Source organism: Trinickia camelliae (genome assembly GCF_053525655.1).
In genome coordinates this window covers 57672-115099 of sequence record NZ_JBCHAA010000021.1, presented here as the reverse complement: position 1 = coordinate 115099, position 57428 = coordinate 57672, and the positions used below count along the sequence as shown (strand labels likewise).

Genomic DNA, 57428 nt, shown 5'->3' with positions numbered 1-57428 from the left:
GCCGCCCATCAGGACGAGCGCGAGCCGCACGATTGATCAATCGAAAGGCTGGCGCCGGCTCCGATCACATGGCCCCCGCCGTGCTTATTTGTCGTCGGGCGGCGTGCCCGCTGCCTTGGCGCCGGACTTGGGCGCGGCGCGCTTCGCCGCCGGCCGCTTGGTTGCCGCCGGCTTGTCGGACTCGGCCGCCGTCTTGCCGGTGGCCGCCTTCGCGGCAGCCTGCGCTTCCTGCTCGGTATCCTTGGCGAATTCGGCCACGTCCGACGCCTCGGCGTGCTCGGCACCCGGCGCCGCGCCAGGCTGCGCCATCGCGAACTGCGCGAGCTGATTGAACTGCGTTTGCAGCAGATTCCACCAGCCGGACGGATCGAACGACGCCGCACCCGGTGCGCCGTCGGCGGCGGACTCTTCTTTGGGCGCGTCCGCTTTGTTCGCCTTCGCGTCGGGCTGCGCATCCGGCGCCGCCGCGGACGGCCGCGCCCACGACGCCGTCTCCGCAGCCTTCGCCGCCGCGCCTTGGGCATCCTGAGCCGCCTGCGCCATCGACGCCTGAGCGAACGAGCCAAACGCGCGCAGCGTCGAGAGCGTCGCGCGCTGCACCTCGAGCGCCTGGATCGCCGATTGCAGCATGTTCAGATTGAGCTTGAGCCACTGCTCGACTGCGCGCATGTCGGTGATGCGCTTGTCGAGCTCTTCGACGTTCATGAGCGGAGACATCAGGTCCGACATCGCGGACAGCGACGGCGAAAACCCCTGCGCAGCGCCGGGCTGCATGCCCGGAAACGCGGAGCCGAACGGGGTGAGACGCATCATGTCCCACATCTTGTCGAGCATCTCGGCGGGCGGAAAACCCGGGAAACCGGGAAAGGGCGGCATGGCGCCGGCGTTGTCGGTCATTTGCGTATCTCCCTTTTTGACGGTGGGAGTTAGCGCTTTAGCGCTTACTCCCACCCGATGTAAAACTGAAAACGTCCAAGCGACTCGATCGATCATACCTTGCGCAAGCGACACTCCGGCGCCAACCGCGCTTCGCGCCGGAACGCTCAGAACGGATCGCCGCCCGGAAAGTCGGGCGCGCGGCGCTCACGCAGCGAACGCACGCCTTCGTGCACGTCCGGACCCGAAAAGCCCATGAATTCGAGCGCCAGCGACGTATCGAACGACGGGCCCGCCATGCGCAGCCAGTTGTTCAGCGCGTACTTGGTCCAGCGGACCGCGGTTTGCGAGCCGTTCGCGAGCTTGGTCGCGACTTCGAACGCCTTCGGCAGCAGATCGTTGTCGTCGACCGCGAGCGATACGAGCCCGATGCGCTCCGCTTCCTCGCCGCTCACCGGCTCGCACAGCATCAGGTAGTACTTCGCCTTCGCCATCCCGCACAAAAGCGGCCAGACGATCGCGGCGTGGTCGCCGGCCGCGACGCCCAGGCGCGTGTGACCGTCGATGATGCGCGCGCTCTTCGCGGCGATCGAAATGTCCGCGAGCAGCCCCGCGACCAGCCCGGCCCCGACCGCCGGCCCATGCATCGCCGATACGATCGGCTTGCCGCAATTGATCACGTTGTAGACGAGGTCGCGCGCCTCGCGCCAGACGCGCGCGCGCACGTCGAAGTGCGTCGCCATCTGCTCGACGAGGTTTAGGTCGCCGCCCGCCGAAAAGCCCTTGCCCTCGCCGCGAATCACGGCGACGCGCGTCTCGGGATCGCGGTCGACGTCGCGCCAGATCTCGGCGAGCTCGCGGTGCATCTGCTCGTCGGCGGTGGCGAGGTTGCTCTTGTTCGCGCCCTCGCCGCTCATCACGATTTCGAGGATGCCGTGCGGATGCCGGCGCAGGCGCAATGACTTGTAGTGGGCGAAGGGGGCGTCGTTCATGGCCGTGTCCATTGGGTCGCTGCGACCGGGTGTCGATGAATGCATGGTAGGCGTTAATCGAATGTCGATGAGAATTGCCTGCGGAGCGTACGGAAAGCGCGGAAGGTGCCGAGAGCGGCGCGGCGCTCACCTCGCCTGGTACACCCACTTGCCGTTGACGATCTCCACCATCACGCGGGCGCGTTGATCGAGCCCGAGGTGATCGGTCGCGCTCATGTTGACGACGCCATTTGTGTCGGCGAGCCCGCGCGTCGCTTCGAGCGCGTCGCGCAGCGCGTGGCGGAACGCCGGCGTGCCGGGCGCGCCGCTCTTCGCCGCCACCGGGATCGCGTTGGCGAGCAGCATCCCCGCGTCCCACGTGTACGCGCCGAACGCCGACACGCTGCCCGCGCCGTGCTGCGCTTCGAAACGCGCGACGTAGTCGAGCGCGATGCGCTTCGAAGGATGATCGCCGGGGAGTTGCGCGGCGACGAGCACGGGGCTCGCGGGCAGGAACGTGCCGTTGCAATCGGCGCCGCACACGCGCAGGAAGTCGTTATTGCCGACGCCGTGGTTGTGATAGATCGTGCCCTTGTAGCCGCGCTGGACGAGCGTCTTCGGCGGCAGCGCGGCAGGCGTGCCGGCCGCGCCGACCACGACCGCGTCGGGCTTCGCCGCCATGATCTTGAGCACCTGGCCCGTCACGCTCGGATCGGTGCGGTTGAAGCGCTCGTTCGCCACGATCTCGATGTGATGGATCTGCGCAAACTTCACGACTTCGGCGTAGAACGTCTCGCCGAGCGCGTCGGCCTGGCCGATGTAGGCGATCGTCCTCACGCCGTGGTTGCTTGCGTGCTCGGCGATCGCCGAGGCCATCATCGCGTCGGTTTGCGGCGTCTTGAACATCCAGTGGCGTTTGGCGTCGACGGGCTCGATGATCTTCGCCGACGAGGCGAGCGAGATCGCGGGCGTCTCGCCGCTCGCTACCGTGTCGAGCATCGCGAGCGTGTTGGGCGTCGTCGACGAACCGATGATCGCGTCGACGTGCTGCTCGGAGATCAGTTTTTGCGTGTCCTGCACGGCTTGTGTGGTGTCCGACGCATCGTCGAGCACGATGTACTCGATTTTCTGACCGGCGATTTCGCGAGGCAGCATCAGCGCCGTATCGCGTGCGGGAATGCCTAGCGATGCGGCCGGCCCCGTCAGCGACAGTACGAGGCCGATCTTCACTTGAGCGAGCGCGAGCGCCGGCGTCAGCAGCGCGGCAGCGGCCGCGCATCGAATGGCAAAGCGCGGAAGGCCAAGCGCTACCGAGGGGAATCGTTGCATCCCAGTCTCCTGTTTCATCGTTGTTATTGCGTGGAACGGCTTGGAAATGCTTGGTATTGCTGGGTATTGCCTAGTGTTGCGGCGGGCGCCCAAGTTTAACCAAGGGCGCGCGCCGCCAGCGCTCAGCCTGCGCCGTCCAGCGGCGCGACCGACTGCTCGATCGAACCGAAGATCGACTTGCCCGCTTCGTCGAACATCTCGATCTTCACGGTGTCGCCGTACTTCATGAACTCGGTCTGCGCCGCGCCGTGCTCGATCGTCTCGAGACAGCGCTTCTCGGCGATGCAGCAGTAGCCGCGCTTGGCGTCCTTGTTCGAGACCGTGCCCGAGCCGACGATCGACCCCGCGCGCACATTGCGAGTCTTCGCCACATGCGCGATCAGTTGGCCGAAGTGGAAGACCATGTCGACGCCCGCTTCGGGCTGACCGACTTTCTTGTCGTTCCAGTGAACGATCATCGGACGATGCACGCGCCCTTCGCGCCAATGCTCGCCGAGCTCGTCGGGCGTCACGGCGACCGGCGAGAACGACGTCGCCGGCTTGCTTTGGAAGAAGCCGAAGCCCTTGGCAAGCTCGGCCGGGATCAGGTTGCGCAGCGACACGTCGTTGACGAGCATCAGGAGCCGCACGCCCTTTAGCGCCTGCTCGGGCGTCGCGCCCATCGGCACATCGGACGTGATCACCGCGACTTCCGCTTCGAAGTCGATGCCGAACGCCTCCGATGCGCAGACGATGTCGTCCTTCGGGCCGATGAAATCGTCGCTGCCGCCGTGGTACATCAGCGGATCGGTCCAGAACTCGGGCGGCATCTCGGCGCCGCGTGCGCGCCGCACGAGCTCGACGTGGTTCACGTAGGCCGAGCCGTCGGCCCACTGGAACGCGCGCGGCAGCGGCGCCATGCAATCCTTCGCATCGAACGCGAACGTGTTGCGCGCGCGGCCCTGGTTCAGCGCGTCGTACAGATCGAGGAGTTGCGGCGCGTAGAACGGCCAGTCCTCGAGCGCGCGCTGCAGCGTCGGCGCGATCGCGTCGGCAATGGCGGCAGTGCGCAAGTCGCGGGAGACGACGATCAGTTGGCCGTCGCGCGAGCCGTCCTTCAGCGTGGCAAGTTTCATAGGAGGATTGGGGCGGTTGTAGTGACGATAGAGGGAATCTATTTTACGATGGTGAATCCGTGGGGCCAAAGCCGCTCAGACATTTCGTACGATTGACGTGCGACGCTCGCCTGACTCGCTTTCGACTTATCAACGCCCCGCTTCCGCTCCACTTCCGCGCCTGCGCGCCCCGCTCATGTCCGCTTCCGCCCGCCTCGGCACCGCCAAAGCCACGCTCGACCCATCCTCCGCAACCGATCCGGCCGACGACGACCTCGTCGAGTCCGCCGACGAAAGCGCCGAAGAAAAAGTCCGCTCAGGGATCCAATCGATCGAAGTCGGTTTTCGTCTGCTCGACGTGCTCACCCACGAACCGCGCGCGATGATGCTGCGCGACCTCGCGCAACGCGCGGGAATGAGCCCGGCAAAAGCGCATCGGTATCTGGTGAGCTTCCAGCGGCTCGGCGTGGTCGCGCAAGATCCGGTGTCCGGGCGCTATGAACTCGGCGGCTTCGCGCTGCAGATGGGGCTGGCGCGTCTTGCGCGCGTCGACGGCGTGAAGCTCGCGCGCCTCGCGCTCGCCGAACTTCGCGATCGGCTCGACCAGACCCTGGGCATCGCGGTGTGGGGCAACCAGGGGCCGACCGTCGTGCACTGGACCGAATCGAGCCATCCGGCCAAGGCGTCGCTGAAGCTCGGCGACGTGATGCCGCTGCTCGGTTCCGCGACCGGCCTCCTCTTCGCTGCGTATTTGCCGCGCAGCAAAACCGACGCGATGATCGAGCGCGAACTCGCGGATTCGCGGCACACGGCGTATGGCAACGGTCCGCGCACGGCCGAGGAGGTCGAGCGCGCGCTGGCCGAAGTGCGCGAGCACGAAGGCGCGCGCGTCGAAGGCATGTTGCTGCCGACGATCCACGCCTTCTGCGTGCCGGTGTTCGATGCCGAGGGCGACCTCGCGCTCGGCTTGATCGCGCTCGGGCACGAAGGCGTGTTCGATATCCGCTGGGAAGGCGAAATCGCCGTGGAGCTGCATGCCTGCGCGAAGAAACTGTCGTATGAACTCGGGTATAGTCCGACGCCACGGTAGCCGCCAGCGCGGGTCCGCGTTTTGCGCGAGAGGAACATCGCCGTTCCGCGCGCAGTCGAACCCGTTCGCTATCCTGCTATGTTCAAGAGGCGCGCTAGCCTAGGCGCTGCACGCCGAATCTTCCAGCACCCACGCTCCAATCGATTTCAGTAAAAACTGCCGGTTTCCATGTCGTCCACTCTCACCAAGCCCGATACCGTCGCTGCGCGCGAGCCTCGCGTGCCGTCGCCGCGCGGCTGGCGCTGGGCCGCGGTGCTCGTTGCGGTGCTCGCGATGCACTGGGTGGCGGGTGAGTGGTTCGAGCGTCATCGCGACACCTTCAACGCGACGGACGAGGCCCATGCCCCGGTTCAAGTCGCACTGCTGACACCGCAGCGCATCGAGCGCAAACCCGCGAGCGAAGCGCCGCGTCCAGCGCCCGTCGCGCACGCGAGCAAGCCGCGCCCGGCGGGCGAGCATGTGCTGAGCGCAGTCCGTCCGGACGCGACACCGAAAGCCACCACGACAGCGGCGGCATCGGATACCCCCGCAGCAAGCGCTCCCGCCGTCGGAACGGCCGCCAGCGCCACCGCCGCGAGCAACGCCCACCCAAGCAACGCAGTGGCCGCTCAGCCAAGCCCGGGCGTCAAGTTCTCGGTCCCGCCATCGGGCGAGCTGAACTACGACACGTTCTACAACGGCGTGCAAAATCAGGCGGGCACGATCCACTGGTCGAGCGACGGCCAGAGTTACGAGATGGTGGTATCGATACCGCTGCCGTTCGTCGGCACGTTCTCTTATTCGAGCCACGGCCGTGTCGACGCCTTCGGTCTCGCCCCCGAGCAATACATCGAAAAACGCGGGCGCCGCCCCGAAGACGTGACGATCTTCAATCACACGACGAAACAAATCGCGTTCACGAAGACACCGGCCACGCTCGCACTCCCCGACGGCGCGCAGGACCGCTTCAGTCTCGTGATGCAGCTTGCGAGCCTCGTGCGCGGCGACCCGAACACGTATCAGCCAGGCGTCACCCGCCAGTTCTACGTGGCGGACAACGACAGCGGACAGATCTGGCCAATCACGACGATCGGAGACGAAACAGTCCACACGCGTGGCGGCTTCGTCGCCGCCCGCCACTTCATGCGCCTGCCGCGCCAGGACGGCGACAAGCGGCGCATCGACGTGTGGCTCGCGCCGTCGCTCGGCTGGCTGCCGGTGCGCATCCTGCAAACGGAACCGAACGGCACGCAGTTCGAACTGCTGTGGCGCGGCAAGCTCGCCGAAGCGGGCACCGCCAACACACAAGATATGCAAGGCACGGATGATGCGAACAGTACGGTCAGCCCGGAGACTTCTGCGAACAGCGGTGTGGCCTTCACCCACGAGAAGCCTTGATCGAGCCCGCGCCATCCTCGGCTGACCGTTGAGCAGCAAGCAACGAGAGGCCAACTGAGGCTGACCGAGTTCTTTTGAGACGCCTCACGAACGATTCGCAGAACCCCGGTCTAACTTTCAGGCCCGGAAAAATTTGCAAAGTCGTGCCGGGCCCACCCCTTGAAATTCCACACTACCTGCTCCATGTAGGCGGCAGAAAGGCCAGGAGCCAACCGGAATAAGGAGTGTCGCCATGCAAATGATCTACAACAGCCCGAACTACTGCGTCGTCGAATTTCCGCCGCAGGACGGCCATCTCGCAATGCGGGCGGGTGGCTATGAGATCGTCGACAAGAACGCGCAGCGTGAAATTTTTATCGAAGGCGCAATGGCCGCTCGCTTTCGCGAGCACGTTCAACGTTTGATCGAGGAAGAGCCGTCGCTTGATGAAGTCGATGAGTTTCTGGGGCAGTTTGACAGTCTGATGAACCAGCCGGTGGTGCTCCACTAAGGTGCATTGCCAAGGTACGTCGCGCACGTATCTCACAATCAGGCGGCCAAGCATGGCGGCCGCAACCGAAACCCCGTTCGTTGCTGAACGGGGTTTTTCTTTTCTGCGCGACCGTCCCCGAGGGGCCGCCGCGCGCGGCCATGGCGGCCCCGCGCCAGCCGGCACGGCTCGCAACCGCTACAATGTCAGACTTCCCGTACATGCCGGCGCAAGCCCTCGTTTGACATGAACCAGCCTGCCTCCACCGCCGCCGCTCCACGCACGACGCGCTACACGCGCGGCGCGGCGCTGCCCGCACTGCTCGAATCGCGCATCCTGATTCTCGACGGCGCAATGGGCACGATGATCCAGCGCTACAAGCTCGACGAAGCCGCGTATCGCGGCGAGCGCTTCAAAGACTACGGCCGCGACATCAAGGGCAACAACGAGCTGCTGTCGCTCACGCAGCCGCAGATCATCAGCGAGATTCACGAGCAGTATCTCGCGGCGGGCGCGGACATCATCGAGACCAACACCTTCGGCGCGACCACGGTCGCGCAAGCCGACTACGGCATAGAATCGCTCGCGATCGAAATGAACGTCGAGTCGGCGAAGCTCGCGCGCGCCGCGTGCGACAAATACTCGACGCCGGACAAACCCCGCTTCGTCGCGGGCGCGATCGGACCGACGCCGAAGACGGCGAGCATCTCGCCCGACGTCAACGATCCGGGCGCGCGCAACATCACGTTCGACGAATTGCGCGCGGCCTACTACGAGCAGGCGAAGGCGTTGCTCGACGGGGGCGCCGACTTGTTCCTCGTCGAAACGATCTTCGACACGCTGAACGCCAAGGCCGCCCTGTTCGCATTGGACGAGCTCTTCGAAGACACCGGCGAGCGCCTGCCGATCATGATCTCGGGCACCGTCACCGATGCCTCGGGCCGCATTCTGTCGGGGCAGACGGTCGAAGCGTTCTGGAATTCGCTGCGTCACGCGAAGCCGCTCACGTTCGGCCTGAACTGCGCGCTCGGCGCGGCGCTGATGCGGCCGTACATCGCCGAATTGTCGAAGCTCTGCGACGCGTATGTGTCGTGCTATCCGAACGCGGGCTTACCGAATCCGATGAGCGACACGGGCTTCGATGAAACGCCCGATGTCACCTCGGGCTTACTCAAGGAGTTTGCGTCGGCGGGGCTCGTGAATATTGCGGGCGGGTGCTGCGGCACGACGCCCGACCACATCGCGGCCATCGCGAAAGCGCTCGCCGAAGTGAAGCCGCGCAAGTGGCCGAGCCAGTATCGCGACGCGGCTTGAGCGTCACTTGAACGCCGCCTGAACCCGAGCCCGGTTCGAACCGTTCCGCGCCACACGAAACCTCTTTAGAAACGCACTCGCCATGACCGATCACACGATGCGCCTGTCCGGCCTCGAGCCGTTCAACGTCACTTCCGGAACGCTCTTCATCAACGTCGGCGAACGCACGAACGTGACCGGCTCGAAGGCATTCGCGCGCATGATCCTCAACGGCCAGTTCGACGAGGCGCTCGCCGTCGCGCGCCAGCAGGTCGAGAACGGCGCGCAGGTCATCGACGTCAACATGGACGAAGCGATGCTCGATTCGAAAGCGGCGATGGAGCGCTTCATGAATCTGATCGCATCGGAGCCGGACATCGCGCGCGTGCCGATCATGATCGACTCGTCGAAGTGGGAAGTGATCGAAGCGGGCTTGAAGTGCGTGCAGGGCAAGGCGATCGTCAATTCGATCTCGCTCAAGGAAGGCGAAGCGGCGTTTCGGCACCATGCGAACCTGATTCGCCGCTATGGCGCCGCCGCCGTCGTGATGGCGTTCGACGAGCAAGGCCAGGCCGACACCTTCGCGCGCAAGACCGAGATCTGTAAGCGCTCGTACGACTTCCTCGTCAACGAAGTGGGCTTTCCGCCCGAAGACATCATCTTCGATCCGAACATCTTCGCGGTCGCGACCGGCATCGAAGAGCACAACAACTATGCGGTCGACTTCATCGAAGCGACGCGCTGGATCAAGCAGAACCTGCCTTACGCGAAGGTGAGCGGCGGGGTGTCGAACGTGTCGTTCTCGTTTCGCGGCAACGACCCGGTGCGCGAAGCGATCCATACCGTGTTCCTCTACTACGCGATTCAAGCGGGGATGGACATGGGCATCGTCAACGCCGGCCAGCTCGGCGTCTATGCGGACCTCGACTCCGAGCTGCGCGACCGCGTCGAGGACGTGATCCTGAACCGCCGCGACGACGCCACCGACCGTCTGCTCGAAGTTGCCGACAAGTTCAAGACCGGGGCTGCAAAGAAAGAAGAGAACCTCGAGTGGCGCAACCAGCCGGTCGAGAAGCGCCTCGCGCATGCGCTCGTGCACGGCATCACGAACTTCATCGTCGACGATACCGAGGAAGCGCGCGCGAAGATTGCAGCCGATGGCGGCCGCCCGATCAACGTGATCGAAGGCCCGCTGATGGACGGCATGAACATCGTCGGCGACCTGTTCGGGCAGGGCAAGATGTTCCTGCCGCAAGTCGTGAAGTCGGCGCGCGTGATGAAGCAAGCGGTTGCGCACCTGATCCCGTTCATCGAGGAAGAGAAGCGGCAGCTCGCGGCAGCGGGCGGCGACGTGCGCGCCAAAGGCAAGATCGTCATCGCCACCGTGAAGGGCGACGTGCACGACATCGGCAAGAACATCGTGTCGGTAGTGCTCCAGTGCAACAACTTCGAAGTGGTCAACATGGGCGTGATGGTGCCGTGCAACGAGATCCTCGCGAAAGCGAAGGTCGAAGGCGCGGACATCATCGGTCTCTCTGGCCTCATCACGCCGAGCCTCGAGGAAATGGCCTACGTCGCCGCTGAAATGCAGCGCGACGACTACTTCCGCGTGAAGAAGATTCCGCTCTTGATCGGCGGCGCGACCACGTCGCGGGTGCATACCGCCGTCAAGATCGCGCCGAACTACGAAGGCCCGGTGGTGTATGTGCCGGATGCATCGCGCTCGGTGTCTGTGGCGTCGAGCCTGCTGTCCGACCAAGGCGCCGCGAAGTATCTCGACGACCTCAAGGCCGACTACGACCGCATTCGCGATCAGCACGCGAACAAGAAGGCGCTGCCGATGGTCACGCTGGCGGAAGCCCGCGCCAATAAGACGAAGATCGATTGGGCCGGCTACCAGCCGGTGAAGCCGAAGTTCATCGGCCGCCGCGTGTTCAAGAACTACGATCTCAATGAGCTCGCGAACTACATCGACTGGGGCCCCTTCTTCCAGACCTGGGACTTGGCCGGCCCCTACCCCGCTATCCTGAACGACGAGATCGTCGGCGAATCGGCGCGGCGCGTGTTTTCCGATGCGAAGTCGATGCTCGCGCGGCTGATCCAGGGCCGCTGGCTCACCGCGAACGGCGTGATTGCCCTGCTGCCGGCGAACACGGTGAACGATGACGACATCGAGATCTACACCGACGATACCCGCTCTAAAGTCGCGCTCACGTGGCGGAACCTGCGCCAGCAAAGCGTGCGTCCGGTGGTGGACGGCGTGATGCGGCCGAACCGGTCGCTCGCCGACTTCATCGCGCCGAAGGATTCGGGCGTCGCCGACTACATCGGCATGTTCGCCGTGACCGCGGGCCTCGGCGTCGACGTGAAGGAAAAGCAGTTCGAAGCCGATCACGACGACTACAGCGCGATCATGCTCAAGGCGCTTGCCGACCGTTTCGCCGAAGCCTTCGCCGAGGCGATGCACGCGCGCGTGCGGCGCGACCTGTGGGGCTACGCGGCCAGCGAAACGCTCGACAACGACGCGCTGATCGCCGAAAAGTACAGCGGCGTCCGTCCGGCGCCGGGCTACCCGGCGTGCCCCGATCACCTCGTGAAGCGCGATATGTTCGATGTGCTGCAAGCCGGTGAGATCGGCATGAGCGTGACCGAATCGCTCGCGATGCTGCCGGCGGCGAGCGTGTCGGGCTTCTACATGGCGCATCCGGACAGCACGTATTTCTCGGTGGGCAAGATCGGCCGCGACCAGCTCGACGACTTTGCGCAGCGGATGGCGCTGTCGACGACCGACGCCGAGCGCGCCCTGGCGCCTTTGCTGTAAGGCTCGGCGGGCGGGCCAATGCCCGCCAAAAAGCCCATGGCTATAGGTCAGGGGTCGGTTTTTGTTATTACGAAGATTTTCAGCGGCCTTATTTTCAGCTTTCTAAACTAGCGAACGGTAGCACCTGAGGCCGGGTACGCCGCCGCGTCGCGCGTCCTTCGGCCTTTACTTCAATCGTTGCGGAGAAAATCGTATGAAGAAGCTGACGTTGCTGTGTGTAGCGCTGTCGATGGTGGGGGGATCGTCGGTCGTTTGGGCTCAGGGCGGAGCGTCCGAAGCCAGCGCGACGAGCTCCTACTCGGCCCCGAAGGAAGAACATCACAAGAAGCCGAAGAAGGCGAAGAAGCCCAAAGGCGCCAGCTCCGAGATGGCGGCACCGGCGGGCGCCAGCCAGTAACGGTGATGGCGCGCTGCGGCGAATCGGAATATCGCCAGGTGTCGGAAACGAAAGAGCCCGCTTGCAGCGGGCTCTTTCTCATTCAGTCACGAGAGGCGCGCGGCCGGTCATTCGGCCGACAGCGGGCAGACGCTCGACGCACCGGCCTGGACCGATCCGCCCGCCGCCCTCGTCAAACGCCCCACAGTATGTCGACGTTTTCCTTCTGCGCAGCGCGCAGCATGTCGAGGAACGGGAACGCGCGCTGCGCGAGACCGACGGGCAGCTCGTGATGCAAATGCCCGTCTTCGCCTTCATGGTAGTGGCCTTCGTGCTCGGCGCGATCCTTCTTGTCGGTGACGATCGCGGCCTCGAGCTTCGAGATCGCCGTGCCCATTTCGTCATGCGTGATCACGCCGCGCTTGCCGAGCTGCTTGCCGAGGATGCCGACGAGATACTGCGCGAGATTTTCCAGCATGATCACGTCAGGTGCGGCATGGCATTTGAAAGTAACCAACATAATCAACTCCCTTTTTCGTTTTGATCGACTCATGCGACGGTGGATGGTCGAATCCTCCTCGCGCCCCGCTGGACGGGGCATGCGCCGACCGACAGGTTCAGCCGTCGCGCTATTTGGACATATTAGCACCTGCTAAAATCTGCCTAGCTCGAAAAAAGCGCGCTACCACCCGCTCTTGCGGGCCGGTAGCCGGCAACGCAAGGCGCAAGCGCCCGCGTTCAGCGCTTACATAGAACCGGATCGGCGCTCCACACGTCGAACGCCCATCCGATCCGACGCCGCCGCACTCAGGTCCGCCCGACCGGACCCCTCACTCGACTTCAACGGACCAGCATGCTGCCCGCACAAAAACACACTCTCGAAACCCTGCTCGCCGACAGCGTGAAGCAGGCCGCAACCCAGGTACAAGGTTCGACCGAAGCCGCCTTCGCCGCCCCCTCGATCACCCTCGAACGCCCGAAAGCGGCCGCGCACGGCGACGTCGCCTGCAACGTCGCGATGCAACTCGCGAAGCCGCTGAAGGCGAACCCGCGCCAGCTCGCGCAGCAGATCGTCGATGCCCTGCTCGCGCAGCCCGGCGCGCAAGGCTTGATCGAAGCCGCCGAAATCGCGGGCCCGGGTTTCATCAACCTGCGCCTGACGCCCGCCGCCAAGCAGGCGGTGATCGGCGCCGTGTTCGCCGAGGGCCGCGCATTCGGCCGCTCCAAGCGCGATGCCGGCAAGCACGTGCTGCTCGAATTCGTGTCGGCGAACCCGACCGGCCCGCTCCACCTCGGCCACGGCCGCCAAGCCGTACTCGGCGACTCCCTCGCGAACGTGATGGAAAGCCAGGGCTACGACGTGCACCGCGAGTTCTACTACAACGACGCGGGCGTGCAGATCCAGAACCTCGCCGTCTCGACGCAGGCGCGCGCCCGCGGCCTCAAGCCCGGCGACGCCGGCTGGCCCGAAGCGGCCTACAACGGCGAGTACATCGCCGAAATCGCCAACGACTACCTGAACGGCGAAACGGTCGCCGCGAAGGACGGCGCGCCCGTGACCGGCGCGCGCGATCCCGAGAACCTCGAAGCGATCCGCGAATTCGCCGTCGCCTACCTGCGCCGCGAGCAGGACCAGGACCTGCAGGCGCTCGGCGTGAAGTTCGACCAGTACTACCTCGAGTCGTCGCTGTACAAGGACGGCCGCGTCGAGAAGACGGTCGAGGCGCTGCTCGCCTCCGGCAAGACCTTCGAGCAAGACGGTGCACTGTGGCTGCGCACCACCGACGACGGCGACGACAAAGACCGCGTGATGCGCAAGTCCGACGGCACCTACACCTACTTCCTGCCCGACGTCGCTTACCACGTGACGAAGTGGGAGCGCGGCTTCACGAAGGTCATCAACATCCAGGGCTCGGACCACCACGGCACGATCGCGCGGGTACGCGCGGGCCTGCAGGCGGTCGGCGTCGGCATTCCGCAGGGCTACCCCGACTACGTGCTCCACAAGATGGTCACGGTGATGCGCGACGGCCAGGAAGTGAAGCTCTCGAAGCGCGCGGGCAGCTATGTGACGGTGCGCGACCTGATCGAATGGTCGGGCGGCGCGGAACCCGGCACGGAAAGGTCGCCGGACCTGATCGACGAAGCGACCATCACGCGCGGCCGCGACGCCGTGCGCTTCTTCCTGATCTCGCGCAAAGCCGACACCGAGTTCGTGTTCGATATCGACCTCGCCCTCAAGCAGAACGACGAGAACCCGGTGTACTACGTGCAGTACGCGCACGCGCGGATCTGCTCGGTGCTGGCCGAAGCAAAGTCGCGCTACGGCAGCGACGCAGCCGCCCTGCCGAAAGCCGACCTCTCGGCGCTCACGAGCGAGCGCGCCATGGCGCTCCTGCAAAAGCTCGCCGAGTACCCGGACGCGCTCGCGCACGCAGCCGACGAACTCGCGCCGCACGCGATCGCGTTCTACTTGCGCGACCTCGCAGGCGAATTTCACTCGTTCTACAATGCCGAGCGCGTTCTCGTCGACGAAGCGGACGTGCGTGAAGCGCGCCTCGCGCTGCTCGCGGCGACACGCCAGGTGCTCGAGAACGGTCTTGCGACAATCGGCGTGTCCGCCCCCGTCAAGATGTGATCTTGCTCGCCATAAAGTGCGATAGACCGTCGTTATAATCGGCGGTCGTCCCGATTTCTCTTTGCAGGTGATTCATACGATGGCAAAACCCAGCCGCAGTTCGTCAAGCCGCAGCACGTCAAAGCAGTCGAAGCAGTCCGGGGGCACGTTTCTTGGCATTGTGCTGGGCCTGATCGTCGGTCTCGCGATTGCGGTGGTCGTCGCGCTTTACATCACGCGTGCGCCGACGCCGTTCGTCGCGAAGGTGGCCCCGCCCGCCGCCCCCGATAACGGCGCGGCAAGCGGCGCGCAATACGATCCGAACCGCGCGCTGCAAGGCAAGACGCCGGGCCAGCCGGTGCCGCAGGCCGCCCAGCCCGCGCCGCCCAACACCGCGCCGGGGCAGTCGAACAACCAGACGCAATCGGGCATGCTCGAAGAGCCGGAGATCATCCAGGTTCCGCCGGCGAACAACGGCGTGGCCGTCGCGCCGCAGCCGTCCAACGGCGGCAGCAGCGCCACGGCGCAAGCGAAGAAGCCGCAGTCGACGAGCGCGCCGGCCGCCACCGCGCGCGCCACTCCGCCAAGCAGCGCGCCGCAAGGCGCCGGCCCGACGGCGCCGGCCGCCAAGCCGGGTTCGCCCGCCGCCGCGACCGCGAACAACGACGTGAACACCGGCTACTTCCTGCAAGTGGGCGCCTACAAGACCGAAGCGGATGCCGAGCAGCAGCGCGCCCGCCTCGCGTTCCAAGGGTTCGAATCGAAAGTGTCGCAACGCGACGCGGGCGGCGTCACGTACTTCCGCGTGCGCATCGGGCCGTTCACGAAGTTCGACGACATGAATTCGGCGCGCCAGCGGCTCTCCGATGCAGGCGTCGACACTGCCGTCATCCGCTTCACGAAGCAGTAACCGGAAGCTTCACCCGCCGCGCGCCGCTGAACCAATGGCGCGCGGCGAAAGTCTGAGTTTGGCAGCCGCCACCGTCGCAAATCACGCGCGACACGCCCAACAGGCGCGGCAGCTTACGATCACTCGCATTTACGGACCAACATGAAAAAACTGATCAGTATCCTTTTTCTTTCCCTGGGCCTTGCCGCTGGCGTCGTCCAGGCGACGCCGGCCGCTCCGGTCGCCGGCAAGGACTACACGACGCTGAAGGCGCCGCAGCCCGTCGACGTGCCGGCCGGCAAGATCGAAGTCACCGAGTTCTTCTGGTACGGCTGCCCGCACTGCAATGAATTCGACCCCTACCTCGAAGCGTGGATCAAGAAGCAGGGCCCGGATGTCGTGTTCAATCGCGTGCCGGTGGCGTTCCGCGATGACTTCATCCCCCACTCGAAGCTCTACTACGCGCTCGATTCGCTCGGCCTCGCGAACCAGCTGACGCCGGCCGTGTTCAACGAGATCCACGTCAACAAGAACTATCTGCTGACGCCGCAGGATCAAGCCAAATTCCTCGCCACGAAGGGCGTCGACACGCAGAAGTTCCTCGCCGCCTATAACTCGTTCTCGACCGAGAGCGCGTTGAAGCGCGATCAGCAAAAGCTCGCCGACTACAAGATCGACGGCGTGCCGACGATCGCGGTCCAAGGCAAGTACGAGACCGGCCCGGCCGACACGAACAGCCTGCCCGGCACGATCCAGGTGCTCGACTACCTCGTCTCGCAAATCCGCGCGAAGAAGATGTAATGCCCCCGAGGGCGCCGGCATGAATTCGTCATTGAAGGTCTTCATCACCGGCGCCTCGAGCGGCATCGGCCTCGCGCTCGCCGCCGAATACGTGCGGCGCGGCGCAATTCTCGGCCTCGTTGCGCGCCGCGGCGACAAGCTCGCCGAATTTGCGCAACGCTTCCCCCAAGCTTCCATCTCGATCTATCCCGCCGACGTGCGCGACGCGGACGCGCTCGCCGATGCGGCTGCGCAGTTCATCGCCCAGCACGGCATGCCCGACGTCGTGATCGCCAATGCGGGGATCAGCAAAGGCGTCATCACCGGACACGGCGACCTCGACACGTTTCGCGAAGTGATGGACGTCAACTACTTCGGCATGGTCGCCACGTTCGAGCCGTTCGCAGCACGGATGCGCAATGAGCGGCGCGGGACGCTCGTCGGCATTGCGAGCGTGGCGGGCGTGCGCGGGCTGCCCGGCTCCGGCGCGTATAGCGCGTCGAAAGCGGCGGCGTTCAAGTATCTGGAGTCGCTGCGCGTCGAAATGCGTCCGCGCGGCGTGGCGGTCGTCACGATCGCGCCCGGCTACATCCGTACGCCGATGACCGAGCACAATCCGTATCCGATGCCGTTCCTGATGGACGCCGACCGCTTCGCCGCGAAGACCGCCGATGCGATCGCGCGCAAGACGCGCTTCGCGATCTTCCCGTGGCAGATGCGCGTCGCGGCGCTCCTCTTGCACATCTTGCCGCGCTGGATCTACGACCGCGCGCTCGAAAAGGCGCCGCGCAAGCCGCGAGCGGCGGACGCCAACAACGTCTCGGACGCCCCGGAGTAGCGCGATGCGTGCCGCGCCTGCCGTCGATGCCGCAGGAGTCGCGCACGCACCCGCAGGCGCGAACGCGCGCATTGTCTCGCTCGTGCCGAGCATCACCGAGCTGCTGTTCGCGCTGGGGCTCGAGCCACAGATCGTCGGGCGCACCGGGTTTTGCGTTCATCCTCGCGAGCGCGTTCGTGCGGTGCCGAAGGTGGGCGGCACGAAAGCCGTGAAGATCGACGCGGTTCGCGCGCTGAAACCCACGCATGTGATCGTCAATATCGACGAAAACGAACCGGCCACGGTCGACCAACTGCGCGCGTTCGTGCCGAATATCGTCGTCACTCATCCGCTTACGCCCCGTGACAACGTCGCGCTTTACACGCTCCTGGGCGCCATCTTCAATTGCCGCGACGCCGCCCAGCAGCTCGCCGATACGCTTGAGACACGGCTGCGCACGCTCGCGTTGGAAGCTTGGCCGGAGCGGCGCGTGCTTTATGTGATCTGGCGCGAGCCGTGGATGACGGTCGCGCGCGATACCTACATCTCGGCGATGCTGCGGCTCGTCAATTGGCACACGTGGCCTGCGGTCACGGGCGGCGCGACGGGCGCGGCCCGTTATCCGTCGTTCGATTTCGACGCGCCGTGGCTCGCGAGCGTGGAGCGCGTGCTGCTGTCGAGCGAGCCGTATCGCTTCACCGAATCGCACCGCAACGCGCTGGCCGCCGACCCGAGGCTCGCCGGCAAAAAGGTGGAACTGATCGACGGCGAAACGGTGTCGTGGTACGGATCGCGAGCGATCGCCGGAGTCGATTACTTGATGCAGATGGCGCGCACCGCGAAGTAGCGCACCGAAGGCAACACCTGAAGGCAGCACCCGCAGGCGCCCGTGCGGCATAACGATATTCCGATTGTTTCGTTGGCCTTGCTACGCGCTTTCGATACAGTGCCCCGGCGCCGGGTCGCTCGCCGCGCCTTGCATCGATAGCTAGCCACGCGCTGCGCGGCGGCTCGAAACGGATCAGAATAAAGCGGCCAGCCTGCCGCACCGCGCGTTCCGTTGCCCGAACATCGGGCGCCGAACGACGCGCCGAATCAAAACTTGAACGAACTGCGTCACCACGCTTGCCATGGGAGATCACATGCGCTTCAGTTTCAAACCGCGCTACGCCTTGCTTGCCGCCTTGCTCGCCGCGGCGCCGCTCGCGGCGCTCGCCAAGCCGCTCACCGTCTGCACCGAAGCGAGCCCGGACGGCTTCGACGTCGTCCAGTACAACTCGCTCGTCACGACGAACGCGTCGGCGGACGTCATCTTCAACTCGCTCGTCTCCTACGACGAGCAGCAGAAGAAAGTCGTGCCCGCGCTCGCCGACCGCTGGGACGTGAGCGACGATGGCCTCACCTACACGTTCCATCTGCGCCCGAACGTGCAGTTCCAGACCACGGATTACTTCAAGCCGACTCGCCCGCTGAGCGCTGACGACGTCGTCTTCACGTTCAGCCGGATGCTCGACGAGAACAACCCCTGGCACAAGATCGCGGGCCCGAGCGGCTTCCCGCATGCGCAATCGATGGGGCTCGTGAAGCTGATCAAATCGGTGTCGAAGGTCGACGACAGCACCGTGAAGTTCGAGCTCAATGAGCCGAATGCGACATTCGTGCCGATCCTGACGATGGGCTTCGCGTCGATCTATTCGGCCGAGTACGCCGACCAGTTGGCGAAAGCCGGCAAGCAAACCGATCTGAACGCGAAGCCGATCGGCACTGGCCCGTTCGTGCTGAAGAGCTACACGAAGGACGCGATCATCCGCTACGACGCGAACCCCACCTACTGGGGCGGCAAACCTAAGATCGACAAGCTGATCTACGCGATCACGCCCGACGCCTCCGTGCGCGCGCAAAAGGTGAAGGCGGGCGAATGCCAGATCGCGCTGTCGCCGAAGCCGCAGGACGTCGCCGATGCGAAGAACGACAAGTCGCTCAAGGTCGTGCAAACGCCCGCATTCATGACCGCATTCGTCGCGCTGAACACGCAGAAGAAGCCGCTAGATAACGCGAAGGTGCGCCAGGCGCTGAACATGGCGTTCGACCGCAACACCTATCTGAAGGTCGTATTCGACAACACGGCGCTGCCGGCAAACAACCCGTATCCGCCGAACACGTGGAGCTACGACAAGTCGATCGCCGCCTATCCGTACGACCCGGCCAAGGCGAAGAAGCTGCTCGCCGACGCCGGCTATCCGAACGGCTTCTCGACGACGATCTGGGTGCGCCCGAACGGCAGCGTGCTGAACCCGAGCCCGAAGGCCGGCGCCGAGCTGCTGCAAGCGGACTTGGCCAAGATCGGCGTGAAGGCCGATGTGAAGGTCATCGAATGGGGCGAGCTCATCAAGCAAGCGAAGCAAGGCCAGCACGACTTGCTCTTCATGGGCTGGGCGGGCGACAACGGAGACCCCGACAACTACTTGTCGCCGCTCTTTAGCTGCAACGCGGTGAGCTCGGGCATCAACTTCGCGCGCTATTGCGATCCGAAACTGGACAAGCTGATCGCCGACGGCAAGGCGACGCCCGATCAGGCCAAGCGCGTGAAGTCGTACCAGGATGCACAGCAGATCATCCACGATCAGGCGCTGTGGATTCCGCTGGGCTACCCGACCGCCGCCGCGATCACGCGTGCGAGCGTGAGCGGATATCAGGTGAGCCCGTTTGGGCGTCAGAACTTTGGGGTGGTGGCGGTGCAGTGAGCGGTTGAAAGTCAGCCGCGTTCGACCGAGCCTAGGAACTCATCGAGCGCGGCACGCACCTGCGCGAGCACCGGCGCCCAATCGTTGCGATCCGCTTGACGGAACAAGCGGGCGCTTGGATACCACGGACTGTCGGTGCGATTGAGCAGCCAGCGCCAGTCCGGTGAGTATGGCAGCAAGATCCACACGGGTTTGCCGAGCGCGCCGGCCAAATGCGCAACCGCCGTGTCGATGCAGATCACGAGATCGAGTTCGGCGATCAACGCGGCCGTATCCGCGAACGATGCGAGCGAGTCCGATACGTCGCGCACCGTCCCCGAAGCGCTCAAGCCTCGCAGCGTCTCGCGATCGTCTTCGCGAACATCCTTCACCAGCGACACAAAGCTCGCATCGGCTTCGAACAGCGTGGCCCATTCGGCAAGCTGCATCGAACGGCGGCGGCGGTCGTTTACGTGAGTGCGGCTGCCGCTCCACGCAACGCCGATGCGAGGCCGCCGTCCGCCTTCGAGCCGCTGTTGCCATGGCTCTCGGCGTGCCTCGTCCGCATGCAGATACGGTGTCGCTGAAGGTATCGGCGACGCATGCGACTTCAGCGCAAACGGCAAGCTCAAAAGCGGGCAGTGATAGTCGAACGGCGGGACCTCATCGCGCATGCCGATGACAACGTCCGCTCCGTCGTAGCTGGCAATGAGCGGCAACAACTCGTTCTGCACGCGCAGCACGACATGCGCGCCCTTCTTCTTGCATTCCTCGACGTAGCGAACGAATTGCAGCGTGTCGCCGAAGCCCTGCTCGTTGTGCACGAACAGGGTTTTGCCGGCAAGCGGCGCGTCACCGAGCCAGAGGCGCTCCTCGCCGAATTCGAGCGGCTGCTGGCCGTCGCGCCAGCGCCATTCGTACTCGCGCCAGCCGTGCTCGAATTGTCCGAGCAGCAGGTTCGTGTGCGAGCGGTTCGTGCGTGCGCCCGCATCGTTCGGATCGATCCGCACGGCCTTTTGGAACACGCGCAAGGCTTCGTCGAAACGGTGCAGATCGCGCAGTGCGACGCCCAGATTCACGTAGGCTGCGACGCAATCGGGCTTCAGCTCGATCGCGCGCCGGTACTCGGCCATCTCGTCGTCGTAGCGTCCGAGGAAGCCGAGCGCACGGCCCATGTTGTAGTGGATCTGCCACATGCCGGGCCTGGCCTCGCGGGCGCGTATCAGCATCTGCAGCGCGCGCTCGTGGTCCCCCAACTCGGAGAACGACATCCCCGCGGCATTGAGCGTCTCGAGATCGCGCGGCGCGAGCTGCAGGCATTGCTCGAATAGCTCGACGGCGCGTGCGTGGCGCCCCGCCGCCTGGCTCGACGTACCGGCATCGCGCAAGCGCTCGACCGTCACCGGTAAATGAGCGATGGCGCGATCGAAGTAATCGGCGGCGAGCGCGGCATCGCGGCGGTTCGCGGCGATGTAGGCGAGGCCCTCGAGCGCGTCGCCGTTGGCCGGATCGGCATCGACGACTTCGCGCAACAGTTGCGCCGCCTCGTCGAGCCGGCCCGCTTGAAAATGTTGTTGGGCCGCATCCAGTTTGGCGGTGATCGAGAGGCTCATCGGGTGATTGCTTTCAGATAGGTTGCATACGGCCGGACACCTGCATGCCGGTGCGCGCACTTAACGCGAGCGCAATGCGCGCATCGCAGTGCAATGCGCGATTGCCCGCAGTTTATCGGAAGTGCGCGGCGCAACCTTTACCCGCCCGAATCACCCTATTTGTGCCACATGCTTTCCGCTCCAAGGAACGCGAGCGTGCCGATTCCCGCGCCTGCCGCAAAAGTCTCGGCCGTCGTCGCGCAACCTTGCAAGCCCACCGCGATCGCGATGGCAATCAGAATCTTGACCATGATCTTCCCCCGTCGAGTAGTGAGATATCCGGGCTATCGACACGCATTCAGCCGCGCTTGAGCGTCGCCTCTCCGGACAACTCTCACCAACCCTTTCCCGTTCGATCAGTGATCCTCAGTTCTTGTCGGCGAGATTGGTCGGCGTGTGCCTCTTCAGCTCGGCGAGGTCTTCGGTGAGGCTCGTGCGCAGCGTCGCGATCGCATCGTCGGTATGTGCGGGCTTCAGTTGCACGCGAGCGAGCGAGTCGTACACGTAGTTGCGGATCATCGGGTTCTGCGTCGCTTTCAGCACGTCGTGATAGATGCCGATCATTTCGTCTTCGCGGCCGGTGATGGCATAGAGGCGATGCAGCTGCTCCAGATCGTTGATGACCACGTTGCCGGGAAACATCGGCGGCGCAAGGCTGATGTCGTGCAGCGGCCCGAAGCGCTCACGGCCGGGCAACGGCACGTTGGGCACGTCTTGCGCGGAGGCGAGCGGGATGGCGCTCGTCAGCACGGTGAACGTCAAGGCGGTCAGGAATGTCTTTTTCATGAGTCTGGTCTCCAATCGATAGCGGTCGATGCGTGCGTGCTTCATCGCGGTCAGACGATAGCGTTTTCGTTCCCGCCGCACGATGTCGGAGTCCTCACTACGCCTTACACAGCGTCGCAATGAACGGCGCAAGGAAGAAATAATCGGTAAGCCGCACAAAGACTCGGTGAGCAATTGCGAACCGGACGCCTTGTTCGCTCCTTTGAAAACCACTCGCGTGAATCAGGATGATGGTGCCGGCTGGAAAAGGCCGGCCCCTTGAAGCCATTTGCTACCCACTCTCCACTACCGGATTCCGCACATGTCATTCGATCAGCGCGCACGCCACGCTGCCAAGCGCTTGGCACAATCACCTCTCTCCTCGCTTGCCCGCGCAGTTCTCGCGTGCACCGCCGCCGCATTCGCCATCACGACGGCACACGCAGGCGAAACGCCGGAGCCACCCGATATCTGTCCCGCCCTGAAGGCGATCGTCGCCTCGAGCGACTTCGCGCAATTGCACTCGGAAACCGCCTCGCGGCTGCCGGGCATCGACGCAGCGCAAGACTGCCGCATGAGCGCGCATGTGCTCGATTGCCACTGGCGCGCGCACTGGCAGGCCGATGGCTTCGTCAACGATCCGCTCGAAGAGCTGGGCGCCGACGTAGCCGCTTGTCTGCCGAACGTCGTGCACGACGTCAACACGCCGACGCGCCAGCACTTCATCGTCAAGGACGAAGACCGCCGCCTGAACGTCACGGCAAGCGTCGTCGGACAAGACGAGCTGCGCCTGCGCATCACGCGTTGATAGCGCCGACGACCGAACCCCGCTGGAACCGTCACGCATGCCAACGCCCACGCGCCCGAAGAGACTTCGCTGCACGCTCAGTCCGTTCACTAAACAGGCGCGCGTTTCGAGCATCGGGAGCGGCGTGCGGCTCGGCTGCGCCGCCGCCGCGGCGCTCGCCCTGAACGGCTGCGCGTGGACGCTGATCACGGCCGCCGACGCGGCCGGCTCGCTCGTCCAGGCGGGGTTCGCCGTCTCGTCGCACTACTCGTCGCCGACGTTCGTCAATGGCGACCCCGTCGCGCTGCATAACGTGTGCATCGAATGGAATCAATCCGTGTCGTTCGGCGATTTCGTGCCCGCGCTGCAGCTCGCGCTCGCCCGTCGCGGCGTGCGCTCGGATGTCTACAATCCGGGCGCGTCGCCGCCGGGCTGCGAGGCGAGGCTCGTCTATAACGCCGCGGTCGATTACGGCCGCGACGCGTTCAGCAGCGACGCCACGCCTTATCTTTCGGCGATCGATCTCACGCTGATCGAGAACGGTCGCATCGTCGTATCCGCGCGCTACACGACGCAAGGCTTGAGCAGCGACCGCTTCGCGAGCGCATCGACGAAGCTGCGCGGCATGATCGACCGGATGGTGCTGGAACGCTCGACCGAGGTGACGCAAATCGCCAAAAGCTCGCCGAATGATTAAGCGGCCGGGGGTCCGGCGGCCCGCCATTCGTCTAGAGAAAGAAACCGAAAGACTCCGGAAACACGAATCGAATTTGCGACTTTTAGAATCGACGGCATGACACACCACATCCTGCTCGTAGAAGACGACCCCGTCGTGCGCGACCTGGTGCGCGAATTCCTGCAATCGGAAGGCTATGACGTCTCCGTCCTGCACAGCGGAAAGGGCTTGAAACGCCGCTTGCAGGTCGAGCGGCCCACGCTCGTGGTGCTCGACATCATGATGCCGGAGAAGGACGGCATCTCCGCGCTCAAGGAATTGCGCGTGGCCGGCGACGACATTCCCGTGATCCTCCTGACCGCGCGCGCCGATGTGATCGACCGCGTGGTCGGCCTCGAACTCGGCGCCGACGATTACGTCGCCAAGCCGTTCGATCCGCGCGAACTGCTCGCGCGAATTCGCACCGTGCTGCGCCGCCATGGCGCGATCGTGCCCGGCGCCCCGGAGAATCTGCCGCCGTATCGCTTCGGCCGCTTCGAAGTGAATTTTTCGTCGCGCGAGCTGCTTCGCGACGGCGAACGCATCATGTTGCGCTCCGGCGAATTCGCCACGCTCAAAATCTTCGTGAAGAACGCGATGACGGTGCTCTCGCGCGCGCAGCTCAACGAGAAATTGCGCGGGCACGGCGTCACGTATCGCGACCGCAGCCTGGATGTGTCGATCTGGCGTTTGCGGCGTCTGTTGGAAAACGACCCGTCCGAGCCGCGCTATGTGCAGACCGTGTGGGGACAGGGATACATCTTCGTGCCGCATGGCGAGCTCGGCGCGGCCGAGCGGTTCGTGCAGGTGCAGACGCTGCAGACGCACTGAGACTCGCTATCAAAACCGGCTTTGGGGTTTTGTTCTTGTCGTTCAGGTTTTCGTGAAAACTTTGATTTCGCAGCGGTACGTATAATCCGTCCCTCCCCGGGACCGGGGTCACTTTGGTCCTTGCCCAAAGTAACCAAAAGCGCGTCCTAGGCGGACGGCCTAGCCCGGAGGCACTCAACCCTGTTAGTACCGGTGTTCCGAAGGCAAGCGTGGGAAACCGTTATTGCTCGACGTACGTTCCGTTTGCACGCGGCACAGAACGAAGTCCGTTCGAATTAAATCGAAGTGAATCGCCCCGGCCCCAGTAGACACCTGCAAGCCTCAAACCCTCGCACGCCACAGTTTTACCCTCGTGCGTGAGCCTCAAACCCACCTGAACGGAAGGCCAGGCCCAAGAGGGTGGATTTAGGTTTTGTGGCGCATGCGTCGCAAGACGAGCGCCTTTAGGTCTTTCCTGACCACCAGCCCCGATTTGATTCGGCCCGACGCAATTCCGTGCCGCGTGCTAACGGTGCGTACGGCGCGCAATAACGGTTTCCCACGGTTGCGCTCGGTACACGGGTACTAACAGGGTTGAGTGCCTCCGGGCCAGGCCGTCCGCCCAGGACGCGCTTTTGGTTACTTTTGGCTCGCCGTTACGGCAAGGACAAAAGTGACCCCGCTCCCGGGGAGGGGCGGACTAAACGAACCGCCGCGAAATCAAAGTTCCACGACAACCTAAACCTCACGCCCCATCACGAATCTCAGAACGTCAGCACACTCAAGAACATCCGCTGCAGCCACCCCATCGTCGTCGCATCGTTGAGCATGCCCACGCCCGCCTGCTCGATACGCGCATTCGCGACCTTGTTCGACGCGACGTAGTTGCCCTGATCGATATCCTTCGGGTTGACCACGCCCGACAGCCTCAAGCGCTCGCGATTGTCCCGCATCGCGATCACCTTCTCGCCCGACACCAGCAGATTGCCGGTCGGCAGCGTGCCGATCACCGTGACGGCGAGCGTGCCGTTCATGTCGGTCGTGTTCGATATGTTGCCGTGCCCTTTGTAGTCGGTGGAGGCCGTGCCGACGTTGAAGAGCCGCGCGAGCGTGGTTGCGGCGCCCGTGGAGTGGTCCGCGGCGTCCGCTGAGATGGTGCTCGAACGGTTTGCCGCCGCATCCGCGATGTCGCTGCCCGAATACGATTCGGACAGGCGGATCGTCAGCACGTCGCCGATGTGCTGCGCGCGCGGCGTTTCGTACATCAACAGCGCGGTGCTCGTCTGGTAGATCGAGCCCTGCGTGTTGACGTTCAGCGGCGCCGTTTGAAGCGGCGGATACATCGGCGTTTCGACGATCGAATGCTGCTCGGTCGAACAAGCGGCAAGACAGGCCGTGGCGGCGGCCAGCAGCGTCATGCGTGACGAAATCATGATTTCCCTCGCGCTGAGGCGATAGACAAAGTGGGGCGCGGGAATGGGGCGTCAGCCGGAATCGGCCATGCTCGCTTGCCATTGGCGCTCGACCGATTTCAATTGCGCGTCCGGGCTCTTCAAGAGATACGTCAGCGTCGCGCTGCGGGTAGCCGGCAGGAAGCACAGCGTGATCGAACTGACCGCGTTCTCCCAGACGTACACGTGCGGCGCATTGCTCGCGGACGGCTCCCAAGCGGTGTCGAGACGCGGCGAGCCGTACTTCGTGCCGAGCCCTTGAAGGAGATCCGCGCCCGTGGCTTCGTCGATCACGAACGACATTTCGTAGAGCCGCAACGGGCCTTGCCCGTCGGTGCTCGCGAAGCGCAGCACGTGATCGAGCGCAGGCACGCCGTCGACGACGGCCTGCGACGCCTGCCAGCCGTCGTGCACCGCGTGCCCCCAGCGGCACGCGATCGTGAGGCTGTCGCTCGTCTTGAAGCGCATGCCGAGCGAGGCCGCCGCCATGTCCGTCTCGCAGATCGCAACGCTGCCGGGCGGCACCGCGCGTGCGGCTTCGTGCGCGCGAAACGCGTCGAGCGTCTCGCCGAGCGCGATGCCGCGAAAGCTGAACGGCGCGGGAACGGCTGCGGGTTTGGCGCGGGCGGCGGCCACTGCGGTCTTCGATGCGCGCCGCGCGTGTTGCACGGCAGCCGGCGCCGGTTCGGCGCGCAAAGCCGGCGCTACGCTCGCGAACACCGCGCAAGCCACGGCCAACGCACAAGCGGACTGTGGGATTTTCATCGCTAAGTCATCACTTAATCGTCACTGAGTCGTCGCTTAATCGATCGCCGATGCGCAGGCTTCGAACGGTGTCGCCGCGGCGTGACCGACGACCGGCACGATGTCGAGCGTGGCCGACGTCAAACGGCACGGCAAGGCGGCGAGACCGCAGCCCGCAAGCTGCGTCAGCGCCGCGCAGAGCGTGAACCACGCGGCGCCGCGCACGCAGCGCTTGAAGAATGGAGAGGTGCGCACTGCGGCTCCCGGCGCTCAGGCGGTCGTGTTGATGGTGTTGCCGATCAGGCCGCTCGGCGCCACGGGCTGCGTCGGCGTTTCGGGCAGCGGGGCAAGTGGGTCGGTCGTGTTGCGCTGCCCCGCGGGCTTGGGCCGGCTGTGAGTGGTGGTCGCTTCGGTAGGCGGGTTGATATTGCCGTTGATGTTCATCGGAGATCTCGCTTGGGGTTGCGTTGGGATCGAGCAGTTGTATAGGAGTCCATGGAACTGCCGTTTGCCGGCGCTGGGTCGACGCGAATACACGCCTGGCAACGAATGATCCCGCCGCGCGCAAGTACGCGATGGCGCAAGAAGCGAGCGATTTTCGACAGGTCTTACGAGGTGTTACGGGGCAGCACCAAGTCTTTCGCGGCTCGGCGCCGGGAGCGACAAATGGCGGACACGCGCGCCCTGCACTATCCTGAGACGGTTCGAGCGGCGCGCCCCGCCACACCCGCGCCGCCCTCTCACCCAATGGAGACGTCATGCCCTACCTGTTGCTAATCGTCGAGTCGCCGGATCAGCGCAACCACCGCTCCGTCGAAGATGGACGCGCCCTCTACGACGCCATGTCGCGCTTCGCCGATACCCTCAAGGCACGCGGCGTGCTGCGCGCCGTCGAATCACTCGCGTCCACCGATCAAGCCGTGCGCGTGCAGGTGCGTGAAGGCGAGCCCCGGTTCGTCGACGGACCGTTCGCCGAAGCGAAGGAAATGATCGGCGGCTTTTACCTGCTCGACTGCGAGAGCCTCGACGAAGCCGTCGCGATCGCGTCCGAGTGCCCGGCCGCTCACTGGTGCACCGTGGAAGTCCGCAAGATCGCGCCTTGCTACGAGTGAACCGGTCAGTCGCGGCTTCGGCGTGAATCCGCGTCTCGAGACAAGGGTTTTCCCTTATCCGGCCCGGTAAATGTCGATCCGCTCGCGCATGGTTCGTCGTATCGGCAGGAGCGAGATAAACGCCCGCCCCGCCCACTGAACCTATTCAAAGGAGAACTGCAATGCGATTCATGATCATGGTGAAAGCCACCGCGGCGAGCGAAGCCGGCGTGATGCCGGAAGAATCGTTGATCGCCGCAATGGCGGCCTATCACGAAGAATTGGCGAAGGCCGGCGTGCTGCTCGACGCCACGGGCCTTCAGCCGAGTTCGAAAGGCTGGCGCGTCCGCTATTCGGGCGGCAAGCGCACGATCGTCGACGGCCCGTTCGCTGAAACGAAGGAGCTGATCGCGGGCTATACGCTGATCCAGGTGCGCTCGCGCGAGGAAGCGCTGGAATGGGCGCGACGCTTCCCGGCGCCGTTCGGCGAAATGGCCGACGGCGAGATCGAAGTGCGCCAGTTGTTCGAACTGGAAGACTTCGAGCCGAACGATGCGGTCGAGCGCTTCCGCGATCTCGAAGCGTCGCGGCGCGATGCATGACATGCGGATAGCGCGCGCGCAACGCGAGGCGGCCGGCATCACGCGAGGCTCGCGATGACGCTGGCGGCGACGCAAAAAGCGATCGAAGCGGTCTGGCGAATCGAATCGTCGCGCGTGATCGCCCACGTGGCGCGCGTCGTGCGCGACGTGGGCCTCGCCGAAGAGCTCGCGCAGGACGCGTTCGTCGCCGCCCTCGAGCATTGGCCCACGGACGGCGTGCCGGACAACCCCGGCGCCTGGCTCATGTCGACGGCCAAGAACCGCGCGCTCGACAAGCTCAGGCTCGACGCGCTGCACGCGCGCAAGCACGAGGAGCTCGGACGCGAACTCGATGCGCTCGAGACGCACATCGTGCCCGACTTCGTCGACTCGCTCGACGCCGCGCGCGCCGACGACATCGGCGACGATCTGCTGCGGCTGATCTTCACGGCCTGCCACCCGGTGCTATCGACCGACGCGCGCGTGGCGCTCACGCTGCGCCTGCTTGGCGGTCTCACGACGGACGAAATCGCTCGCGCGTTCCTCGTCCCCGAGCCGACGATCGCGCAGCGGATCGTGCGCGCGAAGCGCACGCTGCGCGCGGCGGGCGTGCCGTTCGAAGTGCCGCAGAAGGAGGCGCGGGCGGCGCGTCTCGCGTCGGTGCTCGAAGTGATCTACCTGATCTTCAACGAAGGCTATTCGGCCACTGCCGGCGACGATTGGATGCGCCCCGCGCTGTGCGACGAAGCGTTGCGCGTCGGACGCATCCTCGCCGAACTCGCGCACGACGAAAGCGAAGTGCACGGCCTCGTCGCGCTGATGGAGATCCAGGCGTCGCGCACCCACGCGCGCGTGGACGCGGACGGCCAGCCCGTGCTGCTCGCCGATCAGGACCGCTCACGCTGGGACCCGCTTCTGATCCGGCGCGGACTCGCCGCGCTGGAACGCTCGCGCGCGCTTGGCGGCGCGCTCGGGCCGTATGCGCTGCAGGCCGCGCTCGCGGCCTGTCACGCGCGTGCGCGCAGCGCCGAGGAAACCGATTGGGCGCACATCGTCGCGCTCTACGATGCGCTCGCGCAAATCAGCCCGTCGCCGGTCGTCGAGCTGAATCGCGCCGTCGCGCTCAGCATGGCGTTCGGACCGGCGGCGGGGCTCGAGATCGTCGATGCGCTCATCGCCGAACCATTGCTTGCGAACTATCACTGGCTGCCTAGCGTGCGCGGCGATTTGCTCGCCAAGCTCGGGCGGATGGATGAGGCGCGCGCGGAGTTCGAGCGCGCCGCCGCAATGACGCGCAACACGAAAGAGCGCGAACTGTTGCTTACACGCGCGCGGCGAACGGCAGGTGAGAACAGCGGCGATTGAACGTCGCGTCTGCACCCAAACATCCAATTAACGACCGTTCGAATCGGACAAGCTCCTACTACGCCCTGCACTACAAGAGACCTGCGTCTATCAGACAGGCGCGCATCGCAAAGTGGCAACTTGCCGCATATAGCGTCTCATTCGGCACATTTCTTGCGCCAAATCACGATCTCATAGATTGTCACGCCCCTGGCAACAGATCGTCTCAACCGTCGCGCAAATCGGATTAGACGCTACCCCACGATGCATTACGTAGTGATGCATTAAGAATAATCCTATGCGGCATACCGATTCGCGGCCCGATCATTCGTTCGTCTGCCACGCATTCAGCATGACGTGGCAGCCCGACAGCCGGGCTGTCTCCTTTCATATCCCAACCCACGAAGGACGAATCGAACATGAAATACACCAAACAAGCACTCGGTCTGCTGGCTGCAATGAGCGTTTCGGCGATCGCATCGTCGCAGGCATTCGCCGTGGACGGCACGATCAATTTCTCGGGCGAACTGACCGCCTCCACCTGCAAGATCAACGGCAACGCCGCCGGTACGCAAACTGCCGTCAACGTCACGCTGCCGACGCTCGCTACCTCCGCGCTCGCCACCAAGGGCGCAACCGCAGGCGTCACGCCGTTCGCGCTGAACCTGACCGAGTGCACGGGCACGTCCGCGCAGACGAAGTTCGAAATCGGCTCGACCGTGGATTCGAGTTCGGGCGCGTTGATCAACCAGACGAGCGGCGGCTCGAACGCACAGATCCAAGTGCTGAACAATCAGTTCCAGAAGATCGACCTGTACACCAACAACGGTTCGCAAACGGTGACGATCGCCGCCGATAAGACCGCGACCATGCAGTACTACGCGCAGTACCTGGCAGCCAACGCCGCCGCCACGCCTGGCAAGGTGACCTCGCTCGTCACGTTCTCGATGATGTACAACTAAGCGCCTCGGCGGCTGAGAATTTTCCGATCCTCAGCCGTCATCAATACGGATTCCTAAATCATGAAATCGCTCATCCGCCCTTTCCTTGCCGCCGCCTGCATCATCGCGAGCCTCTTCGCCGCGAGCGCGCACGCCAACGTGGTGATCGCCGGCACGCGCGTGATCTATCCCGCCGGCCAAAGCGAAGTCAGTGTCAAGCTCAGCAATGAGGGGGATGGGCCTGCGCTCGTGCAGAGCTGGCTCGACAGCGGCGACGAAAACGCCGCCCCCGAGAAGAGCACCGCGCCCTTCATGCTGACGCCGCCGCTCGCGCGCATCGACGCCCACAAGGGCCAGACGCTGCGGCTCGTGTACTTGGGCGAGCCCCTGCCTGCCGATCGCGAATCGGTGTTCTACCTGAACGTGCTGGATATTCCGCCCAACGCGCGTCCGACCGACGAGCGCAACCTGCTGCAAGTGGCGTTCCGCACGCGCATCAAGATTTTTTTCCGACCCGAGGACCTGCCGGGCAACCCCGACGACGCCGCCGACCAGCTCAAGTGGAAGCTCGTGCGCGACGCGTCCGGCGACTACGCGCTCGAATGCAGTAACGCCAGCGCATTCCACGTGTCGTTCAACGAAGTGACGCTGGTACACGCAGGCCAGATGGTCGAAGCCGGCGGCGGCATGGCGCCGCCCGAAGGCACCGCGCGCTTCGTGCTCAAGGGCCTCAAAGAACTTCCCGCCGGCCCGCTGGAGTTGCGCTACACGTCGGTCAACGACTACGGCGCGGCCATCCCGCACCAGCACCCGATCTCGCCATGAGCCGCGCTTAAGCGCCCGCTTTTCCCGCCCCCTCTCCTCTTCAAGGTTGCCCCACACAAGTGTGGGGAGGGGACTTCTTTATTCAACGCAACGGCCCTGCCCACTCCGCCATGACCGCTACGAACACCGCTCTTCGTTCGCCTCGCACGCTTGCCGTGCCCGTGCGCCCCCTGAGCGCCGTGATCGCCACGCTGTTGATGACCGGTTTCGCGGCCGGAGCCGGCGCGAGCCCGCTCGCGGTCGAAGCCAGCGTTCCCGCGGCCAACGATGCCCCCTCCAGTGGCATGCCGGGCAGCCAGGACGCCGCAAGTTCCGCGATCTTGTCGGCCGACGACGACGCCACTTTCAACCCGACGTTCCTGAGCGGCCAGCGCGACCGCGCGGTCGATCTGTCGCGTTTCGAGCGCGGCGGCCAAGTGCAGCCCGGCGTCTATCGCGCGGACGTCTACGTGAACGGCAACTGGCTCGCGCGCGAGGACGTCACGCTGCGCGCGCCCGGCGAAGGCCAATCGGCCGCGCCGTGCTTCACGCGCGCCATGCTCGAACGCTACGGCGTCGATATGGGCAAGCTGCCGCCCGCGTCCGTCGACAAGCTGACGGACCCGAACGCCTGCGTGCGCATCGAAGACCTGCTCGCCGACGCGACCGCGAGCTTCGACCCATCGGACCTGCGCCTGACGGTCAGCGTGCCGCAGGCCGACATGAGCCGCCACGCGCGCGGCTACGTCGACCCGAAGTTCTGGGATCGCGGCGTCAATGCGGCATTCGTCAACTACAACACGAACGTCTACCGCTCCGATTCGAGCGGCTTCGCCTCCACGCAAGGCTTCCTTGGCCTGAACGCGGGGGTGAACGTGATGGGCTGGCTATTGCGCTCGAACTCGTCGCTGAGCTGGCAGGATTCGGCTGACGGCAGCGGCCGGGTCCGCTGGCAAGCCGTGGCGACCTACGCACAGCGCGACCTGGAACGCCTGCGCGCGCGCGTGACGCTCGGCGAGATCTACACGAGCGGCGACGTCTTCGACAGCATCGGCTTTCGCGGCGCGCAGATCGCCACCGACGACCGCATGCTGCCCGAATCGCTGCGCGGCTACGCGCCTACGGTGCGCGGCGTGGCGCAGACCAACGCCAAGGTGACGGTGCGCCAAAGCGGCAACATCATCTACGAAACCACGGTTTCGCCGGGCCCATTCGTCCTTAACGACCTGTACTCCACCGGCTACGGCGGCGACCTCGACGTAACCGTGACCGAAGCCGACGGGCGGCAGACCAAATTTAGCGTGCCGTACGCATCGGTCACGCAATTGCTGCGTCCCGGCGTGATGCGCTATGCCGTCACCGCGGGCCAATTGCGCGACGTCAACCTCGTCGGCAACGCGCCCTACTTCGCGCAAGGCGTGCTCCAACGCGGCGTGACCGACAACGTCACGCTGTATGGCGGCCTGATCGGCTCGCAAGGCTACGGCGCCGTGCAGGTGGGCGGCGCGCTCAACACGCGCTTCGGCGCCGTGTCCGCCGACGTCACGACCTCGCAGACCGCCGTGCCCGGCAATGCGTCGATGCGCGGCCAGAGCGTTCGCATCGGCTACAGCAAGCTCCTGGAGGAGACCAACACCAACTTCACGGTCGCCGCCTATCGCTATTCGAGCAGCGGCTACCTGAGCCTCTCGGACGCCGCCACCGTGCGCGACACCGCGCGCTCGGGCGGCGACCCGAACGGCGTCTGGCGCGCGCGCAACCGTTTCGTGCTGTCGGCCAACCAGCCGCTCGGCGAGAACGGCGGCAATCTGTACGTCACGGCCTCGGCGCAGAACTACTGGGGCGGCGGCGCGAGCGACACGCAGTACCAGCTCGGCTACACGAACCGCTGGCGCGCCGTCTCGTACAACTTGAGCGTCTCGCGGCTGCGCAACGCAGGGGACGGCCGTCAATACACGCAGTTCTACGCGGGCGTGTCGATTCCGCTCGGCCGCTCGAACAGCACGGCCACGGTATCGGCGAGCCTCACGCGCGACACGCGCGGCAACATGCAGGAGCAAACGAACCTGAACGGCTCGGCAGGCGAGCTCAGTCAGTTCAACTACAGCGTCTACGCCAACGGCGCGCAGAACTCGGGCGCGAGCGCGAACACGAGCGGCGGCGTGAACGTGCAGTACCGCGCCCCGTACACGCAGTTGCAGGCCGCCGCGAGCGTCGGCACGGGCTACCGGCAGATTTCGATGGGCGCGATGGGCTCGGTCGTGGCGCATCCGGGCGGCATCACGCTCGGCCAGTCGCTCGGCGAAACCATCGCCATCGTGGAGGCGCCGGACGCCAAGGGCGCGTCGCTCACCAACGCGCCGGGCCTGCGCATCAACGGCGCGGGCTACGCGGTCGTGCCTTACCTGACGCCGTACAGCCTCAATACCGTGGAAATCGACCCGAAGGGCTCGTCGATGGACGTCGAGCTGAAGGAGACCACGCAGCAAATCGCGCCGCACGCCGGGGCAGTCGTCATGCTGCGCTACAAGACCGTGGGCGGCCGCACCATGCTGGTGCGCGCGACGCTGCCCGACGGCGAGCCGCTGCCGTTCGGTGCCGACGTGCTCGACGCCGCAGGCAACAGCGTGGGCGCGGTGGGCCAAGGCGGACAGATCTACGCCCGCGTGGCCACCGACACCGGCTCGCTCGCCGTGCAGTGGGGCAGCCGCCCCGGCGAGCGCTGCAGCTTTAAGTACATGCTGCCCGTGACCGCCAAACCTAATAGGTTGCCCGCGCGCATCAGCGCCACTTGCGAGCCGGACTTCTCGGCGAGCGCCCGGCGCGGCAAATCCAACCCATCCACCCAACAATCCGCTACTCGTGCATCGGGCGCTACTGTGGCCGCCCTCGGGGGTCTGAAATGAGCTTTGTGACTTCGAAATCCGGTTTTTCTGTTTGGATCGCGCGGGTGTTGCGCGGGCTGGTTGTCGGGTTGATGGCGTTGGTTGCGCAGCAGGCGGTGGCGGGGAAGTGCAGATACGCCTCGGACAACTTCTACGGCAATGGCTCCGGCACGATCAAGATCCCACTGCTGGTTGGCAATCTCACCGCCGGCCGCGACCTGCCAGTTGGCAGCGTGCTGCACCGGCAAACGCTCTCAATCAACAACGGACCACTGGCAATCGGTTGCGATGGAGACTTATATGACGTCCAGCTCACCAGAACCCTCACCATCAAGCCGCAGGCCCTTTCGACGTGGAATGGCAGTCCCTATGCGGGGAGTGTCTATGAAACCGGTATTCCAGGCATCGGCATCGTGGTGGTGGGTCCCACTGGCACCGCGCTGCCCTATACGAGCAGCTTTACTAACTGCGGCGGCGGCGCAGGTTGCGTTTGGGCATTGGACGCCATTGCCGCCGCGGGCTTCTATCTGATCAAAATCGGCGACATCGGCACGGGCACGATCAATGGCAACGACCTTCCGTCGTTTCAATACAGCTTCGGCGCCGGCGCCGACAACACGCTGGTGCTTTACAACGCCAGCTTCCAAGGGTCGATCTCCGTCACGGCGCAAACCTGCCAGACGCCCAACGTCAACGTCGATCTGGGCACCAACAAGCTAAACGACATGGCGACTGTAGGCAGCGGCTCGCCATGGAAAACGTTCTCGATTGCGCTCAACAATTGCCCGGCGTTCCGGGGCACCTACACCGGCAGTAGCAGCAACACCACGCCGGTGTTCTATAACAACGACGCCCGTAACACGCCCAGCCCCGACCGCCCCAACAGCATCACCTTCCAACTGGACCCCGCCACCGCCGTGGTCGACCGCGCCAACGGCGTGATCGCGTTATCGGGCACCAACGCGGCCACTGGCGTCGGCATCCAGATCGCGCGCGCCGGCACCACCACCGGCGTGCAGTACGGCACGCTACTGCCAAGCAACCTGACGCTCAACACCAGCGCCACGGGCAACTACACGATTCCGCTGCAAGCGCGCTACTACCGCACCAACGCCACCGCCCGACCCGGCTCCGGCAATGCCGCAGTTACGTTCACACTCAACTATCAGTAAGCGTATGTCCCCCACTACGGCCTTTTCGACGCCCGCCCTTGTGCTGAGCAACATCGACCTCGACTTTATTGAGACAATGTCGCGCAACGCCCTGCGGACCGATTCCGGTACGCCGCGCCATGCCGCTCGACCCGCATACGCGATGCCGATGAGCCAATCCGCACCGAGATCCACGCTGAATCTCTCGAACCTGTACACGCAGGCGCGCCAGCTGCCGGGTTCGGCCTTTCGCTACGCGCTGCTCGACATGCTGCAGGACATCGCCGCGCATTCTGGCGGCACGCTGTTGCAGTGGTATCTGAACGACGCGTCCTCGGCCTGCAGCCGCGGCTTCGACGTGTTCACGATCGGCACGGCGTGGCACGTGCACGACGGCCCTCAAAACGACATCCTCTCGCTCGACATGCGCGCGAATCCGCGCACTGCTGTCGTGATCAACTGGCACGACTCGCGCATGCAGGCACCCGGCATGGCGAGCTGGCGCAGGTTCAACCAGACCTTCGGCATCCGGCATCAGATGGGCATCGGTCTGCCGCTCGACGACGAGCGCGGCCTGCTGCTCATCTACATGATGCGCGACGACACGTTGCCGCCCTACACCGCCGACGACGCGGCCCGTCTCACGCAAGCCGCGCCGCACTTGCTGGAAGCGTGGCAGGTCAACCGGCTCTGCGCGAGCGTGGCGGGCGGCCTCATCGAAGGCCCGGTGCCGATGGCGCTCGTCGCGCCCGACGGCTGGATGCTGTATCCGAACGCCGCGTTCGTGGACGCCTGGGCGGCCATGGCCGCGCTCGAAGCCGACATCCAGATCCCGTTCCTGCCGCGCGACTGGCTGCAGCCGGGCGGCGCGGGCATTCCGCACGCGAAGTTTTCCCGGCTCGGCTGGAACCTCGTCGTCGAGCCCGCGGCCGACGGCTATCGCGTCGAGCTGCGCACCATGCTCATCTCCGAGACGCTCCATCAACTGACCTCGCGGGAATTGGAAGTCGCGCGGCTCTACAACGAGGGCTACAGCCATAAGGAAATCGGCGGAATTCTGCGGCTCTCGCCGAATACGGTCCGGGTCCATCTCCGCAATGTCTTCAAGAAGCTCGAGATCAGTTCGCGTGGCCAGCTGCGTATTCGTTTCCGGCCCCAAGCGGCTTAACTTCGCCTGAATCGACGCCAACATGTCCGACTCAATGTCACGGCCGCTTGCTGGAAAGCTCGATATCGCCATGCTGTTCGCGAACGCGCGCGTGCTTTCGTGCCGCGCGTTCCAGCAGGAAGCGCTCGTCCATCTGCAGGAGGTGGTCCGCTTCGATATCGGCATGATCAGCATCTGGCACGCCAACAGCTTCATCGCCGCCGTGGTGCACGGTCACGATCGGACCTCAGTCCTTCCTAGTTGGCGCCGCACCGCCGGACCGAACGGCGACCGTCTGTTCGAAAAGGCATTGGAGAACCCGAAGCAGGCGATCGCCATCAACTGGGACAACCCGCTGATGCACTCGGAGCAGGCCAAGCAGTGGCGCGAGGAGTTCCTTGGCCGCATGGGGCTGCATCACGTGCTCGGCGTGAACGTGCCCATGGAAGGCATGGCGGGATCCATGTTCATCGGCCTCGGCCGGGCCTCGCTCGACGATCCATTCCTGCCGCAGGACATCGAGTGCCTCACCGAAGGCGCGCCGCACCTGATGGGGGCGTGGGTCATCAACCGTATCGGTGCGGGCGCGACGCTGAACCTATCCGACGCCAACGCCACGCCCACCGCCATTACCCTGCCCGACGGCTGGATCCTGCTTTGCAATACCGCGTTCGCCGACGCGTGGGCGACGCTGTCGGTGCTCGATACGCGCATCGAAGCGCCGCGCGTGCCGCACGAATGGTTTGCGAAAGACGTCTCGCAGAACGACCTGAATGCCATTTTCCGGCCGCATGGCTGGTCGCTTTGGACCGAAGAGAAAGACGACGGCTACCGCGTCGAGCTGCGCATGGTCGCCCCCGAAAGCCCAATCGTTAAGCTCACGGCGCGCGAGCGCGAGGTGTCGCGGCTCTACAGCCGCGGGTACAGCTACAAGGACATCGGCCGCGTGCTGACGGTCGCGCCCAACACCGTGCGCGTCCACCTGCACCGCATTTTCGACAAGCTGAACATCGCGTCGCGCTCGGAATTGCGCGACCTGTTCGAGTCCATCGCAAACGGCAGCATGGGGGCAGCGGACAATCCGAGCGCGTAGGGTTGCCGCCGCTCAGAACGCCGCGTACTCCGCCATCCAGTTCCCGGCAGCAGCAAACAGCAGCCGCACCAGCGCCGGATTGAGCGGCGCCAGCTCCTCGCATACGTAATCGAGTTCGGCCTCGTCCTCGGGCGCTTCGATGGCTTCCGCGCAGCGCAGCAGCGCCTGCAGCTCGCCCGGGCCGCCCTGCAGCGCCTCCGCCACCGGCTGGGCGATGCGCAGCTCGTCGGCGAGATCGGCGGCGCTGCGGTCGAGCACGAAATGCAGCAGCGAGAACATGCCGGTCATGAAGGCGGCATCGGCGAACGCGTCGTCGCCCTCGCGGATCCGCTTGGCCGCCAGCTCCATGAAACGCGCCCGCGTGCCGACCAATTGCACGAGCGCATTCGACGCGCGCGAAGTCGTGCCGCCGTCCGCGTAGAGCGTCAGCAGCGCCCAGCGGTTGAGCCACGACATGCCGACGATGGAGATCGCGTCGCGCACCGACGCGACGCGATCTGCCCGCCCGAACGACGCCGAGTTCACGAAGCGCAGCAGATGCATCGTGAGCGTCGGGTTGTGCTTGACCTCCTCTTCGACATCCGCGATGGACGGCTCCATGTTCAGCAGCACCATGAGCTTCACGAGGCTTTGCCGCTGCGGCGGAATCTTGCGCGTCGCGAGCACTTGAGGGTGCGCGAAATAGAATCCCTGAAAGTAATCGCACCCGGCCTCGAAGGTCGTGAAATATTGCGCGGGCGTCTCGACCTTTTCGGCCACGACCCGCTTGCCCGCGCCATGCATCGAGGAAACGAAGCCAACCAGCGCGTTCGGATCCCACAACTGCACGTCGACCTTCACGAAGTCCGCGTCGGCGAACGTGCGGCCGCGCCGTTGCGTCTCTTCGCTGACGTCGTCGATTGCAAAACGATAACCGGCCTCTTTCAGCTCGCTGACCCGCTCAGCGAGACGCTCGTCGTATTCCACGGTTTCGAGGATTTCGATCACGAACTGCTCGGGTGGGAGCACGTTCAGCATGTCGCTCATGAGCCAGTCGCGGCCCGCGTTCACAAAACCGACATGTCCGCCGAGCGCGCGATCGACGCCCTGCTCGCAGAGCGCGCCGATCACGACGTCGGCGGTCGCGCGCGTGGGGTCCACTGAGCGGGCGTCCTTGTCGGGGAGAGAACGGAACAGCAGCTCATAGGCGACAAGCGATCCCTCTCGATTCAGGATGGGCTGACGACCGAGATAGGAGGTCAGTGCGATCAAAGACAATGAGGCGGCGTCGTTCATGGTGCTCAGGTCAGAGTGTCCTACTACTGCTTACGGACGGGCCCAGCCATCCTTTAGCGAAAAGTCCTTGCGCAGCCTTACGGTCTTATGCGCCGAGCCGCGCCGGCATTGAGAATCGCGACTCGTGGACACGAACCGGAGAAGCCGCCATGCAGATCAACGGTGCGAGCAACGCATACTATCCTGCCCTCGATCGAACCGCTGGGAATGGAAAGACGACTGGAGTGCACGCAGGCAACGCAAATGCCGATGCCAATGCCGATTCGAGCGACGGAGACGAACTCGGCAACCCTAATACCGATTCCGGCAGCAGCGACAAACCCGCCAGCGCCGGCTCGACGAACGAGGCAACCTCGCCTGTCAAATCGTTTGTCTACGGCACGCTGGGGCTCGAACATCCGCAGGAGCAGAAACAAGACACCGACGAGTACTACAGCGCGGGGAAATGGCTGGCCGCCGCGCTGACGGTGGGCGGGATTATTTCGATCTTCGTTTGAGGCAGGATTTAAGCGTTATCGGCGGGCGCTAACAAGCCGTTTGCACGGTCACGTCAACGCCGGTTCCGCTGCATAGCGAACCGGTCGGGGAACTGCTTTGGCGCCGAACGCCCGCGCGCCGCCAAAGTCGGCCGCGACGCCCCCATCGACTTTGAACACCGTCACCGCCTCGCGCAGCGCGTTCATCTGCGTGGCCATCGATTGCGCCGCCGCCGACAGTTCCTCGACGAGCGCCGCATTCTGCTGCGTGACCTCGTCCATGTGGCTCACCGCCTGATTGACCTGCGTGATGCCGCGGCTTTGCTCGTGAGACGCCGCCGAGATTTCGCCGATCACGTCCGACACCTTGGTCGTCTCGCTGTGGATCTCCGCCATCGTTTCGCGCACTTGCGCGGCCTGCCCTTCGCCGGTCGCGATCGTGCTCACCGACAGGTCGATCAGCTCCTTGATCTCCTTCGCCGCGCTCGACGAACGCTGCGCGAGACTGCGCACCTCGCCTGCGACGACCGCGAAGCCGCGGCCCTGATCGCCCGCGCGCGCCGCTTCGACGGCGGCATTCAGCGCGAGGATGTTGGTTTGAAACGCGATGCCTTCGATGAGCGTCGTTATCTCTGCGATGCGCGAAGAGTTCTCGCTGATTTTGCCCATCGTCTCGACCATCGATTCGACGACGCGGTGCGCGTTCTCCGCCACGCCCGACGCGCTGCCCGCGAGCGAACTCGCAGCCTTCGCGTTCTCCGCGTTCTGCGCGACGGTGGCGGTCAACTGCTCCATGCTCGCCGCGCTTTGTTCGAGTGAAGCGGCCTGTGCTTCCGTGCGCGACGACAGATCGGCATTGCCCGCCGCGATCTGCCGCGTCGCCGAACCGACCGATTCCGATGCGTTCAGCACTTCGCGCAACGCGGTGGCCACGCCTTCGATGAGACTGTTGAACGCTTGCGCGGTCTGCCCGATTTCATCGTCGCCGAGCACCGGTGCGTGCAGCGTGAAGTCGCGCGTGCCGCTCACTTGCACGATGGTGTTTTGCAGGCCCGAGATGCCGCGATTCAGCGAGCGCGCGAGAAAGTAGATCATCGTGCAGACGATCGCCATGCCGAGCAGCATGACGGCGATCACGGTCACGAAGAGCTGATTGACGATCGAATGCGCGTGATCGTTGTCTTCAGCGGCAAGCTGATTGAACTCGCTCGCCATCTGTTCGAGGTCTGCCTGGAAGGGCTGGAAATCGGAGTGATAAAGCGCGGTGGTCTGATCGTTGGCGGTCTTGGCGTCGTGCGCCGCGAGATCGAACAGTTGGTGCGACTTCTGATCGTAGGCGTTCCACTTGCCGATCAGCGAGCGGAATTTGTCCGCATGCTCGGGCTCCGCGAACATCGAGCCCAAGGTCGCCGACCACGTGTTGATGTTGCGCTCGGCGTCGGCAAAGATTTTTTTGGTGTCGTCGGAGGTCGGGTCGAGCTGGATCGTCGACAGCGCGCTCGCTTTGATTTCCGTAATGCCCTGTACTTCTTTTTCTCTCGCATGAGACGCGTCTTCCGCTTTCATCGCGATGCGCAGGCCCGTCGCCGTGACGAACATACCGCCAGCCATTGAAACGATTGTGACCAACGAGAAGACTTGCAGCTTGCGGCGGATGTTCATAGGACTCCCTGGAATACATCAGATGAATGCGTGTGCCGATATGTGGGCATCTGATTTATTTGACGGGATCAAGGAGTGAAGACTTGAGTCGGGAGAAACGAGGTGGGAGCGGTTTCATGCATCAAGGCACTGAGGACGCGCTGAAGACCCCAATTTAGGCAGGTTCTTATTGTCTATCTTTGACATTAATACAATCCTTACAACCCCATTAATAATTGTAAGGATCACTGTGATTGTGAAAGATCATGTTTTGAAATTGCGCCCAGCGGCGTTCGCCGCTTCGCTGCTTGTGGCCGGTCACGCCTATGCGGTCGGCGAGGGCACAATCGCCAGTGGCGACGGCACCATCAACAAGAACGGCGCCACCACCACCGTCAACCAGACCAGTGACAAGCTCATCATCAACTGGGACAACATGAATGTGCAGAAGGGCGATACGCTCAACTTCACTCAGAAGAACGCCGCGTCCGCAGTCTTGAACCGAATCAACTCGGCTTCGGCAACGAACATTCTCGGTGCGTTGAACGCCAACGGCCGCGTGTTCATCGTCAACCCGAACGGCGTGATGATCGGCAACGGCGCGAAGATCAACGTCGGTAGCCTGATCGCCTCGTCGCTCAACATCTCCGACGACGACTTTAAGGCCGGCCGCCTGAACTTCAAGGGCGGCGTAGGCGATGTCGTCAACGAAGGTGAGATCAACGCCAAAGAATCGATCGCACTGATCGGCTCGGGGGCTGTGCAGAGCTCCGGCACGATCAACAGCCAAGGCAATGTCGTGCTCGCGGCAGGCGACGCCATCACGCTCCAGTTCGCCAACTCCGGTTTGCAAGCCCAGGTCACCGAAGGCAGCCTCCAGGCGCTCGTCGACAACCGAGGCATCATCACCACCAAGGACGGCGACGTCGTGATGACGGCTTGGGCCCGCGATGCGATCGCCCGTTCGGTCATCAACAATACCGGCACGATCGAAGCGAACCGCCTGAACAGCAACTATCGCTATTACCGTTCGGCTGGCAATGTCTCGCTGGAAAGCATCGGCAACGGCGAAGTCAAGGTTGGCGGCAAGGTCAAGGCGGCTGAGAACGTCTACGCGCGAGGCGCCAAGCTCACGCAATTGAAGGACGCGGAAACGAGCGGTAAGTCGGTCTGGTTCCACGGCATGGACGGCGATGTCACGCTGTCGGGCAAGACGACTGCCTCGCAATACGTGAACGTGGACGGCAAGAATGTGTCGCTTGATGGTGAAGTCGACGCCTTTGGGCTTTCGCTCTACGCCGATAAGGCAGCCACCACCGACAACGCCAAGCTGAAGGCTTACTACGCGAGTTTGACCGGAGGCGACTTCGACTTCTCGCGCGGCGTCAACAAGTTGGCACGCACGATGATTTACGCTAATTCGGCCGACCTCGCTTATGACGGCGACGCCTATGTGAGCGGAAGCCTGAAGGGCGCGCTGAAGGTTCGCGGGAACAAGAATCTGGAATTGGGTTCGATTTATGCGGGTGGCAACGTGGATGCGTCCGCCACTGAAGACCTGCTGTTCGGCTCGGTGTACAGCGACGGCGACGTCACGCTCAACGGCAAGAACGTCAAGGGCCGCGGCTACTACGACCGTGGCGTGATCAACGCTGGCGGCAACGTGACCGTGACGGCGGACAACGACGTCGTGGTGAGCACCATCAACGGCAAGGACGTGACGGTGAAGGCCAAGGCCGGCAAGGCCGATATCGGTTCGGTGGTCGGCAAGGGCAACGTCTCGCTTGAAGGCAAGACGTCGCTGACGGTGGCCACGGCCATTGCGGACGGCAAACTCGATCTGGCCAGCGACGGCGACGTCATCGCTTCGGAGCTGCTCAAGTCGGGCGGCGACTTGACCGTTCGCGGCAAGAGCGTCAAGGGCAAGGCGTCGACTTCTTACTACGGCGATCGCAACCCCGATCAAGTGGCCCGGATCGAATCCGGCGGCAACGTGACCGTGACGGCTGACCAAGACGTCAAGCTGGGCGACGTCAGCGGTAAGGCAGTCGACGTGCGCGCCAAGGGCGGCAACCTCGAAATGGGCAAGCTCGACGCAAGCGAGAACGCCTATCTGCAAGGCAAGGGTTCGATCAAGTTGAACTCGCGCGCCAACGCAGCGAAGAACCTGACGCTCGAAACGGAAGGCAACGTGACGCACAACGGCCTCGACGTCGGTGGCGATCTGGAATACAAGCTGGCCACCGCCAGCACCGTGACCAACAAGGGCAAAGCCAGCGTCGTGAAGGGTAAGACGACCGGCCTGCCGGAAGGCGGCGAGAAGATGGAGCCGGACGCGAAGCCTGACGACAACCGTCGTGAGCATGACTACTGGTGGCCGAAGTGGCCGTGGTTCCGCTACTTCGGCTGGTAATCCAGGTGCTGTATTCGCCTTGGTAGTTGAAGGTGACTTGTCGTTCAACCGCTTGGCGGCAACGACATGATTGCCTTGGTGTGGCCCGCTGGAATGCTTGTATTGGTTCTGGTGGGCCGCCGGGTTCAATACGCGTTGGATGACTCATCAACTCCAGGGCAATCGCATGAAGCTCAAGAGCCCATCAAACCGAGCAGACTTGCGCGATATTGATCGTTGGCACAAGCCTTGAGGCGGCGGTTTTTCAGTCCCACCTTCGAGGTCGTATCGCGCTTGAGCAGGTTCATGGCGATGCGGAGCAGGATCGCGAAGTTCTGCGCCGGATTCTCGACCGCGCACGCGGCACTGATCCTCGCCAAAGGCCACGTCTAGCACCCAGTGCATGCTGTTCTCAATGCGCCAGTGTGAACGCACCGCGTGAGCGAGTTTGTGTGCCTGCGCGGACAGACTGCTGATGTAGTAGCGGCGCTCGCTCGAGAGCCCCAGCACCACGCCCAGGCCACTGCCGTAGGCCGACACCAAATGCAGCGCGCGCTGATCGCCTCGATGGGAATCGCGCACGGTCTTGCCGTCGATGGCGACCACCTCATCGGCTAACACCGGACACAGATGCGACGCCCTGCGTATGAAACAGCTTTCGAACTGCTGCGCGTCGAGCGCGGCAAACACGCGCCCAAACGTATCGTGCGAGGCAATGCCGTTGGGCAGCCGCAGGTGGCCGCGCAACCACTCCGGCTTCGCCTCCGCCCACGTTTGCACCGCCACCCAGCTATCGGTGCCCGACAGGATCGCGCATAGCGCGAACACCAGCATCTCCGTCGTTAGATCATGGGCCGGCGCTCGGCTGCGCGGATCGCGCAAATCTTCGAATGCCTCTTAAATACTCAGCGCTTCTCGCATCGCATCTACCGAAAAGAGGCAACGTAAACAGTCATTTAGTATCGCTTACAAGCTTTCCTTAATCTTTTGTCACGGTTGGTGCGATTGCCCTGCCGAAACGATGACAGACGAATGCGTTTTAAGAGTAGTCCGATTTATCGTTGGCGCATTCCCCCTTAGTCTTGCCGCCTTACAATAAAATTACAATTAATTTTAAACATCACTCGTTATGGCGTGAGCATCGAAACGCAGGGAGGCGATCGCGAAGAACGAGCGTGCAATGCCCAAAAGACTTCTACAAAAAACAGGATGGTCATATTGGTTCGTTTTCGATTGAGCTTGTTGAGCGCTTGCTGCGTGATCGCGTTGCAGGGATGCGTGCTAGGGATCCAACCAGATAACTTGAAACGGCCAGATTCGGCAACTTGCATTGAGGTACTCGAATCGATTGACGCGCATGAGACTTACGGGCTCTTGAGGTTTGACTGGACAACTAGGCTTGTCCAGGGACCTTATATCTCGGAGCGAGAAGACGCAGACGGAACGTACTATCGCGCCCCGCCCGGTGGTATTTACCTCGGGCGTGACGACCTAGCCAGTAAGCCACCTATTCCGCTATTGCCGAGGATTTTTGACGGCGGCATTTGGATTCCTCGTTCCCCTGACAAACCGCCGCGCGTGTATACCTACAACTCCACGCAAGAGGCAACCATAGTCCCGCCGCCTGATGACGCGAGTTGCACTAACGCGGTAACGGTGCCCGATTCACAGGGAATCGGAGTCAATCCCGTCGCATTCGCAATCGGAGGCGCACTAGGCGGCGCAGCAGGAGGAACAATTGCTCGGACTAGTACGCCGAACAACTCAATAAGCTACGGCCAAGCGGCAGGTGTTGGTGCTGCAGGTGGTGCTATTGGCGGCTTAATTATTGGCGCCTTAATTAACTTGGACGTTGGAAGAATTTCTCTCCGACCCGTGTCAACGGATCCGAAGTTCGTCGCGGCCCTTGAGCAGTTAAGAAATAAGATCGTTTCAATTCCAGCAGGGTCTATCGCTCAGTTTACCGAAACAAATCCGTAGACGAGTCCACGGCTCGCTTATGAAGGTCGCAGTGTCTTGTCTTGCGTAGGTTGCGGGCGAGTAATAAAGAACCCGAAGTACCAACCCGCCATGTCTAAGAAAGAGAATCGAGTGATCAGAAAGCAATGCCCATGGGCGGCCTTTGATGCATTTGCACGGCGACATCGATGATCCGCCCCGATCGACAATGATGCGCACACGCTGATGAGGCTGTAACCCAGACTGCTCAATCCTTCTCCGGCAAGCTTGAGCTAAGCGAGCACGGGCGATGCTGCTCGGGAGCGTCGTGGTTGACATTGTGCAATTTTTCAACACTGGCAAGAATTAATTTCTAACCTAAGTAGTACTTCTAAATATGCAATATTTCTTCCGTTACGTAACGACTTTTGTCTTTGTAGTTGGTTTGTTGTCGGGCTGTGCGAGCAGCGTCACACGCGAGGCAACCGATGCAACTTCGGCCCCCGTGACCGCCTCGACGACAAAGTTCGGCAGCACGCCGGTGCAGGTCAAGGTCAAACTGGATAAGAACGCTCAGGAGTTGCTGAAGGACAACCTCAAGTTCAACCCGAAGAAACTGCAGGAGACCCTGGAAAATGCGCTGGATGCCCGCAACCTCCTCGCACCAAAAGATGACAGCACTGCAATGCAGTTGAACGTCGAAATTACGGGTATCCGCGTACGGTCGAACTTCTCAGCGGTAATGTTCGGGTTTATGGCGGGTAGCGACTATATCGACGGGAATGTGAGTTTGGTCGATTCGGGAAATCAGTTGGTTGATCGATTCAAGGTATCGACTTCGTATGCACTGGGAGGGTTGGCTGGCGGGCAGGACGAATCTCGGATGGGCTGGCTGTATGAGAAGTTTGCGGAGAAAACGTTGTCTGCCCTGCAACCCGGTGACGTTCAGGACAAGCGCTGATTGTTCGGCACCAGGCTCCTGACACGGCCCCTTTTACCCTGGTGTGTTGATGGGACACCTGTGTTCGACAGTAGTCGGGCAGTACAAGAACGGCTTAAGCAAGTCGTGACAAACGCTCAATTTTCCGCCCCAACGGGGAAATAGCGCGCTCGCCCTTCGCAATCGCGCTAAGACCCACGGTCCTTAGCCCCTCAATTTCTTATTCAGGGACATCTTTATATGAAAAACAAAAGCAATTTTGGATGTGGCGTATTCATTCGCCGCATGGTAATGGCGTCGGCTTTGGTCGGCGTTGCATTGCTGGGAGGCTGTGCCAGCGTCTATGTCGATACGGCCACCAAGGAGGTGCCTGTCGCACAAATGAAGAAAGTGGCGACTCCCAAGCCGGTTCAACTGGTTTTCGAGTTCCAAACCAAAGGCGCACCCAACCCGCAAGCCACGGCCTTCCTGAAGGATGAAGTCAGCAAAGAAGTTCAAGAAACCGGGCTCTTTTCTTCGATCTCGAGCGATCCGGCACCAAACGTCGGCCTACTCAACATCACCCTGAACAACGTACCTGTCACGAAGAACGCTGAATCGAAGGGCTTCGTGACCGGGCTGACGTTCGGCATTGCAGGCAGTGCCGTCACCGATGGCTATATCTGCACAGTGAGCTACCTTCCTCCCGGTCAATCGACGCCGATCGTAAAAACCGCACGGCACGCGATTCATACGACGCTTGGCAACGCCAATCCGCCTCCAACGGCACAGAAATCGCCCTCGACGATAGACGCAATCAAGCAAATGACGCGAGACATCCTCAGCAATGCACTCAACGATCTGTCCCATGACCCTGCGTTTGACTGAAATGCGTAATCTGACTACTGCACTGCTTTTCGGTTTGGCGCTTCTGCTAAGCGGATGCGCCGAAATGCCGATGAACCGCCCCCAGCCGACAGTTGAGAACACCATCAAGCTGCGTAGCGGCCCTCCACCCGCACCGGTGGAGGTCGGAAGCTTCACGCTCGATGCCTCCAAACCGGATAGCATCGACCGCGGCATCAGCATCCGCAGCAACATGGTGCGCTCTCCGGTCGGCAATTCGTTCGCACAGTATCTGCGCGAGACGTTGCGTATCGAATTGCAATCGGCAGGCCTGCTAAATGCGGAGTCCGATATCGTGATCACCGGCACTCTGCTCGACAGCGCAGCGGAGGCTCCTGTGAGCAGTCCCGGCAAGGCCACACTGGAAGCACGATTTGTTGTCACGCGACAGAGCAAGGTGCGCTATGACAAAGTGCTGCGGGCAGATGCGACGTGGAAGTCGTCGTTTATAGGCGCCACCGCCATCCCGCAGGCCGCGGGTCAATATGAGGCACTGTATCGCCAACTGGTCGGCAAGCTGTTTGACGACACCGCATTTCGTGCGGCAATCGCCCAACAGTAAGCAGGTTTCTTGGAGTCACTGCCTGGCGTATCGGCTTGCCCATTGAGAGGGTGGCCGATATCGCCAGTCCATTCCAATCACATACCCACCAACCAAATGACATACAAGAAATTCGGAATCGTCCGATTTAGCCGGGGATCTTTAAACCCCAGTCTCTCGTATCTCGATGGGAGGCCAGTTGATACCAGAAGATCAAGCGCTACAAATGATGGCACGACTGTCTTGGAATAGCTTTCACATGGAGCCACGCTGGTCGTCGGCCTGCTGGTCAGCGCCTTCCAGGTCGTCGCGCAGCTTCAGGAAATGAGCCTGCGCTACGTTCCCAAGCTCGCCGTCGCTGGGGTCGTCATTGTGCTGCTCGCTCCGTGGATGCTGAGCCGCTTCACCGGTTTCGCCGTTTCCCTGATCAACGGCATTCCCGCTCTCGATTTTCCGACGAACTCGTCAGCTTTATGATTTATCAGTTTTCCTAATCGGATAACACGCGGCTCGTGCAAATGAGCGATGAGTTGATGGCGATTGCGATTGGGCTGAAGGGGTAGACGGTTTTATTTCCATAACATCAAAAACCAAGGGGGTAACTCGAATGAAACAAGCATTCCGATTTAAGTTTGGCTTGCTGAGTGTTTGCTGCGTCGCCGCGCTGTATGGGTGTGGGGGCGGTGGGGGCGACGGCGGTGGCGGCGGGAGTGCGTCGAACGGCGGGAACAATGAGCAATCAAATTCGCAGACGGATGGCGATACTCCCTCAAACGGTGCTCCGTATTCTCAAGCTGACGGCACAGTCCTGGTCTCCGACAAGATTTCCGGCTCAGTATTTACCTTGCGTCACAAATTGACGCTCGACGATTCCGGACGCGCCGTCGCGATGTGGATGGAAGGAAAAGACAATCTGCAGTTGATAGCTGTCGATACAGACGCTGCCGGGGTGCACTGGAACTCGCCACAACAGGTCGCCACCGAGTCGCAATCGGACTTTGATCTAACAACCAATCGTGCGGGGCAACGCGTTGCACTTGAGTTGCGTCGGTCAACGGGTGCGGAAGCCCCGGCACCACGGCTCCACTTTTATCGCGCAGACACAGGCTGGGCCGCTCCAGTGTCCGTCAAGGGAAACCTTTTGGTGAACAGCGCGCGCCGCGCGAGCCTCACGGCACTTGAGGACGACGGGTCCGCGACACTCATCACGCGCGGCAACGCCACCGACTCGTTCAAACCCTCATTCGAAGCGTCACGGGTTCTGCCAGACGGAACACAAACCATTGTGCAGCCCGGCTACCCATTGACTCGCTCCGGGCAACTGCTGACCAACGGGACCTGGTCCACAGTCGGCGCCGCATTCGCAGTAGCGCCAAGAACAGGAGAGATACCCCCTCACGGGTACCTGGTCTGGCAAAACGTGATTCGGGACAACACGAACATTACCGTTAATCCGATCATAGCCGTCGGCGCCCTTGGCACATTCATCGAGCGCCCGGCAATCACGATGTCGGCCACAAATCTTAACGTGCTCGACGAGAATCACAAGTGGCTGGCCGGTGCTGACTGCCCGAGAGATCTGCTCAAAGCGGCTTCTGTCGATGACCAGTACACCGTCGCACTATCAGCGGGCGTTTCTTCGTCATCTTTGGCAAATGGCTTTGAATGCAGCGTGAATGTGACGCGCATCGATCGGCGCACCGTCACCCAGAACATCAAGACAGATGCCCTTAGCGCACCCGATGCGTCTGTCGACAAGGCTCAACTGATGGTGGACCGCAACGGCAACGCACTGGTGGTCTGGCATGAGCGCTCGAGGAACCGATACATGTGGAGCCAATCGCTTGCCTATGGCAACTGGAGCTCCCCTGCGGACCTCTCGTCCACTTTGGCGCTCGCCGAGAACATTATGGACGGAGTGGAATTCAAGCTGAACGACCAAGGTCAGGCCGTGGCTGCGCTGGAGACATACGCTCGCAACCCAAAAGAATCAAGCTTTCAGCGCAACCTTGCTTACGCGCGATTTGACTTTCAGAACGGCTGGGGAAAGCCCTCTGAGATCGCGAAGTTCAGGGTCAGCGGCAACAGTATCTCTACACTCGACATCGATGTCGCCGTAAATCACGCGGGCAAAGCGATGGTGACCTATCTGGTTCCCCGCTGCTATATCTCGCAGACAGAGCCCAATTGCAGCGTCAGCAGCCTGTACTCCTACTCCCTATAACCTCATGCGCGCTAAGCTCCTTACGCGCGCCCTAGCCGCCGCCGCGCTCGCCGCGGCGGTGGCCTCGTCGCACTCGCTCGCCGAGAACTGAATGCTCTCAATTCATCTCGTCCCTGCGAATCAATGAAGCTAACGCTATGCACTAAACCTCACCACCCCATCCCCCCCAACCTCGCGCTCGAACTCCCCCTCGAGCCAAAGCAAATGCAAATGGGCGAGCGCCTCGCCCATTGCAAACGTCATCTGATGAACATCGAGTTGCCGCTTGAACATCATCGGCACGATATCTGCGGCGCTACGAGGCTTCTCCGCGCAAGCCGCACGCACCTCCGCAAGCCGCGCGTCATGATGCTCACGTAACTGCTTGATCCGCGTACGCAAACCGCGAAACGGCTTCCCATGCGACGGCAGCACGAGCGTCTCCGAAGCCATCCCCTCATACCGCCCAAGCGACTCCAAATACAACGCCAGCGGATTGCCCTCCGGCTCGATATCGAACACCGACACATTCGTCGAGATCCGCGGCAGCACCATATCGCCGGAAATCAGCACACCGTCCGCCTCACAATGCAGCGCGCAATGCTCAGGCGAATGACCAAACCCAGTCACGACTCGCCAGGCCTTGGCGCCGATCGTCACCACATCGCCCTCACGCATGCGCCGATACCGCGCCGGCATCGACGGCACGAGCTTCGAGTAATAGTCACGCCGATTGCGCAGCTTCTCGATCGCCTCCTGATCCGCCAACCCATGTCGCGCAAAATGCCGCGCCGCGCCCTCGCCACCCGCATTCGACCCGTCGCCCGCCGCCATCACGCGCCCGAGCATGTACTCGCCAAGCGTCATCCACAGCCGCACGCTCCAGCGCCCGCGCTCCCCGCCTTCGCAGATCCAGTCCGCGAGCCCCAAATGATCGGGATGACAATGCGTGACGATCACGCGCAATACCGGCAAGCCATCGAGCCCCGTTTCGAACACGTGCTCCCAGTGCTTCCTGATCGTCTCGTCCGAAATCCCGCAATCGATGACGGTCCAGCCCTGTTGTCCGTCGATTTCATCGCGCAGCAACCAGAGATTGATATGGTCCAGCGCGAACGGCAGCGGCATGCGCAGCCAGAAGACGCCCGGCGCCACCTCCAGCTTGTGGCCCGGCTCGGGCAGCGTGTCGGCAAACGGATAGTCGAGTTGGTGTTCGAGCGCATTCATCGGGGGGATCTCGCTGACATCGCGCTAACTGGACCCCTGCTCAGCCGCCAGTTGCGCTTTATTTAAGTTGACGATAACGTAAACGTCGATTCTATCTCCAATCCGCGTCCGCGCGCCGCCGTCTTCGCCGCTCTTGCCGAACCGGCCGCCCGTGGCGCGCAAGCGAACGTCGCTAAAGCCATGAACCAGCAGCAATTCACGATCACGGAACTCGCCCGCGAATTCGACGTGACGCCCCGTGCGATCCGTTTTTACGAAGACCAGGGCCTGCTCGCGCCGAGCCGCGAGGGCTCGAGCGGTCTGCGGCGCGTCTATTCGAGCCGCGACCGCACGCGCCTGAAGCTCACGCTACGCGGCAAGCGGCTCGGCTTCACGCTCTCGGAGATTCGCGATTTGCTGAACCTGTACGAATCGCCGACCGATACCGTACCCCAGCTAAATGCCTTTCTCGCGACGATCGCCGAGCATCGCGCCGTGCTCGAGCGCCAGCTCGAAGACCTGAACGCGACGCTCGAAGACCTCTCGCAATACGAAGCGCAGTGCCGCGCGATGCTGGAGGAGAACGGGGTTGCGCGACCTGCGCAGACGGCAAGCAAGCGCGTCAAGGCTTGATCGAGCGCCGCTGGCGCTAAGCACGTACTCAGCTATACCAAGCGCAAAAAATATTTCGCAGCAAGATCGAACGCATAACCGCAGCATTGCAAGGAGATGGTCCGAACGTCGCCGAACGCACGCTAACGCATCACGCGGCACAGCCTGTCTATAAGGCGCGAACGCGCTTAAGCACCCTATGCCGACGATACAATTGCAAGCGTTTTCACGAGTCTGAACGGATGCACGGCAGACATGAATCACTTTCCGAAACTGCTCTCGTCGCAAATCGGCTTCGACGTCGCGGAGGCGCTGCTCGAAGGATTCGACCATCACTACCGTACTTTCCGTGATGCGGCGATCCATGCGAAGACGCTGTTCGAAGCGGGCGATTGGCATGGCTTGCAAAAGCTCGCGCGCGACCGCATCGCGTCGTACGACGATCGCGTGAAGGAATGTGTCATCCGCCTCGAAGACGAGTTCGACGCCGAAAATATCGACGACGAAGTTTGGCAGCAGATCAAGCTGCACTACATCGGGCTTCTGACGCATCACCATCAGCCCGAATGCGCGGAGACGTTCTTCAATTCGGTCTGCTGCAAGATCCTGCATCGCTCGTATTTCAACAACGATTTCATCTTCGTGCGGCCGGTCATTTCGACCGAATACCTCGAAAACGACGAGCCCGCGGCGAAACCGACGTTCCGTGCGTACTACCCCGGCAAGGATGGCTTGGCCGCCACACTCGAACGCGTCGTCACCAACTTTCAGCTCGAACCGCCGTTCGAGAATCTGACGCGCGACGTCGAGTGCGCGATGCAGTCGATTCACGAAGCGTTCGGAACGTTCGCCGAAGCGGCCAACTTCCAAGTGCACGTGCTCTCGTCGCTGTTCTTCCGCAACAAGGCGGCGTACATCATCGGCCGCATCATCAACGGCGAACTCGTGCTGCCGTTCGCGATTCCGGTGCGTCACGTGAAGCCCGGATTGCTTGCGCTCGATACGGTGCTACTCAAGCGCGAGCAGCTGCTGATCATCTTCAGCTTTTCGCACTCGTACTTCCTCGTCGACATGGAAGTGCCCTCGGCCTACGTCGAGTTTCTCGGCACGATCATGCCGGGCAAGCCGAAGGGGGAAATCTATACGTCGCTGGGGCTGCAAAAGCAGGGCAAGAATCTGTTCTATCGCGACTTGCTCCATCACCTGTCGCATTCGAGCGATCCGTTCATCATTGCGCCCGGCATCAAGGGGCTCGTGATGATCGTATTCACGCTGCCGTCGTTTCCGTATGTCTTCAAGCTGATCAAGGACTCGTTCCCGCCGCCGAAAGAAACGACGCGCGAGAAGATCCAGGAGAAGTACCTGCTCGTCAAACGCCACGATCGCTTGGGCCGCATGGCCGACACGCTCGAATATTCGAGCGTCGCGCTGCCGCTTTCGCGCCTCGATGACGCGCTGATTCGCGAGCTCGAGAAAGAAGCGCCGTCGATGATCGAATACGAGGGCGACAATCTCGTGATTCGCCACGTGTACATCGAGCGCCGCATGGTGCCGCTCAACGTGTTCTTGCAAAACGGCAGCGAAGCGGACGTCGAGCACGCGATCAAGGAATATGGCGACGCGGTGAAGGAGCTGATCCAAGCGAACATCTTCCCCGGCGACATGCTGTACAAGAACTTCGGCGTGACGCGTCAAGGGCGCGTCGTGTTCTACGACTACGACGAAATCGAGTACATGACCGACTGCAATGTGCGGCACGTGCCGGCGCCGCGCAACGAGGAAGACGAGATGGCCGCCGAACCCTGGTACTCCGTCGGGCCGCACGACATCTTTCCGGAGACGTACGGCACCTTCCTGCTTGGCGACCCGTCGGTACGCAAGCACTTCATGCGCCATCACGCGGACTTCTTCAATCCGGCGCTATGGCAGCGGCATAAGGATCATTTGCTCAAGGGCGAACTGCCCGACTTCTTTCCCTATGACCAGAACATCCGGTTCTGCGTCCGCTACCCCGAGCGCTTTACGGACTCGGACGATGCCTCCGGCAAGCACGGAGGCAGCGCGCGCGCCGCGTGAAAGGCGCGAAACAAGCAGCGCTTAGCGCATCCGAACAACCCGTTACCGGTTCAACACTAGCTACGCACCATGAGTATCAAAAATAATCCGCATCCGCTCGAACACTTGTTCGCGAACAACGAAACGTGGGTCGGGCGCAAGCTCGAAGAAGACCCGCAGTACTTCTCGCGCCTCGTCGACCAGCAGACGCCCGAATACCTGTGGATCGGCTGCTCCGATTCGCGCGTGCCCGCCAACGAGATCATCGGCCTGCCGCCGGGTGAAGTCTTCGTTCACCGCAACATCGCCAACGTCGTCGTGCATAGCGACTTGAACTGCCTGTCGGTGCTGCAGTTCGCGGTCGATCTGCTGAAGGTGAAGCACGTCATGGTGGTCGGCCACTATGGCTGCTCGGGCGTCGGCGCGGCGCTGTTCGACCGGCGCGTCGGCCTCGCGGACAACTGGCTCCATCACATCCATGACGTCCGCGCGAAGCACGGCGCGCTGCTCGATGAATGGCCGATCGGCGAAGCACGCCATCGCCGGCTCGTCGAACTGAACGCCATCGAGCAGGTCATGAACGTGTGCCGCACGACGATCATCAACGACGCGTGGGCGCGCAGCCAGCCGCTCACCGTTCACGGCTGGGTGTACGGGCTGCATGACGGCCGCGTGCGCGATCTCGGCATGACGATTTCCGAGCCAGGCATGCTCGAATCGACCTATAAGCGCTGCGTCGCCGCGTTGTCGGCAAACGGCGCACGCTCGGCGCAAAACGACGTGGTCGCCGCCGACGCCGCCAAACTCGGCGACGTCCCGGCGATCGTGCACGGTGTTATCAAGGAGCTGAAACATGAGTGAGACAACGAAAGATCCGATCGTCATCGCAGCAGCGGCGCGCACGCCGATGGCTGCGTTTCAGGGCGACTTCGCCGCGCTGACCTCGCCGCAACTGGGCGCGGTCGCCATCGCGGCCGCGCTCGAACGTTCGGGCCTCAAGCCCGAGCAAATCGAAGAAGTGCTGATGGGCTGCGTGCTGCCCGCGGGCTTGGGCCAAGCGCCCGCGCGGCAAGCCGCGCTCGGCGCCGGTTTGCCGCTTGCCACCGGCTGCACGACGGTCAACAAGATGTGCGGCTCCGGCATGCGCGCGGCGATGTTCGCGCACGACATGCTGGCCGCCGGCAGCGTCGACGTGATGATCGCGGGCGGCATGGAGAGCATGACGAACGCGCCGTACCTGCTGCCGAAAGCGCGCGGCGGCATGCGCATGGGCCACGGCCAGGTGATCGACCACATGTTCTACGACGGTCTCGAAGACGCGTATGAGAGGGGCCGTCTGATGGGCACGTTCGCCGAGGAATGCGCGGCATCGTTCGACTTCACCCGCGCGGCGCAGGATGCGTTCGCGATCGAATCGCTGACTCGCGCCAAACGCGCGAACGAAGACGGCTCGTTCGCGTGGGAGATCGCACCCGTGAAAGTCGAAAGCCGCAAGGGCGACGTGACGATCGAGCGCGACGAGCAGCCGTTCAAGTCCAACCTCGACAAGATCCCGACGCTCAAGCCCGCGTTCAGTAAGACCGGCACGGTGACGGCCGCGAATTCGTCGTCGATTTCCGATGGCGCCGCCGCGCTCGTGATGATGCGCGAATCGACGGCCGCACGCCTTGGCGTCACGCCGCTTGCACGCGTCGTCGGCCACTCGACGTTCGCGCAGGAGCCCGCGAAGTTCACGACGGCCCCGGTCGGCGCGATCAAGAGGCTGTTCGACAAGAACGGCTGGCGTGCGGGCGATGTCGATCTGTACGAGATCAACGAAGCGTTTGCCGTCGTCACGATGGCCGCGATGAAGGAGCACAACCTGCCGCACGAGAAGGTCAACGTGAACGGCGGCGCGTGCGCGCTCGGCCATCCGATCGGCGCCTCGGGCGCGCGCATTCTCGTCACGCTGATCGGCGCGCTGAAAGCGCGCGGCGGAAAGCGCGGCGTCGCGAGCCTGTGCATCGGCGGCGGCGAAGCGACGGCGATGGGCATCGAGCTCATCTGACGGCGCTCGCGGGACCAATCGTCGTACCATTCGACGATTGGTCACAACCCTGCATGGGGAGAAGCGAATGAAGACAGCATTGATCGTAGGCGCGTCGCGCGGCATCGGACGCGAGTTCGCGCGTCAATACAAGCGCGCGGGTTGGCGTGTGCTCGCGACGGCGCGCGATGACGAAGCGCTCGGCACGCTCGCCGAGCTCGGCTGCGAGACGTTCTCGCTCGACATCACGGAGCCGGAGGAGATCGCCGCGCTCGGCTGGAAGCTCGATGGCGAACGGCTCAACGCAGCGATCATCGTATCCGGCGTGTACGGTCCGCGCACCGAAGGCGTCGAGACCATCACGGGCGAGGATTTCGACTACGTGATGACGACCAACGTCCTCGGCCCGATGCAGCTGATGCCGATCCTGCTGCCGCTCGTCGAAGAGGCGCAAGGCGTGCTCGCGGTGCTGTCGAGCAAGATGGGCAGCATCAGCGAAGCAACGGGCACGACGGGCTGGCTCTATCGCGCGAGCAAGGCGGCGCTCAACGATGCGCTGAAGATCGCGTCGCTGCAGACGCGCCGCGCCACCTGCATCGCGCTGCATCCCGGCTGGGTGCGTACCGACATGGGCGGCGCACAGGCGGCCATCGATCCCGAACGCAGTGTGGCGGGCATGCGCGAAGTGCTCGCGCAGGCGGCTGCCGCGCATGCGTCGTTCAATGGCCGCTTCTTTCAATACGACGGCATCGCCATCGAGTGGTAGGGCCGCTTTAGGAGACAGGAAGACATGGTGCTCGATCAGGACCACCAGATGATTCGTGACGCGGTGCGCACGTTCGTGCGCGAGGCGGTGACGCCGAACGCCGCGCAGTGGGACCGCGACCGCACGTTCCCGAAGGACGTGCACCGGCAGCTCGCCGAACTGGGCGCCTATGGCGTGCTCGTGCCCGAGGCCTATGGCGGCGCAGGGCTCGACGCCCTCGCGCTCGCCGTGATCCTCGAGGAGATCGCAGCGGGCGACGGCGGCACGTCGACAGCCATCTCGGTCAACAACTGCCCCGTGTGCAGCATCCTGCTCACCTACGGCAACGACGCGCAGAAACGCGACTGGCTCACACCGCTCGCGCGCGGCGAGATGCTCGGCGCGTTCTGCCTGACCGAGCCGCAAGCGGGGTCCGACGCTTCGGCGCTGCGCACCACCGCCACGCGCGATGGCGACGCGTACGTGCTCAACGGCGTCAAGCAGTTCATCACGAGCGGCAAGAACGGCGACGTCGCGATCGTCATGGCCGTCACCGACAAAGCTGCGGGCAAGCGCGGCATCAGCGCGTTCATTGTGCCGACGAATACGCCCGGCTACATCGTCGCGCGCGTCGAAGACAAGCTCGGCCAGCATTCGTCCGACACCGCCCAGATCGTGTTCGAGGAGTGCCGCGTGCCCGCCGCGAACCTGATCGGCGCGGAGGGCGAAGGCTACAAGATCGCGCTGTCGGGTCTCGAAGGCGGACGGATTGGCATCGCGGCGCAGAGCGTCGGCATGGCGCGCGCGGCGTTCGAAGCGGCGCTCGCGTACGCGAAAGAACGCGAGAGCTTTGGCCAGCCGCTTTTCGCGCACCAGGCCGTGCAGTTCCGCTTCGCCGATATGGCGACGCAGCTCGAAGCCGCCCGCCAGCTCATCTGGCATGCGGCGGCGCTCAAAGACGCCGGCAAGCCCTGCCTCACCGAAGCCGCGATGGCGAAGCTCTTCGCCTC

At 63.4% G+C, this 57428-nt stretch carries 52 protein-coding genes and 2 pseudogenes (2 of these 54 cut by a window edge); 37 read left to right on the top strand and 17 right to left on the bottom strand.

What is annotated here, in order from left to right:
* From AAHK20_RS29015 to AAHK20_RS28995, 5 genes are all read right to left on the bottom strand, one after another.
* Positions 1-30 carry the 5' end (the start) of a patatin-like phospholipase family protein gene (locus AAHK20_RS29015; RefSeq protein ID WP_449184941.1) on the bottom strand. It extends 1161 nt beyond the left edge of the window, so 30 of the gene's 1191 nt are visible here — the first part of the coding sequence; its start codon is at positions 28-30; its stop codon lies beyond the left edge, outside the window.
* Between the two features lie 54 nt (positions 31-84).
* Complete coding sequence (locus tag AAHK20_RS29010) at positions 85-897, bottom strand: PhaM family polyhydroxyalkanoate granule multifunctional regulatory protein (RefSeq protein ID WP_449184940.1); 813 nt, start codon at positions 895-897, stop codon at positions 85-87.
* A gap of 146 nt (positions 898-1043) precedes the next feature.
* Positions 1044-1868, bottom strand: coding sequence for an enoyl-CoA hydratase/isomerase family protein (locus tag AAHK20_RS29005; RefSeq protein ID WP_449184939.1), 825 nt, complete (start codon positions 1866-1868; stop codon positions 1044-1046).
* Between the two features lie 126 nt (positions 1869-1994).
* A complete protein-coding gene (locus tag AAHK20_RS29000; protein ID WP_449184938.1) occupies positions 1995-3176 on the bottom strand; it encodes an ABC transporter substrate-binding protein in 1182 nt (393 codons plus the stop codon).
* 122 nt (positions 3177-3298) lie between these two features.
* The gene (locus AAHK20_RS28995) at positions 3299-4291 is read right to left on the bottom strand and encodes a fumarylacetoacetate hydrolase family protein (RefSeq protein ID WP_449184937.1); all 993 of its coding nucleotides are present in this window, start codon (positions 4289-4291) and stop codon (positions 3299-3301) included.
* Positions 4292-4466: 175 nt separating this feature from the next.
* Here AAHK20_RS28995 and AAHK20_RS28990 point away from each other — a divergent pair, with 175 nt between their 5' ends.
* From AAHK20_RS28990 to AAHK20_RS28965, 6 genes and pseudogenes are all read left to right on the top strand, one after another.
* Complete coding sequence (locus tag AAHK20_RS28990; RefSeq protein WP_449184936.1) at positions 4467-5360, top strand: IclR family transcriptional regulator; 894 nt, start codon at positions 4467-4469, stop codon at positions 5358-5360.
* Between the two features lie 168 nt (positions 5361-5528).
* On the top strand, positions 5529-6737 hold the full coding sequence (locus AAHK20_RS28985; RefSeq protein ID WP_449184935.1) for a DUF3108 domain-containing protein: 1209 nt from the start codon (positions 5529-5531) through the stop codon (positions 6735-6737).
* 232 nt (positions 6738-6969) lie between these two features.
* Positions 6970-7227, top strand: coding sequence for a BTH_I0359 family protein (locus AAHK20_RS28980; protein ID WP_137330888.1), 258 nt, complete (start codon positions 6970-6972; stop codon positions 7225-7227).
* A gap of 225 nt (positions 7228-7452) precedes the next feature.
* Positions 7453-8520, top strand: a complete 1068-nt coding sequence (locus AAHK20_RS28975; protein ID WP_449184934.1) for a homocysteine S-methyltransferase family protein — start codon at positions 7453-7455, stop codon at positions 8518-8520.
* Between the two features lie 64 nt (positions 8521-8584).
* Positions 8585-11320: pseudogene (metH, locus tag AAHK20_RS28970) on the top strand (methionine synthase); the annotation flags it as partial.
* Between the two features lie 193 nt (positions 11321-11513).
* Complete coding sequence (locus AAHK20_RS28965; protein WP_449184933.1) at positions 11514-11717, top strand: acid-shock protein; 204 nt, start codon at positions 11514-11516, stop codon at positions 11715-11717.
* A 172-nt stretch (positions 11718-11889) separates the two neighbouring features.
* On the opposite strand, the gene AAHK20_RS28960 is transcribed toward AAHK20_RS28965, so the two are convergent.
* Positions 11890-12216 (bottom strand): DUF1840 domain-containing protein, encoded by a 327-nt coding sequence (locus tag AAHK20_RS28960; protein ID WP_449184932.1) that lies wholly within the window; start codon positions 12214-12216, stop codon positions 11890-11892.
* Positions 12217-12549: 333 nt separating this feature from the next.
* Here AAHK20_RS28960 and argS point away from each other — a divergent pair, with 333 nt between their 5' ends.
* From argS to AAHK20_RS28930, 6 genes are all read left to right on the top strand, one after another.
* On the top strand, positions 12550-14334 hold the full coding sequence (gene argS, locus AAHK20_RS28955) for an arginine--tRNA ligase (protein ID WP_449184931.1): 1785 nt from the start codon (positions 12550-12552) through the stop codon (positions 14332-14334).
* Between the two features lie 61 nt (positions 14335-14395).
* Positions 14396-15223: an SPOR domain-containing protein gene (locus tag AAHK20_RS28950; RefSeq protein WP_449184930.1), complete on the top strand. Its 828-nt coding sequence runs from the start codon at positions 14396-14398 to the stop codon at positions 15221-15223.
* A 141-nt stretch (positions 15224-15364) separates the two neighbouring features.
* Positions 15365-16003, top strand: coding sequence for a thiol:disulfide interchange protein DsbA/DsbL (locus AAHK20_RS28945; RefSeq protein WP_449184929.1), 639 nt, complete (start codon positions 15365-15367; stop codon positions 16001-16003).
* A 19-nt stretch (positions 16004-16022) separates the two neighbouring features.
* On the top strand, positions 16023-16820 hold the full coding sequence (locus AAHK20_RS28940) for an SDR family oxidoreductase (protein WP_449184928.1): 798 nt from the start codon (positions 16023-16025) through the stop codon (positions 16818-16820).
* Positions 16821-16824: 4 nt separating this feature from the next.
* Positions 16825-17646 carry a helical backbone metal receptor gene (locus AAHK20_RS28935; RefSeq protein WP_449184927.1) on the top strand — a complete coding sequence of 274 codons (822 nt, stop codon included), beginning with the start codon at positions 16825-16827 and terminating at the stop codon, positions 17644-17646.
* A gap of 295 nt (positions 17647-17941) precedes the next feature.
* The gene (locus tag AAHK20_RS28930; protein WP_449184926.1) at positions 17942-19543 is read left to right on the top strand and encodes an ABC transporter substrate-binding protein; all 1602 of its coding nucleotides are present in this window, start codon (positions 17942-17944) and stop codon (positions 19541-19543) included.
* A gap of 11 nt (positions 19544-19554) precedes the next feature.
* Here AAHK20_RS28930 and AAHK20_RS28925 read toward each other — a convergent pair whose 3' ends face one another.
* From AAHK20_RS28925 to AAHK20_RS28915, 3 genes are all read right to left on the bottom strand, one after another.
* Positions 19555-21135 (bottom strand): tetratricopeptide repeat protein, encoded by a 1581-nt coding sequence (locus AAHK20_RS28925; protein ID WP_449184925.1) that lies wholly within the window; start codon positions 21133-21135, stop codon positions 19555-19557.
* Positions 21136-21290: 155 nt separating this feature from the next.
* On the bottom strand, positions 21291-21425 hold the full coding sequence (locus tag AAHK20_RS28920; protein ID WP_449184924.1) for a hypothetical protein: 135 nt from the start codon (positions 21423-21425) through the stop codon (positions 21291-21293).
* A gap of 115 nt (positions 21426-21540) precedes the next feature.
* Positions 21541-21960, bottom strand: coding sequence for a hypothetical protein (locus AAHK20_RS28915; RefSeq protein ID WP_449184923.1), 420 nt, complete (start codon positions 21958-21960; stop codon positions 21541-21543).
* Between the two features lie 301 nt (positions 21961-22261).
* Between AAHK20_RS28915 and AAHK20_RS28910 the strand changes: the two genes are divergently transcribed.
* The 3 genes from AAHK20_RS28910 (at position 22262) to AAHK20_RS28900 (ending at position 24272) form a co-directional block, all read left to right on the top strand.
* Entirely contained in the window at positions 22262-22747 is a 486-nt protein-coding gene (locus AAHK20_RS28910) for a hypothetical protein (RefSeq protein WP_449184922.1), read from the top strand.
* Positions 22748-22784: 37 nt separating this feature from the next.
* Positions 22785-23423 carry a hypothetical protein gene (locus AAHK20_RS28905; protein WP_449184921.1) on the top strand — a complete coding sequence of 213 codons (639 nt, stop codon included), beginning with the start codon at positions 22785-22787 and terminating at the stop codon, positions 23421-23423.
* Between the two features lie 96 nt (positions 23424-23519).
* Positions 23520-24272: a response regulator gene (locus tag AAHK20_RS28900; RefSeq protein ID WP_449184920.1), complete on the top strand. Its 753-nt coding sequence runs from the start codon at positions 23520-23522 to the stop codon at positions 24270-24272.
* Positions 24273-25015: 743 nt separating this feature from the next.
* Here AAHK20_RS28900 and AAHK20_RS28895 read toward each other — a convergent pair.
* Genes AAHK20_RS28895 through AAHK20_RS28880 form a run of 4 tightly spaced genes read right to left on the bottom strand, consistent with a single transcriptional unit; the run spans position 25016 to position 26890 of the window.
* Positions 25016-25684, bottom strand: a complete 669-nt coding sequence (locus tag AAHK20_RS28895) for a flagellar basal body L-ring protein FlgH (RefSeq protein WP_449184919.1) — start codon at positions 25682-25684, stop codon at positions 25016-25018.
* A 51-nt stretch (positions 25685-25735) separates the two neighbouring features.
* A complete protein-coding gene (locus AAHK20_RS28890) occupies positions 25736-26467 on the bottom strand; it encodes a hypothetical protein (RefSeq protein ID WP_449184918.1) in 732 nt (243 codons plus the stop codon).
* Between the two features lie 36 nt (positions 26468-26503).
* A complete protein-coding gene (locus AAHK20_RS28885; RefSeq protein WP_449184973.1) occupies positions 26504-26671 on the bottom strand; it encodes a DUF6726 family protein in 168 nt (55 codons plus the stop codon).
* Between the two features lie 45 nt (positions 26672-26716).
* Entirely contained in the window at positions 26717-26890 is a 174-nt protein-coding gene (locus tag AAHK20_RS28880) for a hypothetical protein (RefSeq protein ID WP_449184917.1), read from the bottom strand.
* A gap of 314 nt (positions 26891-27204) precedes the next feature.
* Here AAHK20_RS28880 and AAHK20_RS28875 point away from each other — a divergent pair, with 314 nt between their 5' ends.
* The 9 genes from AAHK20_RS28875 (at position 27205) to AAHK20_RS28835 (ending at position 37483) form a co-directional block, all read left to right on the top strand.
* The gene (locus AAHK20_RS28875) at positions 27205-27558 is read left to right on the top strand and encodes a YciI family protein (protein WP_449184916.1); all 354 of its coding nucleotides are present in this window, start codon (positions 27205-27207) and stop codon (positions 27556-27558) included.
* 161 nt (positions 27559-27719) lie between these two features.
* Positions 27720-28139 (top strand): YciI family protein, encoded by a 420-nt coding sequence (locus tag AAHK20_RS28870; protein WP_449184915.1) that lies wholly within the window; start codon positions 27720-27722, stop codon positions 28137-28139.
* A gap of 54 nt (positions 28140-28193) precedes the next feature.
* On the top strand, positions 28194-29483 hold the full coding sequence (locus tag AAHK20_RS28865; protein WP_449184914.1) for an RNA polymerase sigma factor: 1290 nt from the start codon (positions 28194-28196) through the stop codon (positions 29481-29483).
* Between the two features lie 398 nt (positions 29484-29881).
* Positions 29882-30424: a fimbrial protein gene (locus AAHK20_RS28860; protein ID WP_449184913.1), complete on the top strand. Its 543-nt coding sequence runs from the start codon at positions 29882-29884 to the stop codon at positions 30422-30424.
* Between the two features lie 60 nt (positions 30425-30484).
* A complete protein-coding gene (locus tag AAHK20_RS28855) occupies positions 30485-31228 on the top strand; it encodes a fimbrial biogenesis chaperone (RefSeq protein WP_449184912.1) in 744 nt (247 codons plus the stop codon).
* A 110-nt stretch (positions 31229-31338) separates the two neighbouring features.
* A complete protein-coding gene (locus tag AAHK20_RS28850; protein WP_449184911.1) occupies positions 31339-34113 on the top strand; it encodes a fimbria/pilus outer membrane usher protein in 2775 nt (924 codons plus the stop codon).
* Positions 34110-35264: a fimbrial protein gene (locus AAHK20_RS28845; protein WP_449184910.1), complete on the top strand. Its 1155-nt coding sequence runs from the start codon at positions 34110-34112 to the stop codon at positions 35262-35264. Before AAHK20_RS28850 ends, AAHK20_RS28845 begins: the two co-directional genes overlap by 4 nt.
* A 148-nt stretch (positions 35265-35412) precedes the next feature.
* The gene (locus AAHK20_RS28840; protein ID WP_449184909.1) at positions 35413-36411 is read left to right on the top strand and encodes a helix-turn-helix transcriptional regulator; all 999 of its coding nucleotides are present in this window, start codon (positions 35413-35415) and stop codon (positions 36409-36411) included.
* Positions 36412-36433: 22 nt separating this feature from the next.
* Entirely contained in the window at positions 36434-37483 is a 1050-nt protein-coding gene (locus AAHK20_RS28835) for a helix-turn-helix transcriptional regulator (RefSeq protein WP_449184908.1), read from the top strand.
* A 12-nt stretch (positions 37484-37495) separates the two neighbouring features.
* Here AAHK20_RS28835 and AAHK20_RS28830 read toward each other — a convergent pair whose 3' ends face one another.
* Complete coding sequence (locus AAHK20_RS28830) at positions 37496-38758, bottom strand: EAL and HDOD domain-containing protein (protein ID WP_449184907.1); 1263 nt, start codon at positions 38756-38758, stop codon at positions 37496-37498.
* Positions 38759-38907: 149 nt separating this feature from the next.
* Here AAHK20_RS28830 and AAHK20_RS28825 point away from each other — a divergent pair, with 149 nt between their 5' ends.
* Complete coding sequence (locus AAHK20_RS28825) at positions 38908-39255, top strand: hypothetical protein (RefSeq protein ID WP_449184906.1); 348 nt, start codon at positions 38908-38910, stop codon at positions 39253-39255.
* A 48-nt stretch (positions 39256-39303) separates the two neighbouring features.
* On the opposite strand, the gene AAHK20_RS28820 is transcribed toward AAHK20_RS28825, so the two are convergent.
* Complete coding sequence (locus AAHK20_RS28820; RefSeq protein WP_449184905.1) at positions 39304-40896, bottom strand: methyl-accepting chemotaxis protein; 1593 nt, start codon at positions 40894-40896, stop codon at positions 39304-39306.
* 169 nt (positions 40897-41065) lie between these two features.
* Between AAHK20_RS28820 and AAHK20_RS28815 the strand changes: the two genes are divergently transcribed.
* Positions 41066-43288: a two-partner secretion domain-containing protein gene (locus AAHK20_RS28815; protein ID WP_449184904.1), complete on the top strand. Its 2223-nt coding sequence runs from the start codon at positions 41066-41068 to the stop codon at positions 43286-43288.
* A gap of 173 nt (positions 43289-43461) precedes the next feature.
* On the opposite strand, the pseudogene AAHK20_RS28810 reads toward AAHK20_RS28815, so the two are convergent.
* Positions 43462-44149 (bottom strand): annotated as a pseudogene (locus AAHK20_RS28810) (ISAs1 family transposase).
* Positions 44150-45602: 1453 nt separating this feature from the next.
* Here AAHK20_RS28810 and AAHK20_RS28805 point away from each other — a divergent pair.
* From AAHK20_RS28805 to AAHK20_RS28785, 5 genes are all read left to right on the top strand, one after another.
* Positions 45603-46166 carry a DUF4410 domain-containing protein gene (locus AAHK20_RS28805; protein WP_449184903.1) on the top strand — a complete coding sequence of 188 codons (564 nt, stop codon included), beginning with the start codon at positions 45603-45605 and terminating at the stop codon, positions 46164-46166.
* 219 nt (positions 46167-46385) lie between these two features.
* Positions 46386-47012 carry a hypothetical protein gene (locus AAHK20_RS28800; RefSeq protein ID WP_449184902.1) on the top strand — a complete coding sequence of 209 codons (627 nt, stop codon included), beginning with the start codon at positions 46386-46388 and terminating at the stop codon, positions 47010-47012.
* On the top strand, positions 46993-47592 hold the full coding sequence (locus AAHK20_RS28795) for a hypothetical protein (protein ID WP_449184901.1): 600 nt from the start codon (positions 46993-46995) through the stop codon (positions 47590-47592). Before AAHK20_RS28800 ends, AAHK20_RS28795 begins: the two co-directional genes overlap by 20 nt.
* A 303-nt stretch (positions 47593-47895) precedes the next feature.
* Positions 47896-48048: a flagellar biosynthetic protein FliQ gene (locus AAHK20_RS28790; protein WP_449184900.1), complete on the top strand. Its 153-nt coding sequence runs from the start codon at positions 47896-47898 to the stop codon at positions 48046-48048.
* A gap of 130 nt (positions 48049-48178) precedes the next feature.
* Entirely contained in the window at positions 48179-49795 is a 1617-nt protein-coding gene (locus AAHK20_RS28785) for a hypothetical protein (RefSeq protein ID WP_449184899.1), read from the top strand.
* Between the two features lie 135 nt (positions 49796-49930).
* Here AAHK20_RS28785 and AAHK20_RS28780 read toward each other — a convergent pair whose 3' ends face one another.
* Positions 49931-51001 carry an MBL fold metallo-hydrolase gene (locus tag AAHK20_RS28780; protein ID WP_449184898.1) on the bottom strand — a complete coding sequence of 357 codons (1071 nt, stop codon included), beginning with the start codon at positions 50999-51001 and terminating at the stop codon, positions 49931-49933.
* A gap of 180 nt (positions 51002-51181) precedes the next feature.
* Between AAHK20_RS28780 and AAHK20_RS28775 the strand changes: the two genes are divergently transcribed.
* From AAHK20_RS28775 to AAHK20_RS28750, 6 genes are all read left to right on the top strand, one after another.
* Complete coding sequence (locus tag AAHK20_RS28775) at positions 51182-51613, top strand: MerR family transcriptional regulator (RefSeq protein WP_449184897.1); 432 nt, start codon at positions 51182-51184, stop codon at positions 51611-51613.
* Between the two features lie 234 nt (positions 51614-51847).
* Positions 51848-53668, top strand: a complete 1821-nt coding sequence (gene aceK, locus AAHK20_RS28770; protein WP_449184896.1) for a bifunctional isocitrate dehydrogenase kinase/phosphatase — start codon at positions 51848-51850, stop codon at positions 53666-53668.
* A 75-nt stretch (positions 53669-53743) separates the two neighbouring features.
* Positions 53744-54508 carry a carbonate dehydratase gene (gene can, locus AAHK20_RS28765; RefSeq protein WP_449184972.1) on the top strand — a complete coding sequence of 255 codons (765 nt, stop codon included), beginning with the start codon at positions 53744-53746 and terminating at the stop codon, positions 54506-54508.
* Positions 54501-55694, top strand: a complete 1194-nt coding sequence (locus tag AAHK20_RS28760) for an acetyl-CoA C-acetyltransferase (protein WP_449184895.1) — start codon at positions 54501-54503, stop codon at positions 55692-55694. The genes can and AAHK20_RS28760 overlap by 8 nt, the downstream gene beginning before the upstream one ends.
* A gap of 67 nt (positions 55695-55761) precedes the next feature.
* Positions 55762-56439, top strand: coding sequence for an SDR family oxidoreductase (locus tag AAHK20_RS28755; RefSeq protein ID WP_449184894.1), 678 nt, complete (start codon positions 55762-55764; stop codon positions 56437-56439).
* A 24-nt stretch (positions 56440-56463) separates the two neighbouring features.
* A protein-coding gene (locus AAHK20_RS28750) for an acyl-CoA dehydrogenase family protein (RefSeq protein WP_449184893.1) crosses the window boundary here: on the top strand, positions 56464-57428 show its 5' portion. It continues 166 nt past the right edge of the window; only the first 965 of its 1131 coding nucleotides appear in the window; the start codon lies at positions 56464-56466; its stop codon lies beyond the right edge, outside the window.

Bases quoted from the DNA above. Each gene is read 5' to 3' on its own strand.
- AAHK20_RS28935 (WP_449184927.1), top strand. From the start codon at position 16,825: ATGCGTGCCGCGCCTGCCGTCGATGCCGCAGGAGTCGCGCACGCACCC.
- AAHK20_RS28895 (WP_449184919.1), bottom strand. From the start codon at position 25,684: ATGATTTCGTCACGCATGACGCTGCTGGCCGCCGCCACGGCCTGTCTT.
- AAHK20_RS28780 (WP_449184898.1), bottom strand. From the start codon at position 51,001: ATGAATGCGCTCGAACACCAACTCGACTATCCGTTTGCCGACACGCTG.
- AAHK20_RS29010 (WP_449184940.1), bottom strand. From the start codon at position 897: ATGACCGACAACGCCGGCGCCATGCCGCCCTTTCCCGGTTTCCCGGGT.
- AAHK20_RS28790 (WP_449184900.1), top strand. From the start codon at position 47,896: ATGAGCCTGCGCTACGTTCCCAAGCTCGCCGTCGCTGGGGTCGTCATT.
- AAHK20_RS28940 (WP_449184928.1), top strand. From the start codon at position 16,023: ATGAATTCGTCATTGAAGGTCTTCATCACCGGCGCCTCGAGCGGCATC.
- AAHK20_RS28875 (WP_449184916.1), top strand. From the start codon at position 27,205: ATGCCCTACCTGTTGCTAATCGTCGAGTCGCCGGATCAGCGCAACCAC.
- AAHK20_RS28845 (WP_449184910.1), top strand. From the start codon at position 34,110: ATGAGCTTTGTGACTTCGAAATCCGGTTTTTCTGTTTGGATCGCGCGG.
- AAHK20_RS28775 (WP_449184897.1), top strand. From the start codon at position 51,182: ATGAACCAGCAGCAATTCACGATCACGGAACTCGCCCGCGAATTCGAC.
- AAHK20_RS28865 (WP_449184914.1), top strand. From the start codon at position 28,194: ATGACGCTGGCGGCGACGCAAAAAGCGATCGAAGCGGTCTGGCGAATC.
- AAHK20_RS28925 (WP_449184925.1), bottom strand. From the start codon at position 21,135: ATGAGCCTCTCGATCACCGCCAAACTGGATGCGGCCCAACAACATTTT.
- AAHK20_RS28910 (WP_449184922.1), top strand. From the start codon at position 22,262: ATGTCATTCGATCAGCGCGCACGCCACGCTGCCAAGCGCTTGGCACAA.
- AAHK20_RS28965 (WP_449184933.1), top strand. From the start codon at position 11,514: ATGAAGAAGCTGACGTTGCTGTGTGTAGCGCTGTCGATGGTGGGGGGA.
- AAHK20_RS28785 (WP_449184899.1), top strand. From the start codon at position 48,179: ATGAAACAAGCATTCCGATTTAAGTTTGGCTTGCTGAGTGTTTGCTGC.
- argS (WP_449184931.1), top strand. From the start codon at position 12,550: ATGCTGCCCGCACAAAAACACACTCTCGAAACCCTGCTCGCCGACAGC.
- AAHK20_RS28900 (WP_449184920.1), top strand. From the start codon at position 23,520: ATGACACACCACATCCTGCTCGTAGAAGACGACCCCGTCGTGCGCGAC.
- AAHK20_RS28755 (WP_449184894.1), top strand. From the start codon at position 55,762: ATGAAGACAGCATTGATCGTAGGCGCGTCGCGCGGCATCGGACGCGAG.
- AAHK20_RS28760 (WP_449184895.1), top strand. From the start codon at position 54,501: ATGAGTGAGACAACGAAAGATCCGATCGTCATCGCAGCAGCGGCGCGC.
- AAHK20_RS28840 (WP_449184909.1), top strand. From the start codon at position 35,413: ATGAGCCAATCCGCACCGAGATCCACGCTGAATCTCTCGAACCTGTAC.
- AAHK20_RS28825 (WP_449184906.1), top strand. From the start codon at position 38,908: ATGCAGATCAACGGTGCGAGCAACGCATACTATCCTGCCCTCGATCGA.
- AAHK20_RS28995 (WP_449184937.1), bottom strand. From the start codon at position 4,291: ATGAAACTTGCCACGCTGAAGGACGGCTCGCGCGACGGCCAACTGATC.
- AAHK20_RS28915 (WP_449184923.1), bottom strand. From the start codon at position 21,960: ATGAAAAAGACATTCCTGACCGCCTTGACGTTCACCGTGCTGACGAGC.
- AAHK20_RS29000 (WP_449184938.1), bottom strand. From the start codon at position 3,176: ATGCAACGATTCCCCTCGGTAGCGCTTGGCCTTCCGCGCTTTGCCATT.
- AAHK20_RS28905 (WP_449184921.1), top strand. From the start codon at position 22,785: ATGCCAACGCCCACGCGCCCGAAGAGACTTCGCTGCACGCTCAGTCCG.
- aceK (WP_449184896.1), top strand. From the start codon at position 51,848: ATGAATCACTTTCCGAAACTGCTCTCGTCGCAAATCGGCTTCGACGTC.
- AAHK20_RS28975 (WP_449184934.1), top strand. From the start codon at position 7,453: ATGAACCAGCCTGCCTCCACCGCCGCCGCTCCACGCACGACGCGCTAC.
- AAHK20_RS28805 (WP_449184903.1), top strand. From the start codon at position 45,603: ATGCAATATTTCTTCCGTTACGTAACGACTTTTGTCTTTGTAGTTGGT.
- AAHK20_RS28990 (WP_449184936.1), top strand. From the start codon at position 4,467: ATGTCCGCTTCCGCCCGCCTCGGCACCGCCAAAGCCACGCTCGACCCA.
- AAHK20_RS28945 (WP_449184929.1), top strand. From the start codon at position 15,365: ATGAAAAAACTGATCAGTATCCTTTTTCTTTCCCTGGGCCTTGCCGCT.
- AAHK20_RS28855 (WP_449184912.1), top strand. From the start codon at position 30,485: ATGAAATCGCTCATCCGCCCTTTCCTTGCCGCCGCCTGCATCATCGCG.
- AAHK20_RS29005 (WP_449184939.1), bottom strand. From the start codon at position 1,868: ATGAACGACGCCCCCTTCGCCCACTACAAGTCATTGCGCCTGCGCCGG.
- AAHK20_RS28960 (WP_449184932.1), bottom strand. From the start codon at position 12,216: ATGTTGGTTACTTTCAAATGCCATGCCGCACCTGACGTGATCATGCTG.
- AAHK20_RS28835 (WP_449184908.1), top strand. From the start codon at position 36,434: ATGTCCGACTCAATGTCACGGCCGCTTGCTGGAAAGCTCGATATCGCC.
- AAHK20_RS28880 (WP_449184917.1), bottom strand. From the start codon at position 26,890: ATGAACATCAACGGCAATATCAACCCGCCTACCGAAGCGACCACCACT.
- AAHK20_RS28830 (WP_449184907.1), bottom strand. From the start codon at position 38,758: ATGAACGACGCCGCCTCATTGTCTTTGATCGCACTGACCTCCTATCTC.
- AAHK20_RS28890 (WP_449184918.1), bottom strand. From the start codon at position 26,467: ATGAAAATCCCACAGTCCGCTTGTGCGTTGGCCGTGGCTTGCGCGGTG.
- AAHK20_RS28920 (WP_449184924.1), bottom strand. From the start codon at position 21,425: ATGGTCAAGATTCTGATTGCCATCGCGATCGCGGTGGGCTTGCAAGGT.
- AAHK20_RS28800 (WP_449184902.1), top strand. From the start codon at position 46,386: ATGAAAAACAAAAGCAATTTTGGATGTGGCGTATTCATTCGCCGCATG.
- AAHK20_RS28985 (WP_449184935.1), top strand. From the start codon at position 5,529: ATGTCGTCCACTCTCACCAAGCCCGATACCGTCGCTGCGCGCGAGCCT.
- AAHK20_RS28870 (WP_449184915.1), top strand. From the start codon at position 27,720: ATGCGATTCATGATCATGGTGAAAGCCACCGCGGCGAGCGAAGCCGGC.
- AAHK20_RS28980 (WP_137330888.1), top strand. From the start codon at position 6,970: ATGCAAATGATCTACAACAGCCCGAACTACTGCGTCGTCGAATTTCCG.
- AAHK20_RS28860 (WP_449184913.1), top strand. From the start codon at position 29,882: ATGAAATACACCAAACAAGCACTCGGTCTGCTGGCTGCAATGAGCGTT.
- AAHK20_RS28795 (WP_449184901.1), top strand. From the start codon at position 46,993: ATGACCCTGCGTTTGACTGAAATGCGTAATCTGACTACTGCACTGCTT.
- AAHK20_RS28930 (WP_449184926.1), top strand. From the start codon at position 17,942: ATGCGCTTCAGTTTCAAACCGCGCTACGCCTTGCTTGCCGCCTTGCTC.
- AAHK20_RS28850 (WP_449184911.1), top strand. From the start codon at position 31,339: ATGACCGCTACGAACACCGCTCTTCGTTCGCCTCGCACGCTTGCCGTG.
- AAHK20_RS28820 (WP_449184905.1), bottom strand. From the start codon at position 40,896: ATGAACATCCGCCGCAAGCTGCAAGTCTTCTCGTTGGTCACAATCGTT.